Annotated in this window: 37 protein-coding genes and 1 tRNA gene (2 of these 38 cut by a window edge); 20 read left to right on the plus strand and 18 right to left on the minus strand. The window is 55.5% G+C overall.

The window, feature by feature from the left end:
* From zwf to glgB, 3 genes are all read left to right on the plus strand, one after another.
* Positions 1–668, plus strand: the 3' end of a protein-coding gene (gene zwf / locus ABD971_RS17195; protein ID WP_345324069.1) for a glucose-6-phosphate dehydrogenase. The gene continues 787 nt to the left of window position 1, outside the view; 668 of the gene's 1,455 nt are visible here — the last part of the coding sequence; its start codon lies off the left edge, out of view; it ends in the stop codon at positions 666–668.
* Between the two features lie 447 nt (positions 669–1,115).
* Positions 1,116–1,820, plus strand: coding sequence for a ribonuclease H family protein (locus ABD971_RS17200; RefSeq protein ID WP_425571326.1), 705 nt, complete (start codon positions 1,116–1,118; stop codon positions 1,818–1,820).
* A gap of 196 nt (positions 1,821–2,016) precedes the next feature.
* Positions 2,017–4,284 (plus strand): 1,4-alpha-glucan branching protein GlgB, encoded by a 2,268-nt coding sequence (gene glgB / locus ABD971_RS17205; RefSeq protein ID WP_345324071.1) that lies wholly within the window; start codon positions 2,017–2,019, stop codon positions 4,282–4,284.
* 13 nt (positions 4,285–4,297) lie between these two features.
* Here the strand turns inward: glgB and ABD971_RS17210 are convergent, their stop codons facing one another.
* Positions 4,298–4,486 carry a hypothetical protein gene (locus ABD971_RS17210; RefSeq protein ID WP_345324073.1) on the minus strand — a complete coding sequence of 63 codons (189 nt, stop codon included), beginning with the start codon at positions 4,484–4,486 and terminating at the stop codon, positions 4,298–4,300.
* 182 nt (positions 4,487–4,668) lie between these two features.
* On the opposite strand from ABD971_RS17210, the gene ABD971_RS17215 reads away from it, so the two are divergent.
* The 3 genes from ABD971_RS17215 (at position 4,669) to ABD971_RS17225 (ending at position 15,143) form a co-directional block, all read left to right on the plus strand.
* Positions 4,669–5,736: a WD40 repeat domain-containing protein gene (locus ABD971_RS17215; protein WP_345324075.1), complete on the plus strand. Its 1,068-nt coding sequence runs from the start codon at positions 4,669–4,671 to the stop codon at positions 5,734–5,736.
* 223 nt (positions 5,737–5,959) lie between these two features.
* Positions 5,960–12,034 carry an SdrD B-like domain-containing protein gene (locus ABD971_RS17220; RefSeq protein WP_425571327.1) on the plus strand — a complete coding sequence of 2,025 codons (6,075 nt, stop codon included), beginning with the start codon at positions 5,960–5,962 and terminating at the stop codon, positions 12,032–12,034.
* A 523-nt stretch (positions 12,035–12,557) separates the two neighbouring features.
* On the plus strand, positions 12,558–15,143 hold the full coding sequence (locus tag ABD971_RS17225) for a bifunctional diguanylate cyclase/phosphodiesterase (protein WP_345324079.1): 2,586 nt from the start codon (positions 12,558–12,560) through the stop codon (positions 15,141–15,143).
* An 84-nt stretch (positions 15,144–15,227) separates the two neighbouring features.
* On the opposite strand, the gene ABD971_RS17230 is transcribed toward ABD971_RS17225, so the two are convergent.
* From ABD971_RS17230 to ABD971_RS17240, 3 genes are all read right to left on the minus strand, one after another.
* Positions 15,228–16,388 carry a hypothetical protein gene (locus ABD971_RS17230; protein ID WP_345324080.1) on the minus strand — a complete coding sequence of 387 codons (1,161 nt, stop codon included), beginning with the start codon at positions 16,386–16,388 and terminating at the stop codon, positions 15,228–15,230.
* 309 nt (positions 16,389–16,697) lie between these two features.
* Positions 16,698–17,030, minus strand: a complete 333-nt coding sequence (locus ABD971_RS17235; protein WP_339943370.1) for an HU family DNA-binding protein — start codon at positions 17,028–17,030, stop codon at positions 16,698–16,700.
* Positions 17,031–17,418: 388 nt separating this feature from the next.
* The gene (locus ABD971_RS17240) at positions 17,419–22,224 is read right to left on the minus strand and encodes an Ig-like domain-containing protein (protein ID WP_345324083.1); all 4,806 of its coding nucleotides are present in this window, start codon (positions 22,222–22,224) and stop codon (positions 17,419–17,421) included.
* A 555-nt stretch (positions 22,225–22,779) separates the two neighbouring features.
* Between ABD971_RS17240 and yidC the strand changes: the two genes are divergently transcribed.
* Positions 22,780–25,281: a membrane protein insertase YidC gene (gene yidC / locus ABD971_RS17245; RefSeq protein ID WP_345324085.1), complete on the plus strand. Its 2,502-nt coding sequence runs from the start codon at positions 22,780–22,782 to the stop codon at positions 25,279–25,281.
* Positions 25,282–25,372: 91 nt separating this feature from the next.
* On the opposite strand, the gene ABD971_RS17250 is transcribed toward yidC, so the two are convergent.
* Positions 25,373–26,635: a S1C family serine protease gene (locus ABD971_RS17250; protein WP_345324137.1), complete on the minus strand. Its 1,263-nt coding sequence runs from the start codon at positions 26,633–26,635 to the stop codon at positions 25,373–25,375.
* Between the two features lie 398 nt (positions 26,636–27,033).
* Positions 27,034–27,447 carry a TraR/DksA family transcriptional regulator gene (locus ABD971_RS17255; protein WP_339943376.1) on the minus strand — a complete coding sequence of 138 codons (414 nt, stop codon included), beginning with the start codon at positions 27,445–27,447 and terminating at the stop codon, positions 27,034–27,036.
* 982 nt (positions 27,448–28,429) lie between these two features.
* Between ABD971_RS17255 and ABD971_RS17260 the strand changes: the two genes are divergently transcribed.
* The 5 genes from ABD971_RS17260 to ABD971_RS17280 all read left to right on the plus strand — a co-directional run bounded on the left by ABD971_RS17260 (position 28,430) and on the right by ABD971_RS17280 (position 36,863).
* Positions 28,430–32,893: an FHA domain-containing protein gene (locus ABD971_RS17260; protein ID WP_345324088.1), complete on the plus strand. Its 4,464-nt coding sequence runs from the start codon at positions 28,430–28,432 to the stop codon at positions 32,891–32,893.
* Positions 32,890–33,144 (plus strand): DUF202 domain-containing protein, encoded by a 255-nt coding sequence (locus ABD971_RS17265; protein ID WP_339943380.1) that lies wholly within the window; start codon positions 32,890–32,892, stop codon positions 33,142–33,144. The genes ABD971_RS17260 and ABD971_RS17265 overlap by 4 nt, the downstream gene beginning before the upstream one ends.
* Before the next feature lie 738 nt (positions 33,145–33,882).
* Positions 33,883–34,956 carry a hypothetical protein gene (locus tag ABD971_RS17270; RefSeq protein WP_345324090.1) on the plus strand — a complete coding sequence of 358 codons (1,074 nt, stop codon included), beginning with the start codon at positions 33,883–33,885 and terminating at the stop codon, positions 34,954–34,956.
* 359 nt (positions 34,957–35,315) lie between these two features.
* Positions 35,316–35,801, plus strand: coding sequence for a hypothetical protein (locus ABD971_RS17275; RefSeq protein WP_345324092.1), 486 nt, complete (start codon positions 35,316–35,318; stop codon positions 35,799–35,801).
* Positions 35,802–36,083: 282 nt separating this feature from the next.
* The gene (locus ABD971_RS17280) at positions 36,084–36,863 is read left to right on the plus strand and encodes a hypothetical protein (protein ID WP_345324094.1); all 780 of its coding nucleotides are present in this window, start codon (positions 36,084–36,086) and stop codon (positions 36,861–36,863) included.
* An 81-nt stretch (positions 36,864–36,944) separates the two neighbouring features.
* On the opposite strand, the gene ABD971_RS17285 is transcribed toward ABD971_RS17280, so the two are convergent.
* Together ABD971_RS17285 and ABD971_RS17290 are read right to left on the minus strand one after the other, a co-directional pair.
* Complete coding sequence (locus tag ABD971_RS17285) at positions 36,945–38,021, minus strand: mannose-1-phosphate guanylyltransferase (RefSeq protein ID WP_345324096.1); 1,077 nt, start codon at positions 38,019–38,021, stop codon at positions 36,945–36,947.
* Between the two features lie 160 nt (positions 38,022–38,181).
* Entirely contained in the window at positions 38,182–39,462 is a 1,281-nt protein-coding gene (locus ABD971_RS17290) for a hypothetical protein (protein ID WP_345324098.1), read from the minus strand.
* A gap of 221 nt (positions 39,463–39,683) precedes the next feature.
* Here ABD971_RS17290 and ABD971_RS17295 point away from each other — a divergent pair, with 221 nt between their 5' ends.
* Both ABD971_RS17295 and trhA read left to right on the plus strand, forming a co-directional pair.
* Entirely contained in the window at positions 39,684–40,631 is a 948-nt protein-coding gene (locus ABD971_RS17295; RefSeq protein ID WP_345324100.1) for an alpha/beta hydrolase, read from the plus strand.
* The gene (trhA, locus tag ABD971_RS17300) at positions 40,619–41,284 is read left to right on the plus strand and encodes a PAQR family membrane homeostasis protein TrhA (protein WP_345324102.1); all 666 of its coding nucleotides are present in this window, start codon (positions 40,619–40,621) and stop codon (positions 41,282–41,284) included. Before ABD971_RS17295 ends, trhA begins: the two co-directional genes overlap by 13 nt.
* A gap of 18 nt (positions 41,285–41,302) precedes the next feature.
* On the opposite strand, the gene ABD971_RS17305 is transcribed toward trhA, so the two are convergent.
* The 6 genes from ABD971_RS17305 to glgX all read right to left on the minus strand — a co-directional run bounded on the left by ABD971_RS17305 (position 41,303) and on the right by glgX (position 46,398).
* Positions 41,303–41,743: an SRPBCC family protein gene (locus ABD971_RS17305; RefSeq protein WP_345324104.1), complete on the minus strand. Its 441-nt coding sequence runs from the start codon at positions 41,741–41,743 to the stop codon at positions 41,303–41,305.
* Between the two features lie 39 nt (positions 41,744–41,782).
* The gene (locus ABD971_RS17310) at positions 41,783–42,247 is read right to left on the minus strand and encodes a DUF1579 domain-containing protein (protein WP_339943396.1); all 465 of its coding nucleotides are present in this window, start codon (positions 42,245–42,247) and stop codon (positions 41,783–41,785) included.
* Positions 42,248–42,479: 232 nt separating this feature from the next.
* Positions 42,480–42,552 (minus strand) — tRNA-Glu (locus tag ABD971_RS17315).
* Positions 42,553–42,631: 79 nt separating this feature from the next.
* Complete coding sequence (gene clpP, locus ABD971_RS17320; protein ID WP_339943398.1) at positions 42,632–43,222, minus strand: ATP-dependent Clp endopeptidase proteolytic subunit ClpP; 591 nt, start codon at positions 43,220–43,222, stop codon at positions 42,632–42,634.
* A 90-nt stretch (positions 43,223–43,312) separates the two neighbouring features.
* Entirely contained in the window at positions 43,313–43,948 is a 636-nt protein-coding gene (locus tag ABD971_RS17325; RefSeq protein ID WP_339943400.1) for a ClpP family protease, read from the minus strand.
* 347 nt (positions 43,949–44,295) lie between these two features.
* On the minus strand, positions 44,296–46,398 hold the full coding sequence (gene glgX, locus ABD971_RS17330) for a glycogen debranching protein GlgX (RefSeq protein ID WP_345324108.1): 2,103 nt from the start codon (positions 46,396–46,398) through the stop codon (positions 44,296–44,298).
* Between the two features lie 1,604 nt (positions 46,399–48,002).
* Here glgX and ABD971_RS17335 point away from each other — a divergent pair.
* Both ABD971_RS17335 and ABD971_RS17340 read left to right on the plus strand, forming a co-directional pair.
* Positions 48,003–48,635 carry a response regulator gene (locus tag ABD971_RS17335; protein WP_339943403.1) on the plus strand — a complete coding sequence of 211 codons (633 nt, stop codon included), beginning with the start codon at positions 48,003–48,005 and terminating at the stop codon, positions 48,633–48,635.
* Between the two features lie 172 nt (positions 48,636–48,807).
* A complete protein-coding gene (locus ABD971_RS17340) occupies positions 48,808–50,190 on the plus strand; it encodes an enolase C-terminal domain-like protein (RefSeq protein WP_345324111.1) in 1,383 nt (460 codons plus the stop codon).
* Positions 50,191–50,277: 87 nt separating this feature from the next.
* On the opposite strand, the gene rdgB is transcribed toward ABD971_RS17340, so the two are convergent.
* From rdgB to ychF, 4 genes are all read right to left on the minus strand, one after another.
* On the minus strand, positions 50,278–50,889 hold the full coding sequence (rdgB, locus tag ABD971_RS17345) for an RdgB/HAM1 family non-canonical purine NTP pyrophosphatase (RefSeq protein ID WP_345324113.1): 612 nt from the start codon (positions 50,887–50,889) through the stop codon (positions 50,278–50,280).
* Positions 50,890–50,924: 35 nt separating this feature from the next.
* A complete protein-coding gene (locus ABD971_RS17350; protein WP_339943409.1) occupies positions 50,925–51,278 on the minus strand; it encodes an amidohydrolase in 354 nt (117 codons plus the stop codon).
* Between the two features lie 118 nt (positions 51,279–51,396).
* Positions 51,397–51,990: a hypothetical protein gene (locus ABD971_RS17355; protein ID WP_345324116.1), complete on the minus strand. Its 594-nt coding sequence runs from the start codon at positions 51,988–51,990 to the stop codon at positions 51,397–51,399.
* A gap of 254 nt (positions 51,991–52,244) precedes the next feature.
* On the minus strand, positions 52,245–53,336 hold the full coding sequence (gene ychF / locus ABD971_RS17360) for a redox-regulated ATPase YchF (RefSeq protein WP_345324118.1): 1,092 nt from the start codon (positions 53,334–53,336) through the stop codon (positions 52,245–52,247).
* Positions 53,337–53,693: 357 nt separating this feature from the next.
* On the opposite strand from ychF, the gene ABD971_RS17365 reads away from it, so the two are divergent.
* The 4 genes from ABD971_RS17365 to ABD971_RS17380 all read left to right on the plus strand — a co-directional run.
* Positions 53,694–54,515 (plus strand): hypothetical protein, encoded by an 822-nt coding sequence (locus ABD971_RS17365; protein WP_339943416.1) that lies wholly within the window; start codon positions 53,694–53,696, stop codon positions 54,513–54,515.
* 412 nt (positions 54,516–54,927) lie between these two features.
* The gene (locus ABD971_RS17370) at positions 54,928–56,022 is read left to right on the plus strand and encodes a redoxin domain-containing protein (RefSeq protein WP_345324120.1); all 1,095 of its coding nucleotides are present in this window, start codon (positions 54,928–54,930) and stop codon (positions 56,020–56,022) included.
* Between the two features lie 181 nt (positions 56,023–56,203).
* The gene (locus ABD971_RS17375; RefSeq protein ID WP_339943420.1) at positions 56,204–57,181 is read left to right on the plus strand and encodes an SDR family oxidoreductase; all 978 of its coding nucleotides are present in this window, start codon (positions 56,204–56,206) and stop codon (positions 57,179–57,181) included.
* Between the two features lie 85 nt (positions 57,182–57,266).
* A protein-coding gene (locus tag ABD971_RS17380) for a DUF1559 domain-containing protein (RefSeq protein WP_345324122.1) crosses the window boundary here: on the plus strand, positions 57,267–57,671 show its 5' portion. Its footprint extends 399 nt past the window's final position; the window shows 405 of its 804 coding nt (coding positions 1–405); the start codon lies at positions 57,267–57,269; the stop codon falls past the right edge of the window.

A 57,671-nucleotide genomic window follows, 5' to 3' on the forward strand; every position in this document is an offset into this window, starting at 1 on the left:
AAAAAGTCAAGGTGCTGCACAGTGTTCGCCGGATGAGCGGTGGCGATTTCGCGATGAACACCGTCCGCGGTCAATACAAGGGGTATCTGCAAGAAGAAGGGGTGCCCGAGCACAGTCAAACCGAGACCTTTGCGGCGCTGAAACTGTACTGCGACAATTGGCGTTGGAAGGGGGTGCCGTTCTACTTGCGAAGCGGTAAGGGAATGTCTTGTCGCACCACTCAAATCGTGATCCAGTTCAAGAATGTGCCTCACATTTTGTTTGGCGAAAAAACGCGTTCACCACTGGGCAATCGTTTGGTGATTCAGGTGCAACCGGCGGAAGGAATTCAATTGCACTTTGAAACCAAAGTGCCTGATTCGGAAATGAAAACGCGAACCAGCACATTGGACTTCAGTTTCCGCCAAGCGCCCGGCGGAACGTCGATGCCCGATGCTTACCAACGTTTGCTGTTGGATTCGTTGACCGGCGACGCCAGTCTGTTCGCTCGCAGTGACGAAGTCGAATTGGCGTGGGGGATCATTGATCCGATCATCGAGGCATGGAAGAGCCCCGCCGCTCCGGACTTGTTCCCTTACGAGCCTGGGTTATGGGGACCGGCCGAAGCGGGCGAGTGGATGCATCGTCAGAAACGCGAGTGGTTCGACGTCTGCCCCGTGCTCTCGTAATGCCCGGCGCTTCCACTAACGATCCCAAAAAACGGGCCGCCTTCCCTCCGGCGGCCCGTCCTCCTTGTCTCCTCGTCTCCTCGTCTCCTCCTCTCCTCCTCTCCTCCTCTCCTCCTCTCCTCCTCTCCTCACTCCTCACTCCTCACTCCTCACTCCTCACTCCTCACTCCGCCTCCTCTCTACCGGTTATCACGGTCGCACGTTTGGTAGCGGCGTGTCGGAACCTAGGTTGACTTTTTCTGGCAGTCAAAGTTTGGCGACTAGGTCGAGTATGCCGAACCGACAAGTACACCCCGTCGTTTGCAAGCATCGATTCAGAGCGATGTTGGCATGTGCGACGCTTCGGTGCGCTTGATGGATCGAAACTCCCAATTCGTCGGGTTTGGAAAGATCAAGGCATGATCGTCCCAGACCCTATGACCCATCCTGTTGGAAACCCCAGTCGTGATGCTTCAATCAATTGATGCGACGTCGCCCCTTGTTGTGCCTGGCGCAATAAAGGGTGTCGCCAAAGAGATGTCGCCCCGTGATGGCAACATCGAGATACCTAGTGACAACATCGTTTCGGAATACCTGCTGGTTTGTGAAGCTCGTTCGACGACGCTGATGGACGGCTTTTGGCAATTTTCGCTGGAAACCGCCGGCGGTGAGCCTGTGTTTTCGGCGCAAGACAACGAGGTCGGTGACTTGAACCGATTGACGTTGCTGGCGGCCGTTCGCGGACTCGAAGCCATCGAGGGCGCGTCGACGGTCACGTTGATCAGCAACAATCGTTATCTGATTCGCTCGCTTGCCGATTCGCTACCGCGTTGGCGTGAGAACAATTTTGTATGGGAGCATTTTGGACGTCGTATCGATGTTCAACATGCCGACCTGTGGCGACGAATCGATCGGGCTTTGCAGATTCATCGTGTCGAAGCCTGTTTGGTTTCTTCGCGGCTTGTCAGCCCCGAGCCTCGTGCGGTCGAGAGCCCTGCTGATTCAGGTGGCGCTGAACTGCGAGTCGATTCGCCGCACGGTTCGGTTGCCGCAGGGCCGCGAATCAAGCCACCGAACGATCGACTTCGCCAATGGCTACTTGGCGGCGGAGCATCGTCGGGAAGCGCACCAGCACGACGGCGAATTCGCACCGCCGATCTGCTCGATTCCTAGCCGCGATCCCGCTCGTGGGCGATTCGCTGCCCGCTAGCCGTGCCAAACACGAGCCGTGGCGAAAGTGATGCCTTGGTTGGAACGCGAGTTCACCCAACTTGGTTCGAAACGTCTCTCGTCGTTGGCGAGAGACGTCCTTTTATTCAACAAAACATTCCACCCTTCATCCCGATTTTTTTGTCTTTCGGTATCCCAAATGCACACACAAGTTTCGCTATCGTCGATCTCGAAGTTGATCAACGGAACCCACGAGAACCCCTCTGGTCTACTGGGACCTCATCCGATTGACTACCGAGGAACTGCAGCCACGGCGGTTCGCAGCTTTTTGCCGGAAGCTCAGGCTGCTTGGGTGATTGATCCCCAAAACGGCGAACGACGTGCCATGCGGCGGATTCATCCGGCTGGCTTTTTTGAAGCAATTTGCGACTCGATGGTCGACGCAACGCTGGCAAAAAGCCAAGATGCACAACAGAATCACCAGCGTCTTCACACTATTGCCAACTCGAAGTATCGCATCCAGATGACCAACAAATCCGGGGAAACAATCGAAATGAACGACCCGTACGCCGTACCGTCGATCTTGACTGACTTTGACAATTATCTGATTGGCCAAGGAAAACACTACGAGCTGTACGAGCGACTCGGAGCCCAACTGCGCACGGTCGATGGCACGCCCGGAGTCAACTTTGCCGTCTGGGCACCCAATGCTCGGTCGGTCCAGGTGGTGGGCGATTTCAATGGCTGGGACGGACGTAAACATGTCGCCCGCATCCATCCTAACCTTGGTATCTGGGAACTGTTCGTGCCTGGGGCGAAGGTGGGCGACCGCTATAAGTTCCGAGTCCATAGCACGGACGGATCGTGGGTGGACAAGAGCGATCCGTATGGTTTGGCAGCCGAGTTGCCACCATTGACGGCATCGATCGTTGCCAACGTCAACTCGTATCAATGGTCCGACAGCAAGTGGATCGACCGACGAAACGATTGGAATCCGCTGCACGAGCCGATGAACGTGTACGAAGTGCATTTGGGCAGCTGGCAAAAGGGGCCAGGCCGCAAACATGGTTGGCTCGATTACCGTGACTTGGCTCGCCGTTTGGCCGAGTATTGTCATCGCATGAATTTCACTCATGTCGAATTGATGCCGGTTAGCGAGCATCCGTTCACCGGATCATGGGGCTACCAAACCGTGGGCTATTTTGCACCGACAAGCCGTCACGGCAGCCCCGAAGATTTCATGTTCTTCGTCGATTACATGCATCAACACGGAATCGGCGTGTTGATCGATTGGGTCCCCGCGCACTTCCCCAAAGATGCTCATGGGCTGCGTCGTTTCGACGGTTCGCCGTTGTACGAACATGCGGACCCACGCCAAGGCGAGCACCCTGATTGGGGCACGATGATCTTTAACTTTGGCCGCAACGAAGTGCGTAACTTCCTGGTCGCGAATGCTCTGTTCTGGTTGGACAAGTATCACATCGACGGGCTTCGCGTGGACGCAGTGGCATCGATGTTGTATTTGGATTACAGTCGCGAAGATGGCCAGTGGATTCCGAACCAGTATGGTGGCCGCGAAAATCTCGAAGCGATCGACTTTTTGCGAGAATTTAATACAGCGATTCACGAGAAGTACCCAGGCGTCGTCACGGCGGCCGAAGAATCAACCGCTTGGCCGGGCGTGTCGCGGCCGGTCGATGATGGGGGACTCGGTTTCACCTACAAATGGAACATGGGTTGGATGAACGACACGTTGTCTTACATGCACAACGAACCGATTCATCGCAAGTACCACCAAAACGAGTTGACGTTTAGTCTGATCTATGCCTTCACCGAAAACTTTATGTTGCCGCTGTCGCACGACGAAGTGGTGCACGGCAAGGGATCGCTGATCAGCCAGATGCCGGGCGACATGTGGCAGAAATTTGCCAACCTGCGTTTGTTGTATTCCTACATGTGGACGCACCCGGGTAAGAAGCTGTTGTTCATGGGCGGCGAGTTCGCTCAGTGGAGCGAGTGGAATCACGATGATGGTCCTGATTGGATCCTGTTGGATTTCGCCACCCATCGAGGCGTGCAGCAGTTGGTCGCCGATTTGAACAAGGTTGTGATCGAGAATCCTGCACTGCATCAACTCGATTTCAGCGGCGATGGATTCGAGTGGATCGATTGCATGAATGCCGATGAGAGCACGTTGGTGTACTTGCGAAAGGGGCTCGATGGAACGCCGCCGATTTTGGTGTGCAGCAACTTCACTCCCGTGGTTCGCAAAGGTTACCGCGTGGGAGTGCCGGCGAGCGGTTTCTGGAAAGAAATTTTCAACAGTGACGGGGAAGCGTACGGCGGATCGAACGTCGGTAATTACCCCGGTCGTGAAACGTTCGGCGAAGGCCACCATGATCGCCCTGATAGTATTTCGGTCGACCTGCCACCGCTGGCGACCGTCATGTTTCGCTTGGAGGAGTAATCGCACGAGCGAGTTAATTTTTGGCGGAGCGGCGAGCGGTCGCCGCCCGCTCTGAATCAACGTGTCGACTCGCTGCAAGCGGACGACGCCCTCCACCGCGTTGCGCACCGCCGCTAAAGTCGATGGCATCGGCGTACGCCGCGACCGCCAGCAATCGTGTCGTGAACAAACGGCGTTCGGTACCCCCTCTGCGGATTTTCAAATTCGACTTTTCCGATTATTCCGTTCATGACGGTTTTTCGGACTGCCGATTTAGACAGTAACTGGGTCTATGCGCGGCCATGTCGAGCGTTTCGGCGACATCTCCGTAGACGTCGCTGTGAAACACGAAATTCACGCTGCGTACTCGCCCTGGACTACTCGTTCGTTTTTGAGGGATCAGACATGCCGCGTTGTGTTTCACGCCGTACTTGGATTGCAACAGCCACCACGGCGATGATCGCCGTCGGTACTGCGGAAGTTTTGCTCGCACAAACACCCACGATTGCCAACGCGCTGGGGCATCCTTCGTTTCCAAGTCGTGTCATCCGCTTGCAGCCGATCGGCGATCGCACGACGTCACCGGTCGTGACCGCGGTCGCAGCCGATCCACGCGGCGAACTGCTGGCCGCAGCAGGAGACGATTTTGGGATTCGCATCATCGATGTTGCGACGCTCAAAGTGCAGCATACGCTCGAAGGGCATCGAGATCTGATTCGCAGTTTGTCGTTTGATAATGTTGGCGATTCGCTGGTTTCGGCCGGTAACGATGGCCAATTGATCATCTGGGATCGCAAACGATCGTTTGAAATTGGCCAAAGGATGCAGGGGACTCCAGCGCTGGCCTGTGTTTGCTTTGCACCCGATGGAACCAAGATCGCCGCCGTCGGTTTCGATCCCAAAGTGTTCATCATTGGCGCGATCGGAAACGAAACTCCCAAATTCTCGTGTGATTGCAACGATCTTCGCAGTATTGCCTATCGTGATGATATGCGAGTATTGGCAGTCGGAGGTCGTAGCGGGGATCTGCATCTGTTTGATCCGCAAACTGGCAACTTGATCGCGGAACCGCATTTGCATTCAGCCCGGATTCGTGACATTGCGTTTCATCCGCATAGCAATAATGTGATAACGGTGGCCGAGGACGGCGTCGTCACGGTTTATGACACGTTGAATCAAAAGAAGATCCACAGCGTTACCGTCACGTCGGGACGACTGTTTGCGATCGCGACTATCGATAGTCAACACATTGCCGTGGCGGGATCGGATAACGTCATTCACATCGTCAATACCGATACCGGCGTCATCCGGCACCGGCTCGAGGGGCATGTGGGGACCGTTTCGACGCTGACGGCAACCGGCGGACATTTGTTTTCAGGTGGGTTTGATGCCACGCTCCGACGATGGAGTCTGGATGAACTGCATCGCTCGGGTAGCCGCATCGCTGAGGGAACGACCCCGATTGAACGGTAGCCCCCGCCGACAGGCTCGCAGTCGGTCCTAAGTAGAAAAAATACAACCCATCATGAGTCGCCTTTCGCACCGCGAAAGTTTGCTCAATCGTTTCTCTCGCGGAAGCGAAAGAAACGATCCTATTTGTTCATCGCACACGGAGGTGCCTCGGGTGATTTGGAAATCAAAACGCAGCCGATCGATCCAAAGCAATACACGGACCAAGAACGTCAAGCGACGAATGTTGACGTCCGAGAAGCTTGAGAGTCGTCGATTGTTCGCGGCCGATCCAATTCACGTTGGCGTCGTCTATATCGAGACCGATTATTTGGAATCGGACCAAGACGTCGGTAGCGATTCGCGAGGCGACCGTTTCATCCTCTCGTTCACTGGCGGTGCAGCTGGTACGGAGTTGAATGAACTCCGAATCCGTACTGACAAAGACAACGATGGAATCTCCGTCGGCGACCTGATTTATGACACCGAACTCGGTGGCCGTGGCAAGAACGGCGCTCACAACTTTCAAATCGTTCGTATTCTGACCGCCGACGGGCATACGGTCGAAGCCACCGCCGAAGTCGAAGATGGCGGCCAAGAATTGGTGCTGCGGTTGTCGGGATTCCGCGCAGGCGACCGGTTAGAATTCACTATCGATGTCGATGAAGTGCTGCGCAACTTACCGGATTTGGATCAGTTCAATAGCCGCTTGGATGTGATTGCGTCGGGGCAAGAGTTCCAGGACTCGATTCTCGAAGCGACCTTTAACGCCCCGCACTACGAGACATCGCACGCAGACGCGGTCTTCTTAAATGACTACGGCGATCCTGCGAAGGATCACAATCTGAATCTGCCTCCCGACGAAGGAACCGGCGCCGACAGTCGTCCAAACCGCTCAGCAGCAGCCGTCGCGACAACAGGCCAGATCGCAAAACCAATCTCGATCGCGGGCCAAGTCTGGTTGGACAACAATTTGAACAAAACCCGCGACGCCGGGGAATCGGCGGTCGCGGGCGTGACGATTACGCTCTTTAAATGGGATGAAGCCACCAATCGCTACGTCGATACTGGGCACCACACGACGACCGATGGCGATGGACAATACGTCTTTCCTCGCGCGTTGGGACTTGTCCCCGGACGCTACCGTATTGTCGAAACCCAGCCTGATGGACTGTTCAGCGTCGGCGCCATTCCGGGAGCTGTCGATGGCATCGCCAGCGGCCGAGTGGAATCGATCGATGTGTTAGCCGATATCGATATTCCGCTCGGTGATACCGACGCGGTCCGCTACGACTTTGCCGAAGCCCAAGCGGCGTCGGTGTCAGGCTATGTCTATCGCGACGATAACAACGATGGTCGTAAGGACGCGGGCGAAACCGGGATCGCCGGGGTTCGCGTTCAATTGGTTCCGATCAACACGATTTCAGCGCAGTCCGCGATTACTGTGACCACGGCGGCCGACGGTTCGTATTCGTTTAACGGCTTGGCACCGGGGACTTATAAAGTCATCGAAGTCGACCAGCCCGCCTACTTGAACGATGGTCTTGACACCCCCGGAACGATCAATGGCCGCGTCGTGGGACGCGCCGAGAACCCCGGCGATGCCATTCATGACATCGTGTTGGCAGGCGCCAGTGACGGGGTCGATTACAACTTTGGCGAAACGCCGTTTGGTTCGATCACCGGTTTCGTCTACTTGGTGGCACCTGGCGAAGATTGCGAAGGCCCCCACGATGCTCCGGGCAACAAGCCGCTCGAAGGCGTCCGTGTGGTGCTGCAGGATTCCTTCGGCACGATCATTGCCGAAACTCGCACGTCGGCCGACGGAAGTTACGAGTTTGATGAGCTGCCGATCGGAAACTACCGGATCGTTGAGTACACGCCGGCGGGACTACTTGATGGTGGTGCCCATGTTGGTCTTGTCGACGGTTCCGCCTCGGGGACCGCGGTCGGAGGCGGTTTGATCCAAGAGATCACGATGACCGCCAATGGGCGTGGAGTCGAGTACAATTTCTGCGAGATTGCTCCCGCCACGATTAGTGGATTTGTGTATCACGACCGCAGTGATGATGGTAAACGCGACGGTGGCGAAGAAGGCATCGCCGGAACCACGGTTTCGTTGATCGACGCGAGTGGCAAGGTCGTCGCCACCGCCGTCACGAATGCCAATGGACGTTATGAGTTCAAGGGAATTATTCCTGGCGTCTATCGATTGGTCGAAACTCAACCCGACAATTTCTATGACGGCAAAGACACCGTCGGATCGGTCTCGGGAACGCGAGTCGGACGACTCGGAAACGACGGCGACTCGTTGGTCGATATCGAGCTAAAGCAAGGCCAAGCCGGAGTTGAGTACAACTTTGGCGAATTGGTCGGGGCGACGCTTTCAGGCCGAGTGCATGTCGATGCCGATGGTGATTGTGATTACGACGAAGGCGAGATCACTCCGTCGGGCGTCGTGATTCGTTTGATCGACGTTAACGGAAACGAAGTCGCTCGGACCACCACCAACGCCGAAGGCAAGTATTCGTTCACCAACATCACGCCCGGCGAATACACCGTGATCGAAGGGGCAGTGGACGGCTACTTCGAAGGCACCTCGCACGTGGGGTCGGCCGGCGGCGTGGCCGATCCGCCCAACCGGATCAGCAAGATCACGTTGGCATCGGCCGAAGTCGCCGTGGATTATGATTTTTGTGAACATCCACCCGCGGAAATCAGCGGTGTCGTGTACGACGATCGCGACAACGACAATCGCCGTGATACGGGCGAAGCCGGAATCGGCAACGTGTTGGTCGAATTGTTCAATAGCGATGGCGAAAAAGTGGCGTCCACTCGCACCGACGCCAACGGAGCGTACCGGTTCACCTATCTGCCGGCGGGATCCTATACAGTTCGCGAAATGCAGCCCACCGGATGGTTGCAAGGGGGACAACAAGCTGGCAATAACGGAGGCGATGATTCGGTCGACGACGTCATTTCCGCCATCCCAATTGGCTGGGGCGATCGGTTAACCCAGTACAACTTTGGCGAACTGATGCCTGGTTCGATCAGCGGTGTGGTGTATGTCGACAGCAACGGCGATTGCGTGCATGATCCCGACGAAGCCCCGATCGCCGGAGTAACGATCGAACTGCGAGACGGCAACGGTCAAGTCTTGGCACGCACGACGACCAACGAAAATGGACAATACAGCTTCGAAGGTTTGCGTCCCGGCGAATACCAAATCTTTGAACAACAACCCGACGGTTTCTTCCAAGGCGGCCAAGTCGTCGGCAGCGGCGGCGGTGTCGTGCTAGACCAAGACTTGCTTGGCATGACCTTGATGGCGGGCGCCAATATCGTCGATTACGATTTCTGTGAATTGCCACCGGGATCGATTAGTGGTGTGGTTTACATCGATGCCGATGGCAACTTCCAACGCGACACCGGCGAAGCCCCGATCCGTGGTGTGAAAATTGAATTGCGAAATGACAAGGGCGTCATCGTGGCGACCACCGTCACGGATGCCAACGGTCGCTACTTGTTCGAGGGGCTCGCGCCGGGTAACTATCAGATCTTTGAACAACAACCGACCGGTTTCTTCCAAGGAGCTCAGCATATCGGTAGCGGCGGTGGCACGATCATCAGCCAGGACTTGACCGGTCTGAAACTGTCCGCCGGGCATGACGTTGTCGATTACAACTTTGGTGAATTGCCACCCGGATCAATCAGTGGCGTCGTCTACATCGATGCGAACGCGAATTTTCAGCGTGATTCCGCTGAAGCAACGATCGCGGGTGTGAAAGTCGATTTGCGAGATGGCAACGGAAACGTCGTGGCAACCACCGTAACCGATGCCAATGGACGCTACCTATTCGAAGGCCTCGCCCCCGGCGATTATCAGATCTTTGAACATCAACCGGCCGGCTACTACCAAGGCGGCCAACACATCGGCAGCGGCGGTGGTAACATCCTCGGCGCCGACTTAACAGGGCTGAAACTTGCCACCGGTCGCAACGTCGTCGATTATGACTTTGGTGAATTGTTGCCAGGTTCGATCAGCGGCTACGTGCATGTCGATAGCAACGGTAACTGCACCTACGAAGAAGGCGAAAAGCCGATTGCCGGAGTGCGTGTCGAATTGCGTGATGAAGATGGCAACCGGATTGCCGAAACGACGACCGATGCCAGCGGATTGTACCGCTTTGGCAACTTGCCACCGGGACGTTATCACATCGTCGAAATTCAACCCGACGGTTACTTCCAAGGCGGACAACACATCGGCAGCGGCGGCGGCGAAGTGATCGGTGAAGATCATCTGGCGCTCGATTTGCTCGCTGGAGCCAACGTCGTCCATTATGACTTCTGCGAACACGAACCTTCGACTATTTCCGGTTCGGTGTGGAAAGAGACCGATTTGGACCGCGTATTCAATTCGGGCGACATTCCGCTCGGTAATATTCTGATCGAATTGTTGGACGAAGTGGGCAATCGAATTGCACAAACACGCACCGATGCGTTTGGTAACTACGAATTTGCCAACCTCGCGCCGGGTACCTACTCGGTGCACGAACATCAGCCCGTCGATTTGTTTGACGGCGGAGCGGTGGCTGGATCCGCAGGCGGCGCCGTGACCGGCGATGACCTGATCAGCGGAATCAAACTGACCGGCGGCACCAACGCAGTCGACTATGATTTTCCGGAAGTTCCACCCGCAACAATCTCGGGATACGTGTTCCAAGACGGTTCGGCAATTCCGGCCAACACGCCACCGAACGCCGAAGATTTGCGTGATTACAAAGACGGATTGTTGACCGATGATGACTTGCGAATCGGCGGCGTGACTCTCGAACTGAGAAACGTTCTCGGCGAAGCCTTTACATCCGACCGGGCACTCGCGGGTGTCTATCCCGACGGCGTGATCCGGGTCACGACCGATGAATTTGGTTTCTATGAATTTACCGGTCTTCGTCCTGGTACCTACAGTGTCTATCAGGTGCAACCTGATAACTTCATCGACGGTCTGGATACTGCTGGTTCCACCGGCGGCGTTGCGGTTAACCCCGCGGACGTTCTCGCCGAAGACGATGCCATTCGTATCCAAACGCTGGCACTCAGCGAAGCGACTGATCCACGCGATGACGCAATTTTGTTCATCAACTTGGGAGCGGGCGGATCGAGCCGCAGCAATAACTTTAGCGAGATCGCGATCACTGAACCTGCGATCCCTCAATTGATCGAAGATCCGATCGAAGACATTAAAGTCTATACACCGATTGAGACATTCGATCCTTCGATTCGCTTGGTTGGTTTTGGTGAGATTCAATCGATCCGTCGACCCATGATCGCGGATGATGAATGGGCGGTGTCGTGGCACCTCAGTGTGATCAACGGGGGCTTCCCCGGAGGATCGGCGCAGGATGGTTCGGCAGTGATCAAGACCGTCGGGGCAACCTCGATGCAAGAGAACTGGACCGAGGGCGAGCACACCTCGGGGCGCTGGGTGATCGTCAACGCCGATGGCAAAATGATGGAGATTGCGGATCGCTTGACCATGGGCGAAAAAGATGCCATCGCGTTGACAGGTGACTTTGACGGCGATGGTAAAGACGAAGCCGTGCTGTTTGTCAACGGACATTGGTTTGTGGATCTGAACGGTGATGGACGCTGGGACGAAGGGGACATGTGGATCAAGCTGGGCACCGAACTGGATCGCCCGGTGGTCGGCGACTGGGATGGCGACGGCAAAGACGACGTCGCGATCTTTGGTCGTCAATGGCATCGTGACCCGCAACGCATTAAGAAGGATCCTGGACTTCCCGATCCCGAAAACAAGCGTCGTCGTGAGCTATCGGCCGCAGAATTGGCAAAACATGTTGACGACCGTGGCGAAGATCGCGAGCGATTTTTGCGTCGAGGCAACGATGGCAACTTGCGTGCTGACGCCGTCGATCACGTGTTCCAGTACGGTGAACAAGTCGACACCCCGATCGCTGGCGACTGGAATGGCGACGGCATCGATCAAATCGCGGTCTTCCGCGGTGGCACATGGATGCTCGACACCGATGGCGATGGACGCTGGACTCTCAACGACGAGAAAGCCGAATTTGGACGCCCTGGTGATGAACCGATCGTCGGTGACTTTAACGGCGACGGGATCGACGAGATCGGGGTCGTACGCGGCGATGTGTGGATCATCGATACCGACGGCGACCGCAAGATCACCGGCAACGACCTGCAAATCGAAGTGCCCCGCCCCAGTGGGGACAGCCAGCCCGTGGTAGGCGACTGGGACGGCGATGGCCGGGATGAGGCCGGATATTACGACGAAGCGGCTTAGAAGAGGCGTGAGGGCCGTTTTTGACGGTCTGACGCCCATTCGCTAGCGAAGTATCGCGAGCCTGGGCTGGTAATGATTTTGGTGTCGTCGTGATTTTGGGGATGCGTCGGTTTTCTGCCGCCTCTCTCGCGATGTCCTCGGTGAATAGGTGACTTCCGGAACGACCGGAAGATAAACTCACCCCCGAATATCCCGTTTCACTGCCAAAATTTTAGCGTCCCATCGCCTGACGCCCGCTCAGGCAAGAGCTTCCAGTGGCGAATTTGCCGCTGGCGGTGGGTCGGTTTGTTCGGTCTCTAACGCCTGCGCCATCCGCTCCGCTGAAGCTTCGGATTTCTGAAAAGCTGCATTCGCAGTTGCGTCTAAATTTTGTCGTACAGTTGTGACGGAACGTTTGTCGTTGGTGTCCGCAAGGGCGGCGCCCGCGTTCCGTATTCGTTCATGACATGATGTTGCGTTGTTGCCATTGCAAGTCATGCTGCCCGAACGAGACGTGCGTGCTGGCGGGGTAGGACTTGGCTGAATGAATCTGCGACTGAAAATATTGCTGTCCTTGATCGCGGTCTTTATTACCTATGTGGTGATTGACACCGCGATCCATCAATACGTGGTGATGCCACGTTTCGTCGCGCTCGAACAATTCCAAGCAACCAAAGATTTGCAGCGTTGCCACGCCAGCATCCAACGCGACGTCGATAATTTGCACCTGGTCCTGGACCTGCCAACCGATTGGGACTCGCTGCAAGATTACGTCGACCAGACGAAGGAATGTTTTCAGCGTCGCAGCCAGAGCCGACAATCGTATTCGGATCGTCATCTCGACATGTTTGCGGTTGTCAATCACGACGGCAAAGTCGTCTGGCAATCGATCCATCCGCCTGGCCACAAACAGCAATTCAGCCACCTAACGCAAGCCTCTGTTACGTCGTTTCCCAGTGACGATTGGACGTCTATGCATCCCGTTGTCGCGGCATCGCTTTCGGCATCGGCATCGGACGCGTCGGAAACACGCGGGGTCATCATCACCGAAGCAGGTCCAATGATCGTGCTGGCACGTCCTATCACCCGCGACGGGGACAATCACGTGGAAGGTGCGGTCGTGGTCGGTCGCTTCTTGGATCGGCAAGCGATTGCAGCGAAAGCGGAACAGACCGACGTTACTTTCCAAGTCGATGCGATTGATCCATTGACCATGGCCTCACACCGAATCGTGCCGGTGGCCATGCGTCAAGGTCCGGTGTCGATGCGTAAAGGGCAGGACCAGAGCAACGAGGTAGCAGCGGCACCGATCTCGATTCGCGAACTCGACGAAGAGAATCTCGTCGCGCAAGGGACGCTGTTTGACATCCAAGGCAATCCCGCGTTGTCGACGTATGCATTTGTCCGACGCAATATTTCGCAAGAAGGCCGGATCGCGATGCACTATGCGATTGGTTCGCTCGTCGCAGCCGCCTTTGTCGTGCTTTCGATCTTGTTGCTGTTGTTGCAGCAAATCGTGATCAATCCGCTGAACCAATTGTCGCAACACGCCACGCGGATGGGAGAGACCGGAAACTTTTCGGCTCGCTCGGAAATCAATCGCAATGACGAGTTTGGTGATTTGGCAACCAATATCGATACCATGGTCGGGCGTCTGAAACAGTTATGTAGTTCAAATCAGCAATTGCATGTCGAGATTCGCCAACGCAAATCAGCGGAATCCGAACTGCAGCATGCCGCGACCCATGATTCGCTGACCAATTTACCGAATCGGACGCATCTGAAGCAAATGCTTGAGTCGCGGTTCGCGAATCGTTCCTTTTGTGCGGGGAATTGCGATGCGCTGATTTTCTTGGATCTGGATAACTTCAAGATCATCAACGACAGCCTCGGACATGCCGTTGGCGACGAGTTGTTGGTTGCGATCGGCGAACGATTGCAAGCGGCGGTCGATGCCGTTTCACGCAGCTCGGAAACGCAAACCAAGAATTTGGTGGCGCGTCTTGGTGGCGACGAATTTGTGATCTTCCTTGGCAATGTCGCAAGCGAAGAGGTGGCGACCGAATTTGCCGAACAAATTCGCACCGACCTAATCGGCCGCTACACCGTCAGCGGCCACGAATTAACGCTCGGAACGAGCCTGGGGATCGCATTTTCAAACGATTCGGTGACCACGCCCGAAGAATTAATGCGAAACGCCGATCTGGCGATGTACCGCGCCAAATTCAGCGGAAAACAGTGTTTGGCGGTGTTTGACCACGCCATGCACGAATCGGTCCTGAAGCGACTCGAGCTCGAAGAAGCGCTGCGTACCGTGCTGAAAGACGGGGGACTGCGATTGGTCTACCAACCGATCTTCGATATCGAAACGGGAGTCATTGTCGGGTTGGAATCGCTTGTTCGCTGGGACCACGCAACCAAAGGTTTGATCAGCCCCGCCGAATTCGTGCCGGTTGCCGAAGAGATCGGTTTGATCGTGCCCATCGGTCGCTGGATCCTCGAAGAAGCATGTCGCACCATTCATCGGTTAAATGAAGCCCGCGGCGACGGTCCCCCCATCTCCATCGGGGTGAACGTTTCTAAACGACAACTCGCCGACGCTAATTTCGTGGATCTGCTAAAAGATGTCCTCGAAACCGAGAACGTTTCACCGAATCAGCTAAATCTCGAGATCACCGAATCGATGATCATGGATAGCCCTGAGCAAATCGTTGATTGTTTAAGCGAGATTCGCAACCTTGGCATCCGCTTGCACATGGATGACTTCGGTACCGGGCATTCATCGCTTAGCTGTTTACATCGATTCCCGATCGATGTGCTGAAGATCGATCGATCGTTTGTTTCGACGATGGAGGTCGGTGACGATTATGAATCGATCATTCATGCGATCATCACGTTGGCTCACAATCTGGATACCAAAGTGATTGCTGAAGGGATCGAGACCACGCGTCAATTGCAGCAACTGCGTGATCTGAAATGTGACTTCGGGCAAGGCTATTTGTATAGCAAGCCAGAACCGATCGAAGATTTGCAAGAATTGTTGTCGGCGATTGTCAACCGACCAAGACAAGATCCGCAGTTTGGTTTTGCCTCGATCGACTCGACCTTCTCGATGCTCGCCCCGCACTAGTGCGAGCGGCGAACTACCGAGCTTCCGAAGTGCCGATGGTCATCGGCGGCAAGACGATCGCGGGACGGAATTGGTTGTCCTGAGCTAAAACGCGGTTCGCGGGCGGCCCCAGCGAAGCGTGTCGTTGTTCTCTGCAGTTTGCTCTGCGGGCCGGTTCAAGGGTTCGGTGCTTGGTACCGAAGTCGTGAAACGTCGTGCGCCTTGAAACGCAGGTTCCATCGCCGTATAGGGTTGATGCTCGGCCGATGGACGATTCTGCTGCTCGAATGCGTTGACCGTCGTTGCACCCTGTGCTTGCGGTGCTACGGGTTGCAATGCCGGGGCCGGTTGCAACGCGTTGGCGTTGGCAACGGAGCTGAATTGGTCCCCGCCAGAACCGTACTGGGAATCCGAACCGTACTGGGAATCTGATCCATATTGTGACTGGGGGGCCACACCAGGTGCGTTGACGCTACGATCTCGTTCCGAGATCGGAATCGGCTGTGGATTGTATTGTGGACTGGTTTGGTACTCGGCCGGCGCTCGTTGCGGAGCCAAATTGAACCGGTTGCCATTGTCGACCGCAGGCGGATAGTAACCACGGCTCATTGTGTTTAGTGTGTTGCTTTGCATCGGGGCAGCGTAGGTGGCCGCCGGAGCCACGCTGTAGGGAGTCTTCGGGGCGCCTGTTAAATCGTGGACTTGCATTCCGTTAAAACGAACGCGAGGGACCGAGTCGACAGCTTCATATCCCGAGGCGGGATTACCGTTGTTTGGATTTGCAAACGTGCCCGAGACCGTATTGATTTGCGACCGGGTTTCTTGCCAGCTCGCGGTCGCCACGCCTGAGCCGATGGCTTGATCCCCGTAGGCATTGCCCGAGACTTGTGCGAGCTGTGGTGGTGCCGTGGGTTGCAACCCCGAGGGTTGTGAGGGATTTGACGAGAACGAATCAAACGGTTGAGCACCGAGAGACGACTGGAACGGTGCCACGTTGGTTTGCCCATAAGGAACGAATCCCGCAGGCGCCCCGTTAGGATTTTGGAATGAATTGTTGGGGGGTGGTGGCACTCGCGTGGAGGCTCCCAGTGGGCTGATTGCCGAACTGGCTCCCACGCCTCCGATCGGTGCAGGCGTAAGTCCAACCGGGGCCATGGGGCCGACTGGTGTGAGCGGTCCGCCCGCAGTCGGGCCAGTCGTTTGCCTGCAGCCAACGCTGGTTAACGCCAACGCAAACATGCAGGTTCCGAGGCAAAGTTGTCGCATGTCGAACACCGAGAGAATCGAAGGAAATTGGTTCTGACTTGGACCTTTAACAAAAATAAGAAAATTCACGAAATACCAATGCCGTGATTTTCTTGTCAGTAAATGCCGTCGCTGATCCGTCGATGGGGGGCATCGCATGCTGAGAAACAAAACGACGAGTCACAAAAAGAGGCTTTGTGAGGCAAACAGAGAAGTCGTTAAACGAAAAGAGCTGGCAACCAAATCGAAATCGTTGGCTGGCCAGCTGCTTCTATTTTGTTCGCCCCGCGACGGGGGCGATCGAAAAATCGTCAAAACCCAATTGGGTTTTTAGATCATTTCTTTCAGACCCTTCAAAGGACGGATCGAAAGCTTCTTGCTCGCTGGCTTAGGATTCAACCAAATTTCGCTGCCGTCGGCAGGGTTACGGCCTTTTCGCTTTGGCTTTGCAGGAACGTCCTTGAGGATGATTTTGCAAAGACCTGGGATTGCGAACTGGCCTGGGCCACCTTTGCTGATCGCTTTTTCGATTTCAGCGGTCAACGCGTCGAAGACGGCAGCAACGTCCTTCTTCGTCAATTCGGTCGCTTCAGAAATGTTAGCCAAAATCTGAGTCTTGGTCGGAGCCTTTTGTGGGGCTGCCTTGGGTGCGGCTTTAGCCATGTGCAACAACCTTCTTATCACAGGGTGAGAGTAGTCTGGGTTGAGCTTGATAGCTCGATGTTTTCAATAGGGCAAAGTGTTATGTCGGCCATGCCACTGACGCAACCCGGCTTTGCCCAAAAAAGCCCACGTTTTTCAGTGTTTTCTGCAATATGGTCGTTTTCAGACCCCAATCACGGCTGGAAACGGGGTTGCACAGGGGGGCCTAGCATCGGCCTCTGTGCTGTCAATGGTAAACTTTATTTTTCCGTAAAATACGCACTTTTACGGTTTTCGAGCTCCAGAACCGTTCCGAAACGCCAAATCGCAGCCGGCCGAAAGCGAAAACCGCCGCCGATTTCTTGACGAAATCGGCGGCGGAGAATGCCGGTTTACAGGTCCCAGTGGCCTACAGATCCGAGGCGATGGCCGCATCGATCGCTTGATCGCGGAGCGGATTTTCTGCCGAATCTTGTTCTGCGATCGCGTCACCCGATTTGGAAATCCGGGTTAACTCGGACGCGACTTGGCTCATCGCATCATCGACGGCGTCCACGTTCGCGGACACCGCGGACGAGCTCGCTAATTGAGAACGTAGCAGCGACTCGCCAACCCACGCGTCATCACCGCTGCTGACCCCGAGCGTCCCCGCGTCGGCTTGGGTGGCCGCTAGCGAAGAGGCACTGCTGTTCGACTCGACGAATTCGCCCTGAGCTGCACTTGAGGACGAGCCCGTGCCTGAGGATTCCGTGGTGCTGGACGCTGCGGCTGCCGTAGTCGTCTCTGGCGCGAATGTGACATCCTTCTCCTCGACGCTGATTCGGTACAGCTGCATTCCGCCCGACTGACCCAGCGGTTGCACCCGTCGATCCGCAGTCGTCGGCAACGTGGCCTTGACCTGCGACGTCGTCACCGAGCCGGTCGAGGATGTCGTGGTCTTGGTGCCGCTGATCGTCAGATTCTTGCTCGTTGAATCCAATGCAACCGTCGGATTGGTAATCGTCTTGACCGCCGATGTGGGGACAACCACCGCGTTCGTGCTGCCAGGTTCCACTGCAACTAACAACGACTGCTTCGGTGTCGATCCTAACCATTCACGGATCGTAATGAATTCAGGACGAAGGCGACCGAGCGAGATGTCGATGGTTGTGTCACCGTCCTCCGGCAAACTTGTGACCGTGATATTCTGAGCCGCCGATCCGTTGTCAAAGAACGGTAGTGAAGGAATTTGTAACTGGTACGTGCCCGGCAAAATGTCCTTAAACGAAGGCTTGTCACCGCTGAAGGACAACGGGATTTCAACGGCTGTGTTGGAGTCGTCGGTGCCCGTCAGTTTAATGCCGCTAATTTGGCTCGGATCCACGTCGGTCGCCAAGAAGTTCAGCAGCACGTCGCGTGGTACAAAGTCAAAGACTTCGACCGTGATCGTGCCGGTGCTGGTCAAACCGCTGCCGTCGTTGACTCGGTACGTAAACGTGTCGGTACCTTTGAACCCGGCCGCAGGCTTATAGAAAATAGTGCCGGTGGTGGCATCGATGCGAACGGTTCCGCCCGCCGTCGGAGTGCTGAGGTTCGAGAACGTCAACGTTTCACCACTGTCAACGTTCGCCGGCAATTCCGAGAGCGTGAAGATCGCCTTTTCGCTAGTGCCGTTATGTTGTTTGGCAACCGCACTGATGACCGGTGGTGCATCATTGACCGCGGTGACGGTGAAGGTAACGGTGCCGACGTCAATCCCGCCTCCGCTGTCACGGATGGTATAGGTCACCGTTTCGGTGCCGTTAAAATTGGCCGCGGGTTTGTAGAAGATCTGAGTGCCGTCGGCATTGACACGTGCAGCACCCCCTTTGTCGGCGGTGCCGACCGAAATGATCGTGAATGCCTGATTGTCCGCATCGCGGGTGTCATTGCTGAGCACATTGAACTGAGCTTCGGCGGCATCCTCGGTGATCGTGAATGCATCGTCGACTGCGGTTGGCGGTGGATCAGCCGATTTGACGATCAACGACACTGTCGCTTCGTCAGTGAGTGAACCGTCCGAAACCGTGTAAGTAAACGAATCGCTGCCGGTAAAGTTGGCTGGCGGCGTATAGAGAACCGATTGTCCATTCTGTGAAATGGTGACCGTTCCTCCCTTGGCGGTGGTTCCCTGGACCGCGGTGACCTTCAAGGTTTCGCCGGTGTCCGGCGTGATCAGATCGTTAAGTAAGACGTCCAGCGGAGTGGCGGTTGAACCTTGGTCCACGTCAAACGAGTCGTCGGTGGCGGTAGGAGGATCATTCACCGGAGTCACAGTGACAGTCACCGTGGCATCCTCTTGAATGCCTTGGTCGTCACGAACCCGGTAAGTGAATTCAAAGTCGCCGTTGAAGTTATTGTCTAGCAAAAAGGCGACTTTACCGTTCTGAACACTGACGGCGGCTCCACGCGAGGGTTGGGTCACTGAGACCAACGTTAACGTGCCATTGCCACTGATGACTTTGTCATTGGCCAAAACATCAATGGTGGTCGGCGCGGAATCTTCGGCGACCGTGATCTTGTCATCGGCGACCGTGAAGTTTTGCCCGATCGCAAGCTGCACGCTGCCATAGGCAACTGCATCGGTCGAAATACGGTTGTCGTTACCGTACAGCAAGACTTCGCTATCGGCCGCGTCGGCGGGTTCCGAGCGAATATTGACGGATCCGGTCGCTAACGCTTCCATGCGGATTGTCGCAATCAAACTGTCGGTCAATCCGCTGGGCGTCAAGCGATCGGTTGCGGCACCAAGTTCATCGATCAAACCGTCCGAGAATGTTCCTTTTTGCACCGTAGGGAATCGTTCACTAAACGTGATCGAGGTTCCAGGTTTCGGTTGGATGAGGGCGCTGTTAAACAAAATGTCGGCAAACGCCGCGAAGATTCCATCAAGATCCTCGCCGGTCCGAGCGTCGACGCCGATCATGTTCAAGTTGAATTCTTGGCCGACCTGAACTGCGGTAATCGGTTGGCCTTGCAGATCGGTGATCGTCAACTTGATCTCGGCAATTGGTTGGCCAGCGACATTGACGTTGAACGACTCGGTGCGAACGTTGCCTGCCGCATCGGTCAATTCAACCGTAAACGTGTTGTCGCCGGTTTGGGATGCCGTCGGTGTCCAAACGACTTCGCCAGTGGCCGCCACAATGGTCGCGCCGGCGGGTGCCGATGTCAACGTGTACGTCAATCCGTTGCCTTCTTCGCTGCTGATCAAGTCGGTGCGGAATTCGCGTCCCACGTTGCCTTGGGTAGCGGCGGTACCAACCACGCTGCCCGGAGCCTCGGTGTCGTAAACCACGTTGATGCCCGCAGTTCGTTCGCTCGTGACTCCATTGACGGTTTGCCGTGCCGCAATGTTATAGGTGCCGTCACCGAGCGCGGCGATGTTGTTGGTCGTGATCGTAATCGTCGTGCCCGTTGCCGACCCCACACCGATCACCGCGTTCGTCGCGGTGTTGACCAATTCCACGGTTGCACCCGAGGTGACTCCGGTGACCACAAACGACAACGTCCCCGCGTTGGTGATGTTGTCGGTGTTGCTTGCTCCCGTATCACGTGATGCACTCAGGTCGATGCCCGTTGGTGTGGCCACCGATTCGCCGCTGCCAAAGGTGAATGTCACCAATTGCGTGTCCATGTCACTTGATGAATTCCCCGTCACGCCAGTCCCAGGACGCACGCCGACCAAAACAGGAACGGTTCCCACGAAACCGGCTTTGGGCGTGACCGTGACCACGCCCGTGGTCGGATTGACTGTGGCGGTTGCTGCGTTGGCGTTTTGTGAGCTGGCGAAATACGTTACCGCATCACCTTCGACATCAACACTCGATAACGCAAGCGATGCAGCGGTTCCACCGGGGACCGACGCGGGATCGGTGATCTTGTTCAAAAATGGTTGGCTGTTCGAATTGTCTGCGACCACACTGACCGTGGTGGTTTCCGAAAACGTACGGCCTTGCGCATCGGTCACGGTATAGGTGACGTTGGTGGTGCCGGTGGCGTTGCCTTTGGCTTTCAGCATCACCACGGCATTTTCGTTGTCATCAAAGACGTCGACGCTGGTGATGCGAATGGCGGACGTTGGCTTGTCGCTGGCGTTGGTGGCATGTTCGCTGATCGCTTCGCGAACCTTTTCTCCTTCAACCAGTTGTCCGAAGACGCTGTGGTTAAAGTCGAGGAAACGCTGTGCACCCTCGGTGATAAAGAACTGAGAATCGTTGGTGTCGTCACCCGCTTTGGCGTAGGACAAAACACCCGAACCGGTGTGCATCAGGTCGGGATGGAAATCATCGTCAAAATCGCCGAGCGTCGAACCGCCCGATCCGGTCGCTGTCGGGTCGCCCCCCTGCAGTACGAAGTTGTCAATCACGCGGTGGAATTGAATGCCATCGTAAAAGTTTTGGTTGGCCAACGTGATGACTCGTCCGGTTGCGGTCGGCGCTCGGTCCTCGAACAACTCGAACACCATGTCGCCATAGCCTTCCATATCGATTCGAATCGACCGGTTCCCCGACAGCACGACCGCTTCTAATAACGCGGGATTCTGTACACTGACCGTGATCGTCAATGGGCCGCCATCGGGATCGTAGGCGTCGATGGGCACATGCAGCGGAGCCCCGATTTGGACCGTTTTGTTGCCGACCGGGGCAAACGTTGGCGTTTCACCTTGCGGGATCGCTACCCCGCTGCGAGCACTCAGCGTGGCAAGCGTTTGCACGCCAACGAGCCGCGTGCCATCGGGAAATTCCCAAGTCGGATAGCTGGTGATGCCTTCGTCGATCGCCAACTGCGATGGCGTGCGGTCAGGATTGGTGACCTCTACAAACGGCAAATCTTTGCCGCCGTCCTCGAATAACTGTTTCTGCTCGGTACAGGACGGACACCATTCGGCGCCGTACATGATCACGCCCGCGTCTTTTAGGTCTTTGGCAAATTGAACCAAGTCCGGCTTGGACTCCCCTTCGGCCGCTCGCGACACGCCTGCTGACTGGCTGCTTCCCGTCTGGGATGCAATGCTGCCGGTTTGAGAAGCCAAGGTATTGAACGTCTCGGCGCTGGCACCATCGGTTGACATCAATTCGACGTCACCGGCCATCAATTGCCGCTGTTCGAGCGATTCGAGCAGCAATCGGCCTCGTTTTGCCGAGACAGGAGTATCGTTTGCGGAACGGAAATGGGTCAAAAGTTCGCGAAGCATACCGCGACGTCCCTTTTGGGGTTGGTTTACGGCGCTGGAGCGGTTCTCGGTGGAATTCGAGTGGTTCTCGGAGTTGCGTCGCATCAGTTCTCTCAGGCGGCAAGTGCAAAAAAATAGCGGGCGGTCATGTCCAAGCAGGTCTGCAATCCGGCTGTCCATGGCCATTTATTGGGCCCATTCATCGGTTAAACGTCGACCACTTATAGTCGTTAAGACGAAAAAATTCGGTACAACCCGCAAGGTTTACCAAACCAGCTTTGTGGGGGGCGTGCTTCGTCTGTGGCTTTGTGTCAAACGGGATTTGCCTAGCAAGGCAGAAGTAATGAGGGGCTGTACTGTTTCAATAGGACGAAAAACTCGTCGCGATTGTTCCCATATTATCGAAGCGGGCTCGTTTTCGGCAAATTATTTGCCGGTCGTTCGTATTTTGCGTCCAGCCGCCGCAACCCATTCCCGCAAAACGTTTTCGTTCGCCTTCCCAAGATTTAAAAACACTGCCAGAATAGAGGGTTTACACACAAACTCTCGCGAATACCTCTCCCCCCACTTCCTCTTTTGCTGGCAATCACTGTGGAACGGCGTCTACTCACTTTCATTATCTACTCCACAGCGTTCTTGGCCATCTATATGTCGTTGCGGCATTGGGTGATGCCCCCGCCGCAACCGATCGCGAAAGATAAACAGCAGGTCGCCGCCCCGGTCGATGAAGACGTCCAGGACCAAGAGGAGGACGCGGACAGCGAGGCGGCCCAGTCCCGCAGCGACGCTGATGCGAGCGAGAACGCGGCCGACACCGACGCCGAGGATCGTGTCGTACCCGAGCGGCCGAAGACGCCCGAGTGGGTGACGCTTGGATCGATGGACCCCAAGGCGGGTTACTCGATGCTGGTCACGCTCAATAGTCGTGGGGGAGCGATCGAGCGGATCGAATTGGTCCAGCGCGAAGAGGGCAATGGCAAACTGAAGTATCGCCGCGTGGATGTCCGCAGCGGGTACATGGGCTACTTTGCCGCGACGACCGCCGAATCGGTCGACGGAGTGACGGTGAATGTCGTGGGGCCTGGAACCCCCGCTCAAGTCGCCGGACTGAAGGTAGGCGACATCATTACCAAAGTGAATGGCAAGGCAATTGTCCGCCGCAATGATATCGATATCGCATTGGCGAAAACCAAGCCAGGCGAATCGGTCAAAGTTGAACTGCTTCATCGCAGCAGCACATCGGCATCGAACGAGCCGGGCGAATCAGCAGAGGATTCGCTGACCCCGCAAACGATCACCGTCAAACTTAGCGAACACCCTCTGGATCTGATTCGTTTGGCCCGCGACGGCGGCGCAGACGAAGTGATTGGTAACGATTCGGAATTGTCCTGTTTGCTGACGTTAGCACAGGTCAATCGCAAAGGAATCATGGTCGGCGACCAGGCGATCAAAGGAATCACGGACCCCGCCACTCTCGTGTGGACCACCGAAAAGACGAACAAGTCGGCGGGCGATGCACTGGATGAAGTCGACGAGCTGAGCTTTCGTTTAGCGCTCAGCAGTGATGAGCTTGCAAAGGCTAAGGGGCAACCACTTGAACTGGTTCGCAGCTATCGTTTGGCCAAGGCGAGCTACGTGATCGACATGGGGATCGAGATTCAAAACAAGGGCGATCAGCCTCAAGACTTGGCGTATCGACTTCATGGACCCAACGGTTTGACGTTGGAAGGTTGGTGGTACAGCAACAAGATCAGCCCCAATTTCAGCGGAGCTGCGGCCCGCGATATCGTTTACACCAGTGTCGCGAATCGTCATGAATTGTTGAGTGGTTATGACCTGTTAAAGCTTGCGAAGAAGCAACCCGAGGACCCCGATCAATCGATCTACTCGCCGGATTCGGACGTCAGCACTCAGGCGTTGAAGTACGTGGCCGTGGATGCTCAGTACTTCGTGACCGCTTATCTTCCAGAAGCCGGAAAAAGGGCGTTTACCGATTTGCAACGTGTTTCGGCCGGGATTGTTGCTGACGCTGATGAAATTCCGCGTCACAAAGAACGCGCGGTCAACACGACGTTTTATCTGACCAGCAATGTCAGTACGGTCAAACCGGGCGAATCGTTGAAGCAGACGTTGCGTTTGTTTGCCGGTCCCAAAGACCCCGATGTGGTCGAGGAATACGGCTTGGGCGACACCATCTATTACGGATGGTTTTCTCCGTTCGCTCGTCTGTTGGCGGGATTGTTGCACGTCATCGGCGGAGTGATCGGCAACTATGCGATCGCGATTATCTTGTTGACCGTGTTGGTGCGGGGATTGATGTTCCCGCTTAGCCGCAAGGCCGCGATTAACGCTCAGCGGATGCAGGAGTTGGCACCAGAGCTGAAGAAGATCTCTGAAAAATACAAAGACGACATGGAAGGCCGCTTGAAGGCGCAGCGTGAATTGCAAGCGCGAGTTGGTTTCAACCCGATGGCCGGTTGCTTGCCGATGTTCTTGCAGTTGCCGATTTTTATCGGGTTGTACCGTGCCTTGTCGGTTGACATTGAACTACGACAAAAAGCGGTCTCGTCGGCGACAAGCTGGGCGTCCAATTTGGCGGGTCCCGATATGGCAGCGTATTGGGGCGATTGGATGTGGGATTATTTGTCGGGGCGTGGCACCGGTTGGCTCGGTCCCTATTTCAATATTTTGCCTGTGTTTGTGGTCGGGTTGTTCCTGTTGCAACAGAAATTGTTCATGCCGCCCGCAACGGATGAACAAACCGCGATGACTCAGAAAATGATGAACATCATGACGTTGATGATGGGATTGTTTTTCTTTCGTGTTCCCGCCGGGCTCTGTATCTACTTTATCACCAGTAGTTTGTGGGGGATTTGCGAGCGGATCTTGGTCAAGAAAACGTTGCCAGCCAAAAAGCACTTCGATCTGGGCGTTGTCGATGGGACCGCGGTTCCGACTGAGAAGAAGGACAAACCGTTGACGCTGGCTGATCGAATTCGCAACCAGGTCAACAAACCCGAAGAACCGATCGAACGCCCGAACAAACGCCGCCGTCCCGATCTAAAGAAGAAGCGTTAATCACCCGTCGGGCGTTTTTATAGCGGTGCGGCGCAAGCCGCCCGGTCGAAACCGAACGTCTTTCGTGACGCTGAATTGGCTTTCGCTGCGTCTAGTTCATGTCCGTCAACGTGACGGCGGTTCGGTACCGCTTGCCATCGCGGTAAATGATCATCGGGATATTCGAACCAATCGGCGTCAAGCCAACCCGAGCGACCAAGTGGTCATCGTTCTCCACCGGGCTGCCGTCAAATTCGACGATGATGTCGCCGCGTTGCAGGTGAGCGATCTCGGCGGGCGATCCGGGGCGAACGTTCTTCACCAACGCTCCGCCCTTTTCCCGGTAACCTGCTGCCGCAAGGTCCGCGACGGTAAAATCAGGATCCAGCGTGACGCCCAAGTAACCGCGGCGAAGTTGTCCGTTGCGAACCAGTTGATCGGCGACTTTGATCGCCATGTTCATCGGAATAGCAAACCCGATACCCTCGCTGCCGCCACTGCTGCTGGCGATTGCGGTGTTCAGTGCCACCACTTCGCCACGCAGGTTCAATAGCGGGCCACCGCTGTTGCCGGGGTTGATCGCCGCATCGGTTTGAAAGAAGTCTTGCAGATCGATGCGTTGTTCGCCGAGCGATAAATCGCGCCGTCCCTTGGCACTGAGGATGCCGAACGTGACCGAGTGACTGAGCCCAAAGGGGCTGCCGATCGCAATCACAAAATCACCGATCTCGGTCGAGTCGCTATCACCCAATCGCGCAGCAGGCAGGTCGATGCCGTTAACCTTCATCACAGCCACATCGGTGCTGGGGTCCGACAGGACTTTAACGGGATGAAATTCGCGACCGTCGCTGGTCCGTAGCAAAATCTGCTTTGGACTGGCGCTGACGATTACGTGCCGATTCGTCATGACCCACGTCTCATTATTGATTCGTAACACGACACCGGCCCCCGCCTCGTCATACGATTCGTTCTTCTCGGTTTTGTGGGCTTCGATGTGAATCACGCTGGGCTTCACCAACGTCGACACACGGCGAACCAGGTTCCCCAAACGGTCGAACATGCTGAATTCTTCAGCCAGTTCATCGAACAATCGTTCGCGTTGATCTTCGATCAACGGTTCCGTTGACTCGTCAAGCGATGGACGACGGACGCTGACTGAACGGCCTTCTTGATAGCCCGAATCCGATGGCGAGGCGGCATCGGAAGGGTAGGCTGAATCGCGATTCGAATAACGCGACTGGGTCGGCGCGCTATCGGTAACGGCGTACGAGGGCGACTTGGGGCTGAAGTCGATCGAGCGTTTGATGATCGTGGGGTTCTGTGCATATCCAACGGACGATATCCCGAGTGCCAATGCACACGCCACGCTCGCCATTAGCGACGTTCGTTGCGGCAACACTCGTCCACACAGCTGAGCGAGACGAAAACGACGATCGGCAACGGTTGGGGGTCGAACCGTCTCCGCAGCGGGATAAGAGGTTGGATTCATAGCGTCGTATTGGATTGGAAGGAGCCGATAATGGGTGAACGTCATCGCATGGAGAGGTGCCGACGTGATTGTATGCATCGACCTCGGGGGGGCGCGAGCTTTGTTCCTTCATTTGCTGGCATCCCTGTGCGCTTCATACGTCAGAACTAGTACTCTCGGCGCATTAAAAAACGGCCGAACATTCGTCCGGCCGTCTAAGGTTACAATCGGCAAATCCGGTAATCAAATTGTCACGACCGATACGGCCGGATCAATTTCAACCACCGCGACTTAATTTTGTCATGCTAGACCGAGTCGACTTCGGCATCTTCGAAGACACGGTTCCAACTGACCGCACCTGCCGTGCCGCTGGACATTTCGGATTTGCGGCGGCATGCGATGCATTCGGTTGCGTAAGGAATCGCGCGAAGCCGGGTCAACGGAATCGGTTTGCCGCAATCGACACAATCCCCATATCCGCCTTGTTCCATTCGAACGATCGCCTCTTCGATAGCGCTCAACTCGCGGCTCTCGACTTCCAACAGCTGGCTGTTCAGCTCGTCTTGCATCGTGTCGGCTGCGGCGTCAAGCACGTCGCCGGTCTTCTGTTGATGCAGCTCTTGCAACAAGCTCAAATCGCCCGCCAATGCTCGACTTAATGCGTCGCGGCGACGGATAAGATTTTCTCGGAGCTTTAATAACGCGTCTTTTCGTGGCATCTTCGTAACCTCGCTCTATAGGATCGATGCCTCCAAAAAGTGGATGCACCGTATTGGCTAACCCCAAACTCGCTAATCAATGCTGCTGCTACTCATTCTCGCTTGCAATTTCTCGCTCGCACCCATTCGCTCAAACTCATCCGCTCGAACTCTCTCGCCTGCGCTTCGGCCGGACGCCGTAATGACGCCGCTCGTTTTGCGGTAGCGCCAAAACCGTTGTTTCACCTTCGCTGCTGGTCCTTGCCGCTCACTGCTGTCCTGTAACGAACCCGTCTAATAAGTAGTGCTGTATTGCGTTCAGTAGTGCAGTGGGTGGCATAGGATACCCACAAATGGACCGGATAACGACGCCGTCGATTACAAAATAATGGCAACTGAGTGGTTCAACCCGCCTTTACGCATATCTCGTTCCGAAGGTTCAGCGAATTATCGAGTCCGTCCTTAGTTCGCCCCAATCATAGGAAGCTTGGCCAAATTGTCTTCCTCCCGATTTCGATTTCCTAGCATTTTCATCCTTGACTCGCCTTTCAGGTCGCGATTGAAGCGGTTTTAGCGGCGTCGGCCCCCCCGCTAGAATTTTCGTTTCGTAGGACATTTGCGATCCAAGAGAGCTTCGAGCGGTGCTGCAGAAATAAGCAAATCGCAGCTGGCTGCCAATATGGCGGGCACTTAAGCCATTGAGTGGTCGTTCAGGCCATTTTGTGGGGAATTGAGCCCGTCTGTGGGGACTGAAGCAGATAATCGACAAAATTGGCATCGTCGTCACGATTAGATTAACCGTAATAAGTCCTCACATCCGAAGAAGATACAGTGCAAACCTAAAGCAACAGGGGAAGACCCACGCGCCGTGTTTGCCAGCAATTGCGAACTGATCCCACTCTCCATGCGGTTTGAACCATCCATCAGAATGGCAAGCCTGTGGGAGGGGGCACTTTGGGATTGCGAACCACTAGCTAATACCACGATGCAAGGGACATGAACGGTGAATTCCGATCACACGAGCGATACAGCTCCCTTTCCAAACGACGACTACGCTTTTGGTTCTTTGGTAGAAGAATCGTCCATTGCGTCTCACTCGGATCCCGCGAAGCCTCGCGATGCGTCTTCGTTGTTCCGTTCGCAACAGACGATCGAGGACCAGTTGGCCTTTCCCTACGAAACACTTGATGTCAGCTCGGGCCAAGTTCCCTCGCTGGCCGCTTCGGGGACGAGTTTGCTGAGCAAGCCGGACGAAACCGAGGCGATGGAATTCCGCGTGATCACCGCCGGTTCGCCGGTTCGCCGACTGCGTTTGACCGGCAACCGCTACACGTTCGGCAGCGCCCATGGTTGCTCGGTGCAGCTCGGTGACCGATCGCTGCGTCCGATGCACGCGGTGCTGATTCGCGATGCCAACCAGATCCTCGTTCGTGCCTACTCGGTGCCAATCGAAGTCAACAACACGCGAACGACCGAAGCGAAGCTGAGTGTCGGCGATGTGATGCGGCTGGGCAACTATCAATTCGAGTTGCTTGCGTCGACCAAGACCAGCACACAATCGATCACGTCGGATCGCTTCCAAAACCGCAGCGTGACGACATCGATCGCATCGTTGGCAGACCGCACCGGCAATACGCGAGACGTCGCCCATCTGGGGCAGCTCGACAGCACCATTGCCGCTGGCGTGTACCCGTCATCTCGACCGCCATCGCCATTGGGGATGACTGCGGCTCCGTCGACGCCTCGTCGCGACTTTGCCCCCAACGTGCCGATGGCCGAAGACGCGGCCTGGCGTGAACAACTGCGTCGCGAAGTTCAGCAGTGGCGAAAACGTCAAGAGGAATGCGAGCGTCGTGAATCCCATTGTTCGCAACGTGAACACGAACTCCGTGGCCGGGAAACCGAACTGTGGACTCGCGCCGAAGATCTCTACAAACGCGAAGCACGATTGCTTTCCGAAGAGTCCAATTCGCGAACGATTCAGACTAAGTACGAGCAAAAGAAAGCCGAGGTCGCGCGGCTGCTCGAGGAAAACGAATCGAATCAGCGAATGTTGGCCAAGCGTGAGGTCGAATTCCAGAGTCTGGAGGAAAATTACCGTCGCCAAGTCGAGGAAGCCGCTCGGCAATTGACTCAGTCGCAACAGCAAGCGAAGGCGGCGACCGATGCGATTCATCGCATGCGTGAGCAGTTCAACAAGCTGAACGAACAGCTCGAAACGCTATCGGCAAACCAAGAGGTGCTGACTCGCGAAGAGGTGCAAAATCGCGAGGAGCATCGCCGCATTCAACGCGAACTCGAAGAATCTCGTGACGAAGCGATTCAAGAACGCGTTAAAAGTGAATCACGCCGCGCTGATGCAGAAGCTCGCTTGGCGGAAATCACCAGCGAACTTGACGCGATTCGTAGCCAACGTGAATCCGAACGACGCATCGTGGCCGAAAGCGAAGTCGTCGCTCAGCAGCTGCGAGATCAAATCGAAGAGTTGCAGGAAACGGTGGTTCGCGCCAGTGCAGAATCGTCGGAACTCCGCAGCAACTATGGCGAAGCTCGCGAAACAATTCAGCAACTCGAGACGTTGCTCGCCGAAAACGGTGAACGCCACGAAGCAGATCGCAACAGCTGGTTGGCCGAAGCCGAACAGTTGCACCAATCGGTCGAAGCGTTGTCAGTCGAACTGGCCAACGCGCACCGCGAATTGTCGGAACTGCGTGACGTCAACAACGAAGTGACGCACCGGATCGACGAAATGACAAAGCAACGCGATCAAGCCCTTGCCGAAATTCAAGTGCGTCCCACCTCCGAAGCGTTCGATTTGGTGTCTGCCGAATTGGGAGCCACCACCGAACAGCTCAGCCGTATGCGGGCGCAATACGAAGAAGCGATTGCGGAACTGCAAGACGCGTTCGTTGACCGCCCCGTGCTGGATCACGATACGCCCTCGAGCACGTCGTCGACGCTGTCGCCCTACCCCGCACTGGATTTGGACTCCCTCAGTCCTGAGCACCCCCTCAGTCCTGAAGACGCCAGCAGTTCAGAATTTCTCGGCAGCCCGGAGGAGCCCAGCGGCCTGGTCGATGTTTCGTCGCCGTCCGAGTGGAGTGACGCAGTTGGATCAAGTGAGTCCGCGATCGAAATGGACTCTGCGATCGAATTAAACTCTGCGATCGAGCGGGACGTGCCACAGGATGGCGAGCTTGCCGAGTCCACCGATGCTGAATCGACAGCCAACGAATCCACCGCGGATAGTTGGGTCGACCATGATGCGGTCGGTTTCCAAGCGGGTGAAGAGCCGACGTTTGCCAATCAAGACGAAGCCGATTCGGTTTCGCTGTCGGCTTATGAACAGGACAACGAGGCTTGGCCGACCTATGAAACGCCGTCGCTGCAAAGTCACGAGCAGTCCGTTGCACCCGGCGAGCAAGCTCAGTGGATGATGGAAGAGTCTGCGGACATCGCCGAATCGTGCTCGCATGAGAGCGATGATGTGGCGGAGATTTCCAACGTCGACGACGATTCCTCGGCCGAAGAGGTGACCTCGAGTGCTTGGGGCACCCCGTCCGAATTGCGGAGCGAAGAGCCGATCGGCGAAGGGGCTATTCGTGACGTGGAACTCAATGAGGATGTCACAGATTCCGATTCCGATGCGGCTTCATCGGTAAGCTGGGCGGCTCCTTCGCAATCGATTGATGATTCGACCACCGTCGACGAACCCGAGCTACATCAGTCGTATGAGGATCATGACGAAGAAGAGACCGACGTTTCGGTCAGTGTTTGGAACACGCCCTCGCAATTGATCGAAGAGTCGGCGGAACAAGACGATTCGCAGCTGAATGCGTCGTACGACGAAAGCGATGACGATGACGCCAACGTCTCGGTCAGCACTTGGAATACACCTTCCCAGTTGCTTGATGAAGTCGCTGCGGCGGATACCGAGTCCGCAGAGGGCGAGTCCGCACAGGACGATGACGCTGTCGCGATGGAAGGCGAGGTCGCCGACGAGACAACAGACTCCGAGAATATTTGGTCCTCGCAGTACAGTGGGTACCAGCGTGATGATTCGCCAGAGTGCGAAGAATCGCAGGAATACAGTGAATCGCGGGAATACAGTGAATCGCGCGAATACAGTGACGCCGCAGATGAAATGGAGTCCCACGAGGACATCGAAGCGGTTTCGCAGTCCCAATCGCTCGACAGCGATGGCGACGATCCCTATGCCTCGATGGGATCGCTGGCGAGTCAGTTGATCCAAGACATCGAAGCGGATAACGCATCGTACGAATCACAGCCTTGGGATAACGTCGATGCCGTGGTCGACACGGACGAATCGAACGACGGGCATGAATCACTCGGCGAACATGAATCCCACGACGAGCATGAATCACTTGACGCGGTCGGGGCATCCGATGCGGTCGAAGCGACTTCGATGTTCAGCGAAGCCGAAGCATTGGATCGTGATTTGCAATCGGATGTGGTTGACCCGCATGCCGAGCAAGAAGTGGACTCCAAGGTGGTCGAGCACACCAGTGCTTGGTCGTATAGCGATTCCCAAGACGCGGTGCTCGACGAAGCCAGCGTGGATGAAGCGATGGTGGGCGAAGCCGCAGTCGACGACGCCGAAGCGGATGCCTACTCCAGTGAGCGGCTCGAAGAGCTTACGTCGATTGACGATGCGGAAGACAGTACCCCGGAAGACTGTGACGCGGATGCGGATGACGATTACCAAGACGAACCGGCCGTCGCAGAAGATGCCACGGTGATGTCCAGCGAAACGGTGGTCGCCGACGGGCAACAAGCGGCCGCGCAAGACGAGGACGAGGATTCCATCGAAGCCTATATGAACCGCTTGTTGAAACGGGTTCAGGGCGAATCGACACAGCCAAGCGAAACGGGCACGGTCAGCAAGACGACCAAAACATCGACATCGGTATCGGACACCAGTTCGGCTGCAGTGGCGACCGCACTCGGAACCACCACGGTCGCTTCGACGACGGTTGATGCCGACGAGTCGACTTACATTGACCCCGATGAGCCGATGGTGCCGCGTTCGCAGGCCCCTGAGAAAACAAGCAATCTGTCGGCGATGCGAGAATTGGCCAACCAGTCGGCTCGCAATGCGATTTCGCGGAGCACTCGAGTGCAAACGCGAGATACGCAGATCAAAGCGATGTCAAAGTTCGCTCAAACCGGAGTGGCGATCCTGTGTGCAGTGGCCATGATCATGTTCACGACTTGGTCGCTCCGCTACATCGCTGCCATCGCGATTGTGGTGATCGGATTTGTCTGTTTCAACGAGGGGATCGTATTGCTCAACGAAGCAAGGAAGCGAATGCAAGCGATCGAAGAGGATGCGGCTCGTGAAGAGGAAAAGACGGAACCCAGCGAAGAAGAGTTGAAGGAGCAGGCTGAAATGGCGGCCAAGCTCGAAGCCAAGCTGGATCTTGCCGTCAAGTCAAAGAAGTCATGAGTGAGCACCAAGAAGTCTCGAGTGAGGACTTGAATTTGATTCGCACTGACCTCGCCAACGAACGCACGTTACTGGCTTATGGGCGAACCGCCTTGATGGTCGCGGGAACCGGAGTATCGATCCTGCAGTTCTTTTCCGTCACACTCATCTATCACATCATCGCATGGCCGCTGATTGTGATCGGATTCGTGATCGGCATGATCGGCGCCGTCCGTTTCACCAAGTTGAATCGCCGACTTCATTCCGAGTAAGTTCCCCGACCTTCTCGCTCGTCTGACGGACCAAATTCATCTCCCCAAATGCGCTGTTTTGGGGGCGGTCGGGTGAACATGTTTGCATCAGGTTTTGGTAAGACGCCTCGAATCGAGCGCGGTTGATCATCGGCAATGCCGATTGCTACACGTAAGGACGGTTGTGAACGGGGGCCAAGGTCAGGACTGTCCTTGCGAGATGATCTAGGGGCCGGGAGTTAATCGGTTGCTGTGAGAAAATGGCAAAACCTTCTTGGTAAAAAGATTTGAATAATGTTCGTGGACTGACATCCGGGGCTGTTGGCATATCGACGGATTGCGACTGGTTGCTGTCGGCCTGTCTTTTGATCTTTATGTTGCATCAATCTTCCTACCTCCATTTTCCTACCAATCTTATTGCTCGAGCGTGAGCGGCGCGTTGCACGGGGGTGAGCCAATTAATCTCGCGTTAACGTGACCACGATTCACGCTGATTTGCGGGCACCATTTAAGCTGCGAGAGTGGGCGGCGAATCTGCATGAATACCCGTGCCTGTGGTCGGGGACAATGGCAGAGTGAGGATCGACCTAAATACCCAATGAAGAAATCGATGGCAAACTGTGTACAAAAAGCGTATTCTAACATCGGAGAAGCAACGTTCTAAACGCCCGAGGAACGAGTGGGGCGGTTTCTCCCCGGCTTGCAATTCGTTTGCTGCCGCCCGCTGATCCAGTTGTTTTTTAAGGGTGAAGCTCAGCGATGACTGTGACTGAGTTCGTGACGACCGTTCTTGCGTCCGCCAGCGTGAGCGCCGCGTTGTCAGCTTCTTTGGTTTGGCTGGCCAAGAGTTGGATTGGCGAAAGAATCAAGGGAGCGATCCAACACGAGTACAGTGAAAAGCTGGAGTCGTACAAGGCTAAACTTGATGTCGCACGTGCTCGCGACATTGAACAATTGAAGTCGGAGTTCGGCGAGAACTCGGCAGAACGCAACGCACGCCGTGATTACGAGTATGACGCAAGGAAGAAACTTTATGCTGAATACGAGCCACTGCTGTTTCAGTTGATCGAGCAATCAGAGAACGCGTATTACCGAGTCCTAAGTCTGGCTCGAACGGCACGCGAGGGCGACCTCTCACCCGAGGGAGGTGGATGGTTGAAACGTCCTGGATACTACATGCGTTCGACGATTTACAAGTTACTGGCTCCCATTGCATTGTTCAAGATTATCCAGCGTAACCTCACGTTCGTTGACCTTTCAGTTGATCCGGGGATTTCGGCGAATTACACGCTTGCGAAGGCCTTGTATTTAACGTTTACATGTGACTTTGAGCTGGCAGGGCTTTCGCCTGCAATAAAATATGAACCGCATGCAGCAAACGCGAAGAGTTGCAAAAATGAGAACCCGCGACAATTTTGGCGTCAAGGAATTCCGCTGGGATGTCTGGACAACGTGCTACACGATTGCATGCTGACGAAAGGTCAGCCATTAGAACTTCGGACATTTGGTGACTTTGAACGGGTCGTTGAGGATTTGACCAGGGATGAAGGGTGGCACGACGTTTGTTTGTTTTTTGAGGTATTTGAAAACTTTCATCCGCTTACACGGCCTGTCTTGTGGCGTCTTCTTGTTACTCAGGCTCATATTCACCGTTTGCTTATTGGCCGCGTGGGCGCACGTTCCGACTCACCACTCGACGAAATCCTGTCCAATCTCTCATTGCCACCTTCCGAACACCCCAAGTTCTATTGGGGTGAATCTGCAACCAACGATCCATTTGATGTTGCAACTTCGTTCCTCCGGGAATACACGCAGGACTTTAAGGTTAATTAGGGAGGATCCAAACAACCCTCCGCTGTGAGGACGCGTTGGAGTCCGCGACAAACGCCTGCCCCTCACACGCTGGACCGGTTAAAGTCCTCCTCTGCACCAACGCCCGTCAATCCGTAAATGGCAAGGCGTCGCGCAGTCTCGTTTTGCCGCACAAAGTGTCTTATTGAAGGATATAGGAGCGTTCGCCATTCGCTTCAAGGTTCGGCTATCTTGGGATCTGAGAATCTTTTGGAAAGGAATTTGAATCTTTTTTAGACAAATTCCGTTGCCGGCTGCATCTATTCAGTGGTTGAGTTGACTTGTCCCAGGCAAGTCTTCGTTGATTGAGATCTATTTCCATTGTGTTTAGGAGCGGGACGATGAATCGTTTTGGTTTTGCGTTATCAGGGACCGCAGTATTTGTTGCAGCCGCTCTTTTTGCTTGCTCGTCAACGAGCGTCGTTAAGGCGGAGGGCACCGTTGCTACCGCATACGCGCCAAGCGACACATTGGTAGGTACTTGGCGAATGAGCAAATCTGCGATCGCCGACTCGAATCGTGGGGCTGCTGACGGCATCAATACGCGGCTCAAAATCTACAATGACACGCATTGGTGCTTGGTGCAGCCAGATCCCGACAGCGGGAAGATAGTTTTCGTGCACGGCGGCACCTACAAATTCGACGGAACTTTCTTGGAGGAAAAAGTTGAGTTTGCAGGAGAAGATACAACTGATCTGATTGGACAAACGATCAAGTTTCGGATTGTTTTTTCGAAGCGATCGCACGAGCAAATTTCAGCGGACGGAGTGCTCAGTGAGACCTGGAAGCGAGTTGGGAAACCTGAAAACGGCAACCGTATTCAATGAGGTTGCGATCTGGTCTCTCCGTTTTCATTTTTCGTCCGAAACAGGCTGCCGCTCGCTTGATTGGCTTTTCCAGCCGCGTTCTGCCTTTTTCGTTTGCGGCCGAGCCGGCATCAAGGTCGGACACGCTTGAAAAATGCCTCGAAAAGTTGCCTCGTAGCTGCGGAATTGGCTAGAATCCTCTTTAGGATTCGTCGCGGCATGATTCCATCCATTTGGAATGTCGGCGGTCGCGTCAGAGAAAACGGTCAGGATGGCATTTGAATCTTCTTCGAGGGCAGTGTCATGGGATTTTCTATTCGCTTGATTGCGATCTCCGTCCTAATGCTTGCGATCCCAACCGACGTTTTCGCGGATGGACCAAATCGGATTTCGATACGAGTTGTTGACGAACAAGGAGAGCCAGTCGCGGACGCATCAGTGGTCGCTCGCTATCAGCAGATCATTCATCAGAACGGAAAAGAGTTTCGGGTACCGATGGAACTGGCGGCGCCGCAAACGACGAACGCCGATGGCCGCTGCGAATTGTTGCTCTACGACGTTTCCTGGACACTGGCGGCAGTACATGCACTTCGTGCCGAGTTGAAGACCGAAGAGATCATGGAAATGGTTGACGATGCTCCCACGGATCCGCTGGCACGAGAAGAGTTCTTGCGGGCGTTATACGAGCGTGGTCGGCGTTTTAGTTCGGCTTACCACTTGCTCACTCTGGAAGCGAAGGGCGAGCCGCTGATCACTTTGCAAATGGCAAAGGCGATCAAAGTTACCGGTCGCGTTCAGGTCAACGGAAAACCGCTGGCGAAGGCATTTGTCACGATCGGTTCGCAGCCAACTGCGATTGACCAATTGTACTCGCGGTGGGCTCCGGAGCTGACCGACCACGAGGGCAAATTTGCATACTATTCGGTTCCGGGGGACCTGGACCGTGCACGAATTGTTGTTGAACGTGCGGACGGGAATCGCTTTCTTAACCTCAATGACATTCGCTCCAAAACCACCTCGGCCGGTCTGGATTTTCAATTCGACACGAAGGCGAAAGACTTTACGCGCGAGGGTAAGCTGTAGTTCGGTCCCTCGCGTCGATGGCTGCATGCTGTCCCCGGCCGATTTTGTCACAACCCTTTCATACGCAGTGGATCGTGCGGGCTACAGCAGGCCTTCGAGACCCTTCTCTTTGAGCTGTTTCGCGACTTCGCGAACTCGTTCTTCGGCGTGTTTTGGGGCGACCAGCGTTGCATCCGGGGTTTGTACGACAATCAAGTCGTCGACGTCGATCGTGACCACGGTATGACCATCGTGAGTGTTGACGATGCAGCCTCGGCTGTCGATGCCGATGTGGGATCCGACAACCGTGTTGCCTGCTGCATCCGGCTCGTGAAGTCGTGATAACGCTTGCCAGCTGCCGACGTCATCCCATGGAAATTCGGCTTCGATCACGACGACGTTCGGATATTGTTCCATGACGGCGTAATCGATCGACTTGCCTTGGATCGCTGCAAACTCTTTCTCAAGTGTTTCGGCGTAATCAGGCTTTCCGATCCGGTCGGCGATCGCAGCGATGTGCGAATACATCTCAGGCTCGTTCTTTTGCAAAGCGTCGAGGATGGTCGATGCACGCCACAAGAAAATGCCGCTGTTCCAGTAGAACGACCCTGCTTCGAGATAACGACGAGCCGTTTCGGCATCGGGCTTTTCACGAAACTGTTTGACTTGGAACACCGACGCACCCTCTGCGGCGATCGGTTCGCCGCGTTCCACGTAGCCGAACGACTCGGCCGCGTACTTGGGCGGAATTCCATAAGTCACGATTCGCGTTGGGTCTTCTTTGATCAAGGCCTCGCCGGCCGCGATGGCGGCCTGGAACGCCTCGTGCGAAGTGATCACATGATCCGAGGGCATCACGGCCATGATCGCATCGTTGTCTTCGTGATGAACCAACGCGGCTGCGAGTCCAACGCAAGGGGCTGTGTCGCGTTTGCACGGTTCGCCGACGATGTTTTTCGGCAACAGCGACGGCAACTGTTCTGCGATCGCATCGACCAATACTTTGTTCGTGACAATCATTTGCCGCGACGCAGGAACCAAGTCTCCAAGTCGGTCGATGGTCGATTGGATCATCGTGCGGTCCCCATGCAGTGTTAGCAATTGCTTGGGACGAAGCGTGCGGCTGGCAGGCCAAAATCGTGTGCCGCTGCCGCCCGCCATGATCACTGCATGAAGCATGATTTGTCTCTCTGGTGAAGGATTCATTCGTGACGTGCTGGGAAAGCCGCCGATGCCTGTTGGTTTGTTTGCTGCACAGCGTAGACAATCGCGGGTGCTTTTGAAACGCCACCGAGCTTGTCAAATTCGCTCGTGCTGCGATTCGCGAAGTTTTAACAATTTACGTTTCAGGTTGGATCGCGGCCGCGTCGTCGCCCAGCAGCGTGATCTCCCAATCGGCGATCGGACGCAGCATTGCCGCTTCCTCGGCTGAGGGCAGAAAGATTCGCACGTCACGAAGGTCCAATTCCCGCAGGTCGACCGATCGATCGGATCGCCATTCACGCTCGCGTGTCCAATCGAACGTTTTTCCTTTGGCTTGAAAGCGAAATTGGTCCTCCGCAGCGAGCTGGTTTCGCTGTTTTGGATCGCCATAGATGACCGGTTTCAGTCCGAGTTGCTTGGCGGCATCCAGACGGATCGCAACTCCATACGGCTCGTCATCCCAGCGGCCAAGGTGCGAACGATACTTGCGTTTGTGCAGTCGGTCTGCCAACGGAACTTCCGAGAAACAGACCACCGGATATTTTTTTGAACTGGTGATGGCATTGGCCACGATCACGCCGCTGCGAACGATGCGGGCAAGCGTTAGCAGAGGGCCGCTGCTGGGGATCCGCGACGCACTGTCTGCGATCCGATTCAGCAGCAGTTCGTCTTGGTATTGATGGTCGGTTTGCCCGGGCCAGGGGCCATCGCAACCGCGAGTGGTGTGCGTCAACCATTGGCCGTCCGAGCGTGTCCAGGCGATGTCGTTGTTCGTTCCGTGATCCCCACGAACAATTGAGACGCCATCATGCGTTTTGGATGTTGCACGTTCGGGGCGAGTCAAGTACCAACCGATCGCGCCGTCGGCAATCAACTCGGGCGCGGCCGATGGGACGTCGGCGATCACCGCGACGCGTGTCGATGTATCGCGTAGTGCGGCGATCCGAGCTTTCAGGTTCGTTTCAATCTTGCCGCCTGGACGGACGTAAACCGCATCGACGCGGTCAGCGATTCCAATCAACACCGCGTCCCTGGATAGCGGTTCGGTGGACTGGATCCGGCAGACGTCCGAGTGATCGCAAGCACTGCCATCCTCTGGGTTCACCACCAAGCGGATTATCGGGACATGGAACAGCTCGGCGGCGCGAGTCGCCAGCGGGTCGATCGCCGAGCCCGCTGCGACCACCAACGTCGACTCGCTGTGGCGAAGATCGAGCATCCGGCGGGACAAAAATTGACAGACCCAGCGGTGTAGATAGGGATCGCGACCTAGCCGGCTGGCCGTAATACCAACCAGGGTGGACGCAGTAGCTACAGAATCGCAGGAGTGGATTTCCGATGCGTGCAGCGAGATCGCAGCGCAGACTTCGAGCCGGTGGAGCCGTCGTTCCAGGTTGGCTGCGAGGTCGTTGGGCACGTGATGGGTACCCCGCGGAAACTTGTTTTCAGACAAAGGATGGATGTAATACAAACGTAATCTTAATGTATCTTTTTCGCTGGCGGGTTGCCCGATCCGTGGTCGGGCGAAGACAATTGGACGCGTGTCGGAGTCTGAAATGCTATCGTTTCTGACGCCCGGGCCTGCGGGCCTCGACGCTCCCCTCCGCACCCCTTCCTTGCTATACCTTCGAGAGAATTATGAAAAACACTCCCCACGCTCTCACTGCCCGCTCTCTAATGTTCCTTGGTTTGATCGTATTCACCGGGACGCTGCAGGCGGAAAAGCCTGCTGCTGTAGCCGCCGCAAACACGGCGTCGCCCGATGCGATCGTGAACGTTTGGCCGAGTGAGCCACCTGCGTGGACGGCGCCTAGCGAAGCAGAGAAAGACACCAGCGACGAGAACAGTCGTCAGGTCGCAGGAAAATATGTCACACGGATCGGGAACGTTTCGACGCCGCAGTTGTACGTCTACCATCCCAAGGCCGATGTGAAATCGGATACCGCGATCGTGGTTTGCCCCGGCGGCGGATATTCCATTTTGGCATGGGATCTCGAAGGGACCGAGATCGCAGAATGGCTTCAGGAAATTGGCGTCACCGCCATCGTATTAAAGTACCGCGTTCCGACGCGAAGCGAAGACGAAAATTGGAAGCCCGCGGTCCAGGACATCCAACGCGCGATCAGCATGGTTCGCAGCGGCGCGGTCGAGGGTGTTTCAGCAAAGCGTGTGGGCGTGCTTGGATTTTCTGCGGGGGGCAACGCATCGGCTCGCTCAGCAACGGCGAGCAAGCGATTCTATGACGCGGTCGATGAGCACGATTCTGCGAACTACGTCCCCGATTTTGCCGTGTTGGTTTACCCCGCTTGGCTTGTCGAGAAGGACGATAATTCGACGTTGATCGATGACATCCAAGTCACCGAAAAGACACCGCCGATGTTTTTTGCTCACGCTCGTGATGATCGCATCAGTTGCTTGGGAAGTGTGACATTATTTACCGAACTTCAAAAACACGGAATCAATGCGGCGCTGCATGTGTTTGGTAGTGGAGGGCACGGATTTGGTTCGCGTCCCAACGACCAGCAAACCGATGCGTGGCCCGAACTACTCACTCTTTGGATGCGAGACCTGAAGTGGATCAAGTGAAAACGTTGGAATCAAAAACGTTGGACATCGGCGACGCTCCGGTCAAGCTCGACGAGGAATGGGCCAATGCGCTGACGCACGGAATCGCCGCTCTCGTATCGACGATTGCGGCCGCTTTTCTCGTGCGGGCTGCGTTGGACGTCAGCCAGGGGGCGGCGATCGCCGCAGCCGCCTACATGGCGTCGGTGATCGGAACATTTGTCTCGTCGACGTTGTCGCATCTGATTTTTCGCCAACCGATGCTCGATAATCTGCGAGCCTGGGATCAAGCGATGATCTACACGATGATTTCGGGGACGTACACGCCAATCATCTATGCTCACGCGCCCGATGGCGTTCGCGATCCGCTGTTGATCGCGATTTGGGTTGCGGCGGCGGTCGGATTCTTCGGCAAAGTCTTGTTGCGGCACCGAGTCAATTCGATTGGCACCATCTCGTATTTGTTGCTCGGTTGGTTACCGGCGATTCCGTTAGCGGGATATGTTCCCGCTCCGCTGGTGTCGCTGATGATTACCGGCGGCGTGTTGTATTCGATGGGCGTCGTGCTGTTGATCAACGATTCTCGGATCAAGTACCTGCATGCCGGGTGGCATCTTTTCGTGATGATGGCCGCGACGTCACACTTCTTAGGGATTTGGTGGTACGCGCTGTAGGGTCTGCGTGTCGCCGGGCTATGCAGCGGTTTCACAGAACTTTTTTAAGCTTTGCATTTCCAATTCACTGGCCTTGCTGTGTGATCGCTTCATCATCCAGCCAAACAACAACATGAACCAGCGGAAGATGCCTTTGCCCGTCACGTTGGCTCTCTGAGTCACTCGGGTACGACCTTTTGATTCGTTGAAAACGTACTCTGCGTCGATGTCGAACATGTCGCCTGTCATATGGACCGCGTGGACGTACGGCGGTTCGTGACGCGTCACGACGCCCGCAAACTCCATTCGTTTGCCATGATCCTCGGTCACTGTACGGAACGTGGTTCCGACGCCGCCCGGTTTTTCCTCGATCACTTCGTCTTCGATCACAATGATGCTCCACTGAGCCACGTGCTGGTGAGTGAGCCGAAATACGTCGTCGATGTTGCGGTCGATCTGGATGCTGATTGTGCTTTGCATGGCTGTCTCGGATCCACCTTCGGTTTATCGCGGTGGTGTTTAGTGCACGCGGTGGTAAATCGTCTCGACCGCTTTGGCTTCCATCCCTTCGGGGTGGACATTGTAGGCGGTGATCATGAGGTGGTCGTCATCATGCGATTCGAATTCGGTTTTCCAGCCCCATTTGGGATGGTTGACCGCAACGTCATATTCGCCGAACACACAAAAGCCGTGTTTGGATACCGGGCCTTGCGAAAACATGATCGCATCATTCATGTGGAAATCATCGATCCACGAGCACTGGAAGGTCTGCAAGATCACGTTAAAGGCGATCAGTTCCTCGCCGCTGCGGGGCTTGCCCTGGATCGAACTTTGATAGGAATGGCGAAGAAAGCTGCCTTCGAGCACTCGCGTGATCTCGCCGCGGATCGGAGATTCATCGGCGATTTGACCGGGCTGGAACCAAGTTCGACAGGTGCCTTCCCACTTTCCTTTCATCTTTGCAAACAAGATTTTGTGAGGCATGGCGAGTCTCCTTGGATCAAGATCAGAAAAAGAGAACTCCCCCTAACGGTGACAAAACGATGGAATCGATGTCTCCGCTAATGGGGGGGCGGTGTGCGCTCTGCTAAAAGCATAACGTACATCGCCGCCAAGATCGATGAAAAGAAAGGCTGTGCGGGTAAGTCAGGAGCGTTTTGTGAGAATCGTCCCGATAGAAACACGCAAACTTGGCTGAGGTTTGATCAAGCCTCAGTACCCCCTAAGGGATTCGAACCCCTGTTTCCGGACTGAGAGTCCGGCGTCCTGGGCCGCTAGACGAAGGGGGCGGTCGACGCGGGAACCGCGGCAAGCGAGTTGCCGCGGGTGATACATTTCCGCTGTCGTCGGTCCGCTGCTGCGGCCTGCTTAGACTTGGCCCGCTTTGTGGACCACTTTGTCGATCAAACCGTATTCGCACGCTTCGTCGGCCGACATGAAACGGTCGCGATCGGTGTCCTGTTCGATCTTTTCAAGCGAGTGACCGGTGTGTTCGATCATCAACTCGTTCATCCGTTTCTTGATCCGGCGCAATTCTTCGACGTGAATTTCTACTTCACGCGCGGTTCCTTGCATCCCCGCAAGCGGTTGGTGGATCATGATCCGAGCGTTGGGAAGCGCGTAGCGTTTTCCCTTCGCGCCGGCGGTCAACAGTGCGGCACCCATCGATGCAGCTTGGCCGATGCAGTACGTTGCAACGTCGCAGGAGACGAATTGCATCGTGTCATAGATCGCCATGCCTGCGGTGATACTGCCACCAGGGCTGTTGATGTACATGTGGATATCGGCTTTGGGATCGTCCGATTGCAGGAACAACATCTGCGCAACCAGAGCGTTGGAAATCTGGTCGTCGACTTGTTGGCCGAGGAAGATGATCCGGTCTTTGAGCAGTCGGCTGTAGATGTCATAGACGCGTTCTTCGCGTCCGCTTTTTTCGACAACGTAGGGAATGATGGGCATGCTTATAAACTTTCGACGGTATGGGGGCAGTGGGATTCAGATAAAATGACGACGTCTTGGAAGCGAGATTGGAGGGTCTCGTTCATCGGACTATTTTTTGTCGTCGTCGTCATCGTTGTCGTCCGCAGGTGGCTTGACCAAGATGTCGTCGACAAGCCCATAAGCCTTCGCTTCTTCGGCACCGAGGAAGAAGTCGCGGTCGGTATCCTGCGAAATCTTCTCTACCGATTGGCCGCTGTGCTTGCTGATGATCTTGTTCAACACGTCGCGGTAACGAAACATTTCAGCGGCTTGGATTTCAATGTCGCTGACTTGGCCGCCCACACCACCCATCGGTTGATGCATCATCACGCGGCTGTTGGGCAAACAGAAACGCTTGCCTTGAGTTCCACCGACGAGCAAGACTGCGGCGCCGCTGCAGGCTTCGCCGACACAGTACGTGGCGACGGGGCACGACAACATCTGCATCGTGTCATAAATCGCCAGCGTCGCGGTGACCGATCCGCCAGGGGAATTGATGTAAAAGTGGATGTCTTTGCGACGGTTTTCGCTCTGCAGATAAAGCAGCTTCATTACCACGTCGTTGGCATTGGCGTAGTGAATCTCGCCTTGCAGAAACACGATGCGGTTTTCCAAAAGCAAATCGCCAAGAGTCAGTTGACGCTGACGCTGATAGCTCTGGTACGAATGGCTATTGGAAAGTTCGTGAAGGGGGGAATGGTTCATGCAATCTCTTTCAGTGCAGTGAGGGGTTGCCATATTTTTGCGGCAGTACCCCGGTGACTTCTACTTGGAGGAAGACGAGTCAGGGTGTCTCGTGTCTTAGTGTTCGTGATTATTGCAAAGATGGCAAGACGGGTTGCCCAGCCGCCGTGGTCTGCAGGCGGCTGATTGCAGGAAAAACGTGGATTTACGGTGCTAGCAAAATGCCACCGCCTCGGGTCCCCCACAGGCGACTCGAGGCGGTAAGCGAAATTGACAGCCGTGATGCCATTTGACTTTGGCACCAAGCGGGTGGCTTTTGAAGCGGCGACAGCAGGGGCGATCGCCCTTGAATCTCGCTTCTGCCCTGTTTACGAGGCGGATTGAGGCGATTCGATCTGGTTGACGTAGATCTTCAACGAGTGGCAAGGCACATCGATCACCCGATTGCTCGGTGGCATCGGCCCATTCAGCTCGGGGAACACCTCGTTCGGAGATTCCGCAGCCGTGTCGACAAACAGGTTCCACTTCATTCCGCGGCCGACTTCGGGCAGCATGAATTCGCGGTTTTGTCCGGTGCTGTTAAACATCATCACCACGTCGCGGCCGACGCCTTCGGGATCGTCCCGGCGACTCGGAGCCGCGATGTAGGCGACCATCGCCAAATCGTGTTGCCCCCAGTCAAGCGGAGTCCCCGCCGCCGAATACCACGAGACGTCCGGAATCATCCGCCCATCGACAGGTTGCCCAGTCAAAAATTCTCGGCGACGTACGGTCGGTTGAGCCTTGCGGAACTCGATCAACGATTTCACAAAGCGAACCATGTTGGCGTTCTTTTTGACCAATCGCCAATCAAACCAACTCAGCTCGTTGTCCTGGCAATAGGCGTTGTTGTTCCCCTTCTGAGTCCGTCGGCATTCATCGCCGCTGACCAGCATCGGGACGCCCTGGCTAAGTAGCAAGGTGGTCAACATGTTGCGAATTTGACGCTCGCGGATCGTTCGCACGCCTTTCTTGCGTGACGGACCCTCTTCGCCATAGTTGTCGCTGATGTTGTGGTTGTCACCGTCACGACCTTCTTCGCCATTGGCCAAGTTGTGCTTGTCTTTGTACGACACCAAGTCGTTCATCGTGAAGCCGTCATGGCTGGTGATAAAGTTGATGCTGCAATGAGGCGGACGCCCAGCGTGCTCGTACAAATCGCTGCTGCCGGCCAGCCGTGTTGCCAACGATCCGAGTGTTCCACCATCGCCTCGCCAAAAACCACGAACGTCATCACGGTAACGACCGTTCCACTCGGCCCAGCGGTGGTTGCCAAACGATCCCACCTGATATGCTCCGGCGGCATCCCATGCTTCGGCGATCACTTTGGTGTTCGCAAGCATCGGATCTTCGGCAATCATCTCGACCATCGGCGGATTGGGAATCAAGTTCCCCTTGGTGTCTCGGCTCAGGATGCTGGCCAAGTCAAAACGGAATCCATCGACGTGGTAGTTGTAGACCCAGTGACGCAAGCAGTGGAAAATCATTTCACGGACAACGGGATGGTTCCCATTGAGCGTGTTGCCACAACCCGAGTAGTTGCTGTAGTGTTGGCCTTCGCTAAGGATGTAATAGACTTGATTCTCGAGTCCTTTGAAGGAAATCGTCGGCCCGTTTTCGTTGCCTTCGCAAGTGTGGTTAAAGACCACATCCAGGATGACTTCGATCCCCGCAGCATGCAGCGCCTTGACCATCTGTTTAAATTCGACGACTTGAGCGCCTGGTTCTTTGCCATGCGCGTAACCGCGATGGGGCGAAAAGAACGCCATCGGGTCGTAGCCCCAGTAATTGGGACGCTCAAGTTTTTTGCCATGCGGATCACGAATCGGAAATTCATTGATCGGCATCAACTCCACGGCGGTGATCCCCAACGACTTGAGGTACGGGATCTTGTCAATCACGCCGAGATAGCTGCCGGCGGTTTTGACCTTTGCAGTCCGGCTCTTGGTGAACCCACGGACGTGCATCTCATAGATCACCGTCTCGCTCATCTCGTGACGTAAATGGCGATCGCCTTCCCAATCAAATGTGTCTTCGATCACGACACATTTGGGCGGGCGAACCACACCATCGTTGCTTGGCAAATAGGTGCCCGCGAGAGCTTGGGCATAAGGATCGATCAGACGCGCCGAAGGGTCAAATCGCTGTCCATGCTCGGGATCCCAAGGACCACTTGCTTGGTAATGGTACAGTTGGCCGTGCGCGAGACCGGGAACATGCATGCTCCAGATATCGCCACGGCGATCATTGATGGGGTCAAACTCGATCACCTCGCTCGGTTCACGATCGTTGACTTTGTTGTACAGCAGCAAACGCATTGCGGTCGCCGAACGGCTGAACACGGAAAACTGAACGCCAGTGTCCTGCAGTGTCGAGCCGTAAGGGGCTTGGTAAGCAAATTGCTGTTCGGGGCACGGCTGTTTCATGAGCATATTGCAGGTTCCTCTATCAAAAATGCTAGACGCTTTTAGTGCAGCGGAGAAAATGTAGGCTCCCATGCCTCGCTTAACCGGGCTTCCTCTATCGTGACGCTCCACCATGCTGCGTCCGTCTGAGTCATTGGGGGGCCGCGAATTCGCCGCTGTCTGAAGTGCCTTATCGAGTGTCTGTGACGTTGGCGATGAACTTTCATTCCAAACAAGTCCCAGTTGCTCAGGCACCAGGGTCTTAAACGGATAAATCGGTTCAGGTCGCTAACGAATCAAACCTACCACGCCTCTACATGCATGCCGGAGAAAGACCGATCGCGTCTGACTTTTACCGACGTCGCTATGTGTGAAACGCCGTCTAGCGATTCCGTAACAAAGAAACCTCCCAGGTGAATTAGAGAAACGGTGATGATTAATGTGAAGAATCATAGCCGAAATGCCATGCGGGGAGCACCAAGGAGGCTTGTTTAGGTGCCCCGGCCTGGACAAAGGTCGCGGGCCGTCCTTTATCACCGCAGCACGGACCCACATCATGCCGGAATCCAGCGATGCGGTCGCAGCCAACGCGAGACCGTTTTTTAGGGACTCGCCTGTGGTCTTTTGTAGCAGCCGTTTGGGCTCGTGGTTCGTTGCCCCGCAAATGCGAATCGCCACCTGCTGGCAAAGGTAGCTACCCGAAAAATGCTTCACAGCGTTGCCGAAGATGCTTTGTCTGCTTGCCGGGATTGTGTCTGGGGTTACCGCTAGGTTTGGCTGTCGAGGAATCCGAGAATCTGATTTTCCGTGATTCAAAAGGTCGATTTGTCGCATTTCGCGACAGCGGTTTTTTGTATAGCGGTAAGCCGCACGCTGTTGTTTCCTGCCGTACGGAAAACGAATCGCCATTAGCGAAGAAGAGACAAATAGCTCCCAGTCGCAGCGATGCAGCAAAACGACCTCGGGTCATGAAATCAAGCAAGAAAGACCGGTGATTGCTTGAAATAAGAGCAAACCGGCAAACTTTCCTTTTTGAGTTTGGAGGCAGTCCGGTAGAGGGGCGTTTGGTTCGGAAAACAGAAAACCGTTCTGGTAATCGCGTTTTGTCCCCCCCGTTTCGTTGTCGGGATCAACCCATTTCGCATTCAATTGACTAGCGCCCCCCTTCCCCCCCCTATTTTCGTGTTAATAATAGGGGGGTGACTTCAACAGCCGATTGGACGAAGGGACCTTGCGGTCCCCGCTGCGGCGGACTTAAAACCTGCTGGCCGTGTTCTCTTTACCGAACCTGTCGATTTGAATCGATGCGGTAAAAACAGCGGTTTTTCGCGATGTTTGTAGTCAGGAAACAGTCACCAAGGGAGCAGTGATGCAATTGCACTGCGGTTTTGGTGAACGCGACAACCAGAGTGAATCGAGCGGTGTACTCAGGAAAATGTCAAACTTTTAAAAATGAGTTTTGGTTTGGCGGGTTGCTGGAGTAAATCATCATCCTGCGTAAGGGTGAGCACCCGAATAGAGTAAGCTTTACGGCGAATGTCGCTGGTGAGGTATCCCAGGCACACTTGACGTGGTGGGAAAATTAAGAAATTGCAGATACGCGAATCTCTTCTACTTACAGGAATAAGAAAATGACCAAGAAGCTTCTGATTGTTGATGACCACGAGATCATTCGAGTCGGCATCGCGCTGCTGCTCGAGGGGACCGACATCGAGGTTGCCGGTGAAGCGACCACCGCGGCTGAAGCTCTCAGCCAAGTCGAAGCCATTAAGCCCGACGTGGTTCTGTTGGACATCCGCATGGAAGGTGGCGATGGACTGAACGCTCTTGGGCGTATCAAGCTGGACCACCCCGATCTTCCAATCGTATTGTTCTCGGCGTACGACAACCCAACCTACATCGCTCGTGCCGTTGCACTGGGTGCCGCAGGTTTTGTGTTGAAATCGGCTGGCCGCGAACGTTTGACCGAAGCTCTCAAGCTGGCTGTTTCGGGCGAATCGGCATGGACCCGCGAAGAACTGCGACGCGTCACCGGTGCCTTGGCAACGCCTCGTTTGAGCCAGGACATCGAAGTCCCTTTGACTCAGCGTGAAAGCGAAGTTCTTCGTCAAATGGCCCTCGGTTTGACCAACAAAGAAATCGCCAAGATGCTCGGCATCAGCTATGAAACCGTGAAGGAACATGTCCAGCACATCCTTCGCAAGATCGGCGTTAGCGATCGTACTCAAGCCGCTGTTTGGGCTGTTCGTAAGAACTTGGTCTAGTGCGGGAGGGGTTGCGAGGAGAATCAATGATCTTCGCAACCCATCGAGCTAGCTCGTTTTTTCAGAACAACCGGCAAAGTATTTGATACTTTGCCCGTTCGGTTGATGCAAAATCCAGCGACGTGGATTGTGGTAGTCGAATATCTCTCCAAATTCGGCTACAGTTTCAGGCATGAAAACCTCAACTGATTTACAACGCGTCGAACTGAATGTACGCAGCGAGACCTATGATTACCGAACGCCAATGAAGTTTGGCGGGCGAGTGGTCACGGATGTCACCGTGGTTTCGGTCGATTGCAATGCCGAATCTGCCTCGCGAGCGGCCTCTGGGCTTGGCTCGATGACAATGGGAGTCGCCTGGGCATGGCCCGATCCGTCGGTGGGCGATACTGAAAAGCTCGACATCGTCGTTGAATTGGTCGGACGAATCGCAAAAGCGTTCTCCGGCAGCGAGTTGACTGGGCATCCGCTGGATATCTGTCATCAGATGATTCCAGTGCGCGAGTCGCTTGCGAAACAGCTTGCATCCGAGCGAGGGTTGAGCTCTCCGATTCCTGATCTTGCCGTGCTGCTTGCAGCGTCTCCGGTCGAGGCGGCGTTGTTCGATGCGCATGGCAAAGCAGCTGATCAAAGCAGCTACGCGCTGTTGTCACAGCCTTATCTCGAGCATGACTTGGCGCATTACCTCGGTGAATCCGCCTATCGTGATGTGTGGCTTGGCGATCTGATTTCGGACAAGCCCGTCCCTTCGATGCCACTGTATCATTTGGTCGGCGCCCTTGATCCGCTTGGCGATGGCGATCTGGATCAGCCCGTCGGCGATGGGTTGCCTGAAACGCTGCGTGACTGGATCGTTCGCGATGGCTTGACCCATTTGAAAATCAAGCTCAATGGCGACGACTTGGATTGGGATGTCCAGCGTGTGATCCGAACGCACCAAGTCGCCAGCAGCGTTCGTGAAAAACCGGCGTCCGGTCAAGCGGATTGGGCCTTCTCGCTCGACTTCAACGAAAAGTGCGCGGACGAAGAATATGTTTTGTCGGTGCTCGAACGTATCACCCGCGAACAACCTGATGCACTTCGTTGCATTCAGTACATCGAGCAACCGACGCACCGCGATTTGGAACGCTTGCCGGCGATCACGATGCATCGTGTTCGCGAGCGTTTGCCGGTGGTGATTGATGAATCGCTGGTGAACCTTCGTTCGCTTCGCACGGCGATCAAGCAGGGGTACAGTGGGATCGCACTGAAGGCATGTAAGGGGCACGCCGAAGCATTGTTGCTGGGGGCCGTCGCGCGTCACGAAAAGCTGTTTTTGTGTGTCCAGGATCTGACGTGCGTCGGAGCGTCGCTGTTGCACTCGGCTTCATTGGCCGCTCATATTCCGGGCGTTGCCGCGATCGAAAGCAATGGCCGCCAATATTCGCCGGCCGCCAATCAACGCTGGATGGCAGACTTTGGCGAGTTCTTTGAAGTTCGCGGTGGCCAAGTTCCAACGCGAATGCTCTCGGGCCCCGGCCTCGGTTATGGAAACGATCCTGCGCTCACGCAGTAAGAGCCTCGCGATCCTAAATGTGGGATAGGCTTCGATCCGGTCATCGAATCCACAACAGGCGGAAAGCCTATCCCACGTTGAAGAAGCCTATTGATCGATCGCTTCGATCAGCCGTAAGAACTCGGGCACAAATTGCCGCAGTGCTCGTGAGCGGTGGCTGATCGCTCGTTTCACGGTCAAATCTAAATCGCCAAACGTGCGGTGGTATTCGCGGATGATAAACAGTGGGTCGTAGCCGAATCCGGCCGTGCCTTGCCGCGTGTGGGCAATCCGGCCTGTGCATCGTGAATTGGCTTCCAATCGCACGTTGCCTTGTGGATCCGAAAGGCACAGGTAGCTATTGAAATGAGCCGTCCGGCGGTCATCCGGCACGTCCTTCATTGCCGCCAGCAGTTTGTCGTTGTTGGCTTCGTCGTCACCATGGGTGCCGGCGTAACGAGCCGAGTGGACTCCGGGTTCACTGCCCAGCGCATCGACGGTCAGCCCGCTGTCTTCGGCCAGCACCCATTGGCCGAGATGTTTGGCCTGTTCGGTCGCTTTCAAGGCCGCGTTTTCCGCGAATGTGGCTCCCGTTTCGTCCACGTCGATCGAGCCTTCGATCTCGGCCAGTGCCAACAGCTTGACGCGATCCTGAGGCAATAGCAGTCGTAGTTCGATCAGTTTTTTTGCGTTGTTAGTACCGACAACGAGCTGGAACATGGCAGCAGCCTAAGAGATGGAAAATGGGGGGGCGATTATTTCGAGATCGCATCGGCGATCCGGTCCACGGCAGTACGCAGCGATCGCGCCGCCATGACAAAATTGGTGTGGCCGCTGACCTCGGGCTGAATCGCTTCGTAAAGCTCGGTGGCCTTACGAAGCTTGCCGATTTTCTTCTTCGCCATCTTTAGGTAGACCGCAGCGTCGTCGACCTCATCGATCGGTCCGACCGCCAGGATAAAATCGTAGAGATCGCGGACAACATCACGAAGATCTTCGTCATCCTCGGCTTCATCGCAATGTTTCAGGAAAGTGCGGACCATCCACACATGCGTGATCTCGGTATCGATGCTGCGAACACGCGACATCGGATCCGTCGCTGGTTCCATGACAGATTCGTCACCGTGAAAGGACAATGGTTGTTAAAAAAAATAACGATGCTATTATCGCCCCCCTTCGAGGCGACTAGCCCGAGCCGACTAGCTCGAGGCGACTAGCTCGAGGCGACTAGCTCGAAGCTTCGTTTGGCGTTTCGACCGCCTCGTCGGTCACGGCTGCTTCCTCCGCCACCGGGGCATCAACCGCCGCCGCTGGTTTCGGTGCGGCCGCATGGCCATGCGGTGTATTCATCGCCACAATCACAACGCCGACCACTGTTAGCAGCATGCCGACCCACAGCAGCGGATTGATCGTGACGTCGCCGTGCAATTTAAGGATTGAAACGATCGCCGATACCGAAACCGCACCGCCAAATACGATTGGCATCACCAGCAATGCGTTACCTCGGCTGGTCATCATCGCGGTCGTCAAGCAGACCGCACCGAAGGCGCCCAAGACGCCTGCCAAAAATCCCCACTTCATCGTCGGGAAATAGGCACCGGAATAGCTGAACGAGTCACCTTTCATTTTCATCATCAGCAAACCGCCACAAATCGCGATCACCAAATAGGCGATCCCAATGAAGACGTACGGCTTGAAGGGAGACCACATCGGGACGCCGTTCACTTTCGGGGCTTGAGCGTTCCCGATCGTAGGTCCGTAACATCCCCAGAAAATAGCGGTGCCAAGGGCAAATAGAATTGGGATCAACATTTTGTTCATGTAACGCTCGGTTGGAGGGGCGGTGCAGTCAGAATGGGGCGAAGCAGCAGGAGGTAATCAGGTAGGTAGAAGTCTTTCGGTTTATTAGCCGTTTGGGCCAACTAAATTAGCGTAGCGGAAGTCGTCAAGGCTTTCGTTCCATTGTGTATGCCCCCGAAACTCTTGACGAGTTCCGCTACGAAATGCTTCACAGCGTAACGTTTTGGCGATAGCCATGGTTCTAACGTTCAACCGGGGGGCTAGCGTCCAAACGGCTAGACGTTGAACAGGAAGTGACAGATGTCGCCATCTTTCATGACGTAGCTCTTGCCTTCGACGCGTAGTTTACCGGCCTGTCGAATTTCTTTTTCGGATTTGTAGGTTTCGAGGTCTTCCAGTGTGTAGACCTCGCAGCGGATGAAGCCGCGTTCAAAATCGCTATGGATCACGCCGGCGGCTTGGGGCGCGGTTGCTCCCTTGGGAATCGTCCATGCACGGACTTCTTTTTCGCCGGCAGTGAAGTAGCTTTCCAGCCCCAGCGTGCTGTAGGTCGCCTGGGCAATTTGATTCAGTGCGGGCTCATCGAGTCCGACTTCGGCCAGCATTTCACTGCGATCAGGTTCCTCGAGCTCGGCCAGTTCGGCTTCCAGTTTCGCACACACGCAGACCACGGTCGCGCCAACCTTGGCCGCTTGATCGCGTACCTTTTGCACGAGCGGATCTTTGCCTTCGAGGTCATTTTCGCTGACGTTGGCGACGTACAGAACCGGTTTGGCCGACATCAACCCATAGCTCGAAATCGCAGCTGCTTCGACGTTGTTCAGTTCAAGCGTCCGTAGCGGTGCGTCCTTGCTGAGGTGAGCGTTGCATTTTTCGATCACGGCGACCCGCAGTTTTGCTTCCTTGTCACCGCTGCGGGCGGTCCGTCCGGCTTTGCCCAGCGCGTTTTCAAGCGTTTGGATGTCCGCCAGCATCAGTTCGGTTTCGATCGTATCCATGTCGGCGATCGGGTCGACGGTGCCTGAAACGTGAATCACGTCGGGATCGTCAAAACAGCGAACGACTTGCACGATCGCGTCGACTTGGCGGATATGGCTGAGAAATTTGTTGCCGAGCCCTTCTCCTTCACTGGCCCCTTTGACGATGCCCGCGATATCGACCAGCTTCAGGATCGCGGGGATGGTCTTTTGAGGGGTGATGAAATGGGTGATTCGGGTTAAACGCTCATCCGGAACGCTGACCATTCCTTCGTTCGGTTCGATGGTGCAAAACGGATAATTTTCACTTTGGGCCGCTTTGGATGCTGTCAAAGCGTTAAACAGCGTACTTTTACCGACATTCGGCAGACCAACAATTCCGGCTTCCATGGCAATGATTTCTATGTGAACAACGAGATGTTAACCCGGAAATTACGTGCTAATCGCTGCGAGGCGAGAATATCCGCATACACCGGGCTGAAGGCGAAATCGTATCAGCGAAAGCGGTTTGCGCTAACGGTGGACGCCGTTCAAATTCAGTTCCCTGCGATGCTTTTTCGAAATCGAGGAAAGTTTTTCCGAAATTGGCTTCAGAAAACCGCTCTCGGCGGCCGATACCTTATTCTTGCAAGATGCAGCCCTTTTTAGGTTTCAAGGACGAAGCTGGTCGTCGCTTTTCACCAGCGGATTGTTCGTTGGTGCGTAAGCGGTTTCCGTTCGCTTTCCATCCAGCTGCGAGCAATTCCATTGCGAAACCTTACTCTTGGCGTTCTGATCGTCTCGGGCGGCACTTTGGCCGCGTTGCCGTTTCGACGTGCCCCCGAAATCGTTGCCCCTGAAACCATCGATCTGATGCCTGGGTCGCTGTTGAGTGCGAATACGCCTCAGGCCCCCCGCCCGAATCGATCCTCACAGAGTGCCGTCCAGTCCTACGCATCGCCGGTGCCGCCGAGTTTGCGTACCGATCTGACCGAAGATTTGGTCCTCGAAACGACCACGATTGACGCGCTGGACACCGAGTCGTTCGATTCGTTCTCGTGGAACAAACCCTCGATGGCGGACTCGTGGGCAAATCGGCGCCAACAGGCGTACAAACCGCTGACGTACGAGGATTTGGCCGTGCCGATCTCGCGGCCCGACGTCGTCAACGAACGCTTTAGTGCCACCGCGTCGGCGCAGCAACAATCTGTCGAGCGATCACGGGATGCCGACAAGGTCGTTGCCAAAATGCAGCCGATGGAAGCCGGGGTGTCCAACGATCCATGGCCGCGACAATCGCCCGCCGGGGATACCCACGGGGCCGTCCGCGGAAAAGTCGCGGCGGCAGAGATCCAGGACCTGTTCAAGGGAAGTGAGCGATTTGCCCAAATCGACGCCTTGCGGAGCCGCGCAGCCGATGGGGAGCAACCTGCACCGCAGGCCTCCGCAACGACGACCGCAGCGGTCACACCGCCGCGACAAAACGCAACGTTGGCAAGCAGTCCGCAGCGTCCGCTCGAACCGACCTTGCCCGCCCCCACCCAGCGGCCGGCCGAGCGACCGAGGCAATGGATCACCCAGCCCAATTGAATTGTCGCTACTAAATGTCGTTGATCGTTCCGCGATCTAAACGCGATGCGTAAAAGAAGCGAACCACTTGCATCACCTTTCCGCCCCAAGGAGATGGTTGATTCCGTTAGCCGTTTTGGCCAATACTGTGAATCATTTCCTGTAGCGGAACTCGTCAACAAGAGTTTCGGGGAGGAGGCGTCATGGAAACGAAAGCCTTGACGGCTCCCGCTACGCTAAATTTGCACAAACGCGATGAGAGAAAATGCTTCACGACGCCCAAACGGCTAACATGAGAAGCGGTGATGTCGTGCTATTTCCGCAGTCTCCCGAGGGGGATGTTTTTCCGCGAGCAAACGATTCCAATGAACGGCAACGTTTTGCAGTGATCAAAACGCTCCTCCTCTTCTTCTCGCGATCTTTCGGTGCGGTAATGTCAAAGCTCTTTCTCATGTTGTCGCTCGTCTGCATCGCTGCAATCGCGGCAAGTACTAGTCCGCTCGCCGCAGAAACGACGCGTGATTCGATCAACGTGCCTCCGGTGCTGTTGCAAATGATTCGCGATTCGGCAATCCAGACCGAGCTGAATCTAACGGCAAATCAGCTCACGTTACTGCGTGAGATCCTGGGCGAGGTCGATGGTCCTTGGTTCCGCGCTCGCAATCTAAAGCCTGACGAACAACGCCCGATCGTCGATCAGTTGACACAGACGCTCGCCTCGCGTCTTGATTCCATTCTCGATCCAACTCAGAAAGCACGACTGGACCAACTCGTATCGCAAGCCCTTGGAACACGAATGGTGCTGCGAGAAAATGTGCAAGCGAAGCTTCAGATTAACGAGACTCAAATGCAATCGCTCGTTGACACCTTTGCTCAAACCGATACTCAGTCGTTTGAGTTACAACAGGCTGTCGTCGCGGGTGAACGTTCCGCAGACGAAGCCAACACAGCGATCAACGATCTGAAAGCGGCCGAGCGAGAAAGCTTGCTGAAAATACTCACCAACACTCAGCGGTCCAAGATCGGTTCGCTGACGGGCAAGCCGTTCGATTTTGCGAGTGTCAAACGCACCTACCCGCTTGCGCCCGAATTGCGAAGCGAAGGAGCCAAGTGGATTGATGGCACTGCGGCGACGCTACAGCAGCACCGAGGCAAAGTGGTGGCGGTTCATTTCTATGCGTTTCAGTGCATCAATTGCAAACGCAACCTGCCGCACTACACCGCTTGGCACAACGATTACGCCGACAAGGGGCTGGTGGTGATTGGCATCCAAACGCCCGAGACATCGTCGGAGCGAAAATTTGACCAAGTCCGAGCCGCCGCCAAGGCCGAAGGGATCAATTACCCGGTCATGCTCGATGCCGAATCCGCCAATTGGAAATCGTACAACACGACGATGTGGCCGACCGTTTATTTGATCGACAAGGAAGGCTTTATCCGCCGTTGGTGGCAGGGCGAAATGAATTGGCAGGGCACGCCTGGCGAGCAACAAATGCGGACCACGATCGAAGCCCTATTAGCCGAGTAGACCCTGCAGAATGACATAATCCCCCAATCACGTGCCGCCCTCAGCCGAACTGCTATAAAACTCGCCTCCGTGGTGGTACACTCAATCCATCCCCGCGGTTTGGCCATCCCAGCCATTTGGCTATCCCAGTCGTTATGGCCATCCTGTTTGCTTTGATTTTTACCTCCGAGAGTTTGAAGATATGTCCAGTGAGTTTGAGCGTCTTCGCGGTGCCCGGTGCCTTGTCACGGGCGGTGCGGGATTTATTGGATCGCACCTTGTCGACGCCTTGCGTGGTGCCGGCGCCACCGTCCGGGTGCTCGACAATTTTAGCACCGGGTTTCATCACAATCTCGAGCACACCCAGTCCGACGACGGGGTGGAAATCGTCAACGGCGATGCGTCCGATGCCGATTGCGTCCGCAGTGCAACCGAAAATATTGACTATATTTTTCACCACGCGGCGATGGCCAGCGTGCCTCGCAGTATGCGAGAACCAGCATTGTGCCACGCCTGGTGTGCCACCAGCACTGTGGAGCTGCTGAAAAGTGCAGCGGAAAACGGCGTCAAACGCTTGGTGTTGGCGTCCACCAGTGCCGCGTACGGAGACTCGCCATTTGTTTCCAAGCGTGAATCCGATCCGGTGGCGCCGTTGTCGCCTTACGCGGCAGCAAAATTGGCAGCCGAATCTTATTGCCAAGCGTTTTATCGCGGCTTTGGATTGGAAACCGTGGTGCTCCGCTACTTCAACGTGTTTGGGCCTCGCCAAGATCCCAAGAGCGAATACAGCGCGGTGATCCCTCGTTTCGTTTCGATGATCCTTTCGGGGGACCGGCCGATCATTTACGGCGATGGCGAGCAATCACGTGACTTTGTTTACGTTCGCGATGTCGCGCGGGCCAACATGTTGGCAGCCACCTCGCCGGACGCTCCCGGCGGCACCTTTAATGTCGGGCGTGGTGAGCGAACTTCGCTGCTGATGCTACTGAATTCCTTGCGTGACATCCTTGGTCAAGGCATCGAGCCGATTCACGAGCCACCGCGTGCCGGTGATGTTCGCGATTCACTTGCCGACATCAATGTCGCACGAAATCGACTCGGTTTTGAACCCCAAGTCACGATCGATCAAGGCTTGGAAATGAGCGTTGATTTCTATCGTAGCCTTGTGGTGAATGCTTAAAAGTCGTGCCGCTTTGAGGCAGCGTGATGCGTAAGATTTGACGGTTATTCCTCTCTCTCTCTCGTTCAATTAGCGATGTGAAACCATGAGCAACGACAATCCGTATTCGCAGCCCGAGCAGCCCCAGCAACCTTATCACCAGCCGCCTGGGAAATCGGATGGCAAATCGACGATGGTCATCGTCGGCGTGGTCCTGGCGGTGGCATTTGCCGTGATGTTGGTGTGTGGCGGGATTTTGGTCGCGTTGATGTTGCCTGCGGTGCAAGCGGCCCGCGAAGCGGCTCGCCGGATGCAGTGTTCCAACAACATCAAACAAATCGGTTTGGCGCTGCATAATTATCACTCGACCTATAATTCGCTACCTCCGGCCTACACCGTCGACGCCAACGGTCGCCCGCTGCACAGTTGGCGTTCCATCATCTTGCCGTTCGTGGAACAGCAAGCCCTATACGACCAGATCGATTTCTCAAAGCCGTGGGATGCACCGGAA

It is taken from the genome of Novipirellula rosea (assembly GCF_039541335.1).
GTDB lineage: Bacteria > Planctomycetota > Planctomycetia > Pirellulales > Pirellulaceae > Novipirellula > Novipirellula rosea.

What these genes read in the sequence shown, in the direction of transcription:
- ABD971_RS17200 (WP_425571326.1), top strand. Translation starts at nt 1,116, where the DNA reads ATGCTTCAATCAATTGATGCGACGTCGCCCCTTGTTGTGCCTGGCGCA.
- glgB (WP_345324071.1), top strand. Translation starts at nt 2,017, where the DNA reads ATGCACACACAAGTTTCGCTATCGTCGATCTCGAAGTTGATCAACGGA.
- ABD971_RS17215 (WP_345324075.1), top strand. Translation starts at nt 4,669, where the DNA reads ATGCCGCGTTGTGTTTCACGCCGTACTTGGATTGCAACAGCCACCACG.
- ABD971_RS17225 (WP_345324079.1), top strand. Translation starts at nt 12,558, where the DNA reads ATGAATCTGCGACTGAAAATATTGCTGTCCTTGATCGCGGTCTTTATT.
- ABD971_RS17230 (WP_345324080.1), bottom strand. Translation starts at nt 16,388, where the DNA reads ATGCGACAACTTTGCCTCGGAACCTGCATGTTTGCGTTGGCGTTAACC.
- ABD971_RS17235 (WP_339943370.1), bottom strand. Translation starts at nt 17,030, where the DNA reads ATGGCTAAAGCCGCACCCAAGGCAGCCCCACAAAAGGCTCCGACCAAG.
- ABD971_RS17240 (WP_345324083.1), bottom strand. Translation starts at nt 22,224, where the DNA reads ATGCTTCGCGAACTTTTGACCCATTTCCGTTCCGCAAACGATACTCCT.
- ABD971_RS17250 (WP_345324137.1), bottom strand. Translation starts at nt 26,635, where the DNA reads ATGGCGAGCGTGGCGTGTGCATTGGCACTCGGGATATCGTCCGTTGGA.
- ABD971_RS17255 (WP_339943376.1), bottom strand. Translation starts at nt 27,447, where the DNA reads ATGCCACGAAAAGACGCGTTATTAAAGCTCCGAGAAAATCTTATCCGT.
- ABD971_RS17265 (WP_339943380.1), top strand. Translation starts at nt 32,890, where the DNA reads ATGAGTGAGCACCAAGAAGTCTCGAGTGAGGACTTGAATTTGATTCGC.
- ABD971_RS17270 (WP_345324090.1), top strand. Translation starts at nt 33,883, where the DNA reads ATGACTGTGACTGAGTTCGTGACGACCGTTCTTGCGTCCGCCAGCGTG.
- ABD971_RS17275 (WP_345324092.1), top strand. Translation starts at nt 35,316, where the DNA reads ATGAATCGTTTTGGTTTTGCGTTATCAGGGACCGCAGTATTTGTTGCA.
- ABD971_RS17280 (WP_345324094.1), top strand. Translation starts at nt 36,084, where the DNA reads ATGGGATTTTCTATTCGCTTGATTGCGATCTCCGTCCTAATGCTTGCG.
- ABD971_RS17285 (WP_345324096.1), bottom strand. Translation starts at nt 38,021, where the DNA reads ATGCTTCATGCAGTGATCATGGCGGGCGGCAGCGGCACACGATTTTGG.
- ABD971_RS17295 (WP_345324100.1), top strand. Translation starts at nt 39,684, where the DNA reads ATGAAAAACACTCCCCACGCTCTCACTGCCCGCTCTCTAATGTTCCTT.
- ABD971_RS17305 (WP_345324104.1), bottom strand. Translation starts at nt 41,743, where the DNA reads ATGCAAAGCACAATCAGCATCCAGATCGACCGCAACATCGACGACGTA.
- ABD971_RS17310 (WP_339943396.1), bottom strand. Translation starts at nt 42,247, where the DNA reads ATGCCTCACAAAATCTTGTTTGCAAAGATGAAAGGAAAGTGGGAAGGC.
- clpP (WP_339943398.1), bottom strand. Translation starts at nt 43,222, where the DNA reads ATGCCCATCATTCCCTACGTTGTCGAAAAAAGCGGACGCGAAGAACGC.
- ABD971_RS17325 (WP_339943400.1), bottom strand. Translation starts at nt 43,948, where the DNA reads ATGAACCATTCCCCCCTTCACGAACTTTCCAATAGCCATTCGTACCAG.
- glgX (WP_345324108.1), bottom strand. Translation starts at nt 46,398, where the DNA reads ATGCTCATGAAACAGCCGTGCCCCGAACAGCAATTTGCTTACCAAGCC.
- ABD971_RS17335 (WP_339943403.1), top strand. Translation starts at nt 48,003, where the DNA reads ATGACCAAGAAGCTTCTGATTGTTGATGACCACGAGATCATTCGAGTC.
- ABD971_RS17340 (WP_345324111.1), top strand. Translation starts at nt 48,808, where the DNA reads ATGAAAACCTCAACTGATTTACAACGCGTCGAACTGAATGTACGCAGC.
- rdgB (WP_345324113.1), bottom strand. Translation starts at nt 50,889, where the DNA reads ATGTTCCAGCTCGTTGTCGGTACTAACAACGCAAAAAAACTGATCGAA.
- ABD971_RS17350 (WP_339943409.1), bottom strand. Translation starts at nt 51,278, where the DNA reads ATGGAACCAGCGACGGATCCGATGTCGCGTGTTCGCAGCATCGATACC.
- ABD971_RS17355 (WP_345324116.1), bottom strand. Translation starts at nt 51,990, where the DNA reads ATGAACAAAATGTTGATCCCAATTCTATTTGCCCTTGGCACCGCTATT.
- ychF (WP_345324118.1), bottom strand. Translation starts at nt 53,336, where the DNA reads ATGGAAGCCGGAATTGTTGGTCTGCCGAATGTCGGTAAAAGTACGCTG.
- ABD971_RS17370 (WP_345324120.1), top strand. Translation starts at nt 54,928, where the DNA reads ATGTCAAAGCTCTTTCTCATGTTGTCGCTCGTCTGCATCGCTGCAATC.
- ABD971_RS17375 (WP_339943420.1), top strand. Translation starts at nt 56,204, where the DNA reads ATGTCCAGTGAGTTTGAGCGTCTTCGCGGTGCCCGGTGCCTTGTCACG.